Origin of the sequence: Klenkia sp. PcliD-1-E (assembly GCF_024124375.1) — a bacterium.
GTDB lineage: Bacteria > Actinomycetota > Actinomycetes > Mycobacteriales > Geodermatophilaceae > Klenkia.
On record NZ_JAMXRZ010000008.1, the window covers coordinates 1 to 53,523 of the forward strand.

A 53,523-nucleotide genomic window follows, 5' to 3' on the forward strand; every position below is an offset into this window, starting at 1 on the left:
CGGTCAGCCGTCCACCCGGGTCTGCTCCTCGAACAACCCGCGCACCTCGTCCCGGGGCACCCACCGCCGGTGCACACCCCGGGCCACCGGCTCGAAGCCGGCGGCGCGCGCCTCGAGCACCGACCCGCCGCGGAACTCCACGAGCAGGTCATCGGACCGCTCGTCGACCACGAGGACGTCGCTGCCGCGCCACGAGCCGGCCAGCCGCACCAGCAGGACGGCGTCGCACGCGGCGGCCGGGACCTCGTGCACCCACGGGCCGTCGTCGGACAGGGCGAGGAAGCCCTCGCGCGGCCGCTCGGCGACCAGCCACACCCACAGGCCGTCACCGCGCTGCTCCGGGGTGGCCCGCCACTCCTCGCCGTCCCACCGCGCGCGGTGCCCCGCCGTCCTCACGGCTGCTGCTCCAGGACGAGCACCCAGGTCTCCCGGAGCCCGTCCCACAGCGCGCGGCGGCACTCGGTGCCGTCCGGTTCCAGCTCCAGCAGCTGCGCGCCGTGCGGGAGCAGCAGACCCTGCACCCGGTACTCCCGCACCAGGGAGTCCGGGGAGGCGAACCCGGTGCCGGTGAACGGGGGGTCCTCGACCACCCACCCGGCGACCGCGGCGCGGCGCTCCTCGTCGGTCCCGCCCAGCGGGGTGCGGTAGAGCTCGGGGCCCACCACCGCCCACCGCAGCACGGTCAGCGAACCGGTGGCCGACAGCAGCTCGTCGGCCTCGTGGCCCCGCCCGACCGCCTCCAGCAGGGCCGTCGGCGCCCCCACGTGGGCGGTGTCCCGCGCGTGCTGCACGTAGCCCGACACCCGGCCCTCGCCGTCGGCGAGCCGGGCGGCCACCTCTACCGGGGACAGCACCTGCTGCACGACGGGGGGCAGCCGGTCGGGCTCGGCGAGCGCGTCCTCGACCAGCGTCGGGGCGGCCAGCCGGGCCACCGTGCCGGACTCCAGCAGGAACGGGTGCGCCCCGCCGGGGTCGACCGCCAGCCCCCACCGGGTGTCCGGCCAGCCCGCCGCCAGCTCGGTGAAGGTGACCGCCCGGCAGTGCCCGACCCCGCCGCCGGTGAGCTCCAGCATCCGGTCCACGGAGGTGTAGGCCAGCACCCAGGTGCGCCCGTCGGACGCCGCGGTGGGCCAGGCCGCGGGTTCGGCGCCGGCCGCCGCCGCGTCGGACAGCGGCAGCGCCAGCTCGGCGGTGCGCAGCAGGGCCAGGCACCCGGCGGTGTCGCCGGCCTCGGCGGCGGCGGCCAGGGCCGACCCGAAGGCGGCGCCGTCCAGGCCGCCCGGGGCCGGGTCGGCGTCCTCCGGTCCGGTCACCTCCGCGAGCCTAGGGCTGCGGCGCGCACTAGGGTCGGGCCGGGCCGACGACAGGAGCTGACCCGACCATGAGCGGCACGTTGCAGGTGGACGCCGACCGCCCCGGGGCCTATCCCACCCTCGCCGAGGCGCTGCTGGACGCGCCGTCCGGGGCCACCGTCGTGGTGGCCGCCGGCAGCTACGACGAGGTGCTCGACGTCCGCGCGCGCGACCTCGTGATCACCGCGGCCCCCGACGCCGAGGTCCGGGTCGGCGGCTCGGCGCACGAGCCGACGCTGCGGGTGCGCGGCGGCGCCGTCACCGTCCGCGGCCTGGTGCTGGTCGGCCGGCAGGCGCACGTCGTGGACGCCGAGGAGGCCCGCCTGGTCCTCGCCGACTGCGTGCTGGAGGCCGGCCACGGCGCCGGGGTGCGGGTGACCGACCGCAGCACGCTGGAGATGACCGACTGCACCGTCACCGGCGCCCAGCAGGGCCTGGTGGTCGAGGACTCCGGCGGCACCCTGGAGCGGGTCACCGTCGCCGACAGCGCCGACGACGCGGTGGTGGTGCGGCTGGGCGCCGACCCCGTGCTGCGGGACTGCGTGGTCCGCGGTTCCGGTGCGCGCGGGGTCTACGCCTACGCCTCGGCCCGCCCGGTGCTGGAGGGCTGCGAGGTCGAGACCTCCGGCGGCCCCGGGGTGGCGGTCGCGCAGGGCGCGTCGGCGACGCTGCGCCGGTGCTCGGTGCGCGGGACCGGTGGCCCGGACGTCGAGTTCGGCGCCGGGACGTCGGGCCGGGTCGAGGCCTGCCGGACCGAGCGCACCGGCGACGCCGGGGTGTCGGTCGCCGCCGGGGCCGACGTCGCGGTCACCGAGGCACCCGCGGCGGCCTCGGTCGGGGTGGGCAGCTCCCCCAGCGCGAAGGGCGACCCGGAGCGGGTGGAGCAGCTGCTGGCCGAGCTCGACGCGATGGTGGGGCTGGCCGGCGTCAAGGCCGAGGTCCGCTCGATCATCGACGAGATCCAGGTCAACGAGTGGCGGCGGGCGGCGGGCCTGGCCGTCGGCGGGGCCAGCCACCACCTGGTCTTCGCCGGCGCACCCGGCACCGGCAAGACCACCGTGGGTCGCATCTACGGCCAGCTGCTGGCCGCCCTCGGCGTGCTCCCGGGCGGGCCGCTGAAGGAGGTCTCGCGCCGCGACCTGGTCGGCCAGTACATCGGGCACACCGCGGAGAAGACCGCGGCGGTGTTCGACGAGGCGGCCGGCGGCGTGGTGTTCCTGGACGAGGCCTACACGCTCACCCGCCAGGCGGGGGGCGGGGGCAACGACTTCGGCCAGGAGGCGGTCGACATGATCGTCAAGCTGATGGAGGACCGCCGCGACTCCCTCGCCGTCATCGCCGCCGGCTACACCGACGAGATGGTGCAGTTCCTCGACGCCAACCCGGGCCTGGCCTCGCGGTTCGTCAAGACGGTGGAGTTCGAGAACTACGGGCCCGAGGAGCTCACCCGGATCATCACCAGCATGATCACCAGCGGTGACTACCTGCTCGGACCGCAGGCGGGCGCGATGCTGCGGCTGCACTTCGAGACCGTGCCGCGCGGCGCCGACTTCGGCAACGCCCGCGAGGCCCGCAAGCTGTTCGAGAAGCTGCGGAAGGTGCAGTCCCAGCGGCTGCGGCTCGTGGGCCGGCAGCCGACCCTGGAGGAGCTGCAGACCCTCACCGTCGACGACGTCCGGGTCGCGGTCGCCGACTAGCGCGGCTGCCTCACCCGGGGACGCGGAACCCCCGGAACAGCACCGGTCGCCGCTGCGTGAACCCGAGCCGGGCGTAGAGCGCCCGCGCGCCGGCGTTGGTGTCCACCACGTGCAGGAAGGCCCGCCCGCCGTCGGCGGCGGTGCGGGCGACCTGCGCGGCCACCAGCACCGCGGCCAGCCCCTGCCCGCGGGCGCGCTCCGCCGTGCAGACGGCGCTGATCTCCACCCAGCCACCCGGGTGCAGCCGCTGGCCGGCCATGGCCAGCAGCTCCCCGCCGTCCCGGACGCCGAGGAAGGTGCCCAGCCGCGCGGTGCGGGCGAAGAACGGTCCGGGCCGGGTGGCGGTGGCCAGCTGCAGCATCGCCGGGTCGTCGTCCCGGCCGAGCTCCACCACCCGCGGGTCGACGTCGCCGGTCGGGACGGGCGCGACCAGCTGGCGGCCGGGCATCGCGAACTCCGGCGTCCAGTCCGGCGGCGGGGTGCCGGGCGCGGTGAACAGGTCCGCGAGCCCGCCGGGCCCGACCAGCCGGGCGAGGTCGGCCCAGTCCTGCGGCGCCGGGTCGGCGGGGACCGCGCAGAAGGTGGCGACGTCGGCCGGGTAGGTGGCGGTGCGCCCGACCCGTCGGGCCAGGGCGGCGTGCGGGCCGTGCAGCGAGCTGCCGACCGGGTCGTCCAGCTCGCTCATCGGGTGGCGAGCGCCGCCCCGAGCGACGAGGCGGCCAGCCGGACGGCGGCCGCACGGGTGCCGGCCTCGAGCAGCTCCAGCCGCAGCTGGCTGCCGGTGGCCAGGTGCGGGTCCGACGGCACGGTCAGGAAGTCCCCCGCCAGCCCGGCGAACCGGGAGCGGGCCTCGGCGACGTCCACCGCGGCACCCCGCGACGGCACGTTCGTCACGGCGACGACGCTGCGGTCGGCGAGCGCGGCGAACCCGCTGGCGCGCAGCCAGCGCAGCACGTTGTGCGCGGCCAGCACGCCGTCGACGCTGGGCGAGGTGGCCAGCACCAGGCTGTGGCACCCGCTGACCACGCGGCGCATCAGCGGCGTGGCCAGGCCCGCCCCGCAGTCGGTGACCATGACCGCGAAGTGCCGGTACACGGCGTTCATCGCCTGGGTGTAGAGCTCCTCGGTCAGCGCCGCGCTCTGCTCGGGGTCCCGGCCGCTGGGCAGCACCCAGGCGCCGTCGGCCGAGCGGGCCAGCGCGCCGGCGAGGACCTCGAACCGGCCCGGGTCACCCGCCGCGGCCAGCTCGTGCACCGAGGCCTGCAGCGGCACGCCGGTGCGCAGCGCCAGCGAGCCGAAGGTGGTGTCGGTGTCGAACAGCAGCACCGGGTCGGGGCGGGACCGGGCGATGGTGCTGGCCAGCAGGACCGACAGGGTGGTCTTGCCGACGCCGCCCTTGAGCGCGACGACGCCGATCCGCCGCGGCGAGGGCACGGGCGTGCCGAGGAAGCCGGTCCAGGCGGCGACGTCGGCCGCGCTCGGGGTCGGCTCGCCCTCGGCCAGGCCGCGGCCGAACAGCCGGCGGCGCGGCGGCCGGCGGGGCGCGTCCAGGCCCGCGACACCCGGGTCGAGGTGCGGGGCGCCGTGCTGGCCGGAGTAGGGCATCGGGGGGTACGGGGAGCTCACCGGCGCAGCTGCTCCCTCATGACGGGCAGGATACGGCGCACCGGGCGCTCAGGACGTGCACACCAGCTCGGCCGCCCGTTCGCCGATGGCGACCGCGGTGGCCGCGGGTCCCCGGGTGGGCACGACCGGCAGCACCGACGTGTCGGCGACCCGCAGGCCCTCGACGCCGCGCACCCGCAGGTGCTGGTCCACCACGGCGCCGGGGTCGCCGTCCGGGCCCATCCTGGCGCTGCCGGCCAGGTGGATCGCGGTGGCCAGGTGGGTGCGGGTCCAGTCGTCCAGCGCCGCGTCCTCGCGCAGCACGGCGTCGGGCAGGTCGGTGCGCCCGGCGACCAGCGGCGCCATCGAGCGGGTGGCGAGCAGCTCCGCGGCCAGCCGCACGGCCTCCCGCATCCGCCGCCGGTCGCCGGCGGTCGACAGGTACCGGTACTCGATGCGGGGCTGCACGGCCGGGTCGGTGCTGGTCAGGCTGATCCGGCCGCGGCTCTCCTCGGCCTGCAGCGCGACGCCGAGGTAGAGGTCGTCCCGGGTGCGGGCGTGCTGCAGCACCTTGCGCAGGTCGGCGTGCCGGACCGCGCGCAGCGTGGCGGCCGGGCGGCGGAGCACCTCGGCCAGCGCGGACAGCGCCCCGCCCTGCGACCGGTCCAGCATCACCTTGGAGAACGGCTTCAGCCAGGGCATGACCTCGAGGTGGTCCGGGGTGTTCAGCGCCGTGGTCAGCGGCAGCATCCCGCGCGGCATGGGGGTGCGGTGCGCCGGGGAATAGGTGACGTAGAGGTCGGGGTGGTCGGTGAAGTCCGCCCCCACCCCGGGCGCGTCGACCAGCACGTCGACGCCGAGGCCGCTCAGCTGGTCGGCCGGGCCGATGCCCGACAGCAGCAGCAGGTGCGGCGACCCGACCGCGCCGGCCGACAGCACGACCTCGGCGGCGCGGTGCTCGGTGCCGTCGGCGCAGCGCACGCCGACCGCCCGGCCGCGCTCGACCAGCACCCGGACGACGGGGCTGTCCCCGCGCACGGTGAGCCCGGGGTGGTCCCGGCGGGGCGACAGGTAGGCCATCGCGGTGTTCACCCGCACGCCGTCGCGCACGTTGACCGGCACCGGGCCCACCCCAGGCGGGGCGTCGCCGTTCTTGTCCGGCTCGGCCGGGAACCCCAGCTCCTGGCAGGCGGCGGTGAAGGCGTCGGTGACCGGGTGCGGATCGGTGGCGCGGGCGACCGGCACCGGCCCGGTGGTGCCGTGCAGCGGGTCGGCCTCGCTGCGCTCGAAGGCGGGCAGCAGGGCCGCGTGGGACCACAGGTCGTTGCCGCGGGCGGCCCAGCCGTCGCAGTCCTCGCGGGTGGCCCGGATGAAGTAGGTGCCGTTGAGCGCGCTGGACCCGCCGACGACCCGGCCCCGGGGCACCGGCCAGCGCACGCCCGGGACCAGCTCGCCGGTGAGGTCCCAGTTCGCCGGGTGGCCGGGGGTGGCCGCCCCCATCGTGGCGGCGTCGCGGACCGTGGCCGGGAAGTCCTCGGGACGACGGTGGTCGGCGCCGGCCTCCAGCAGCAGCACCCGCCGTCCGGCGTCCACCAGCCGGGCCGCCAGCGCGCACCCGGCCGAGCCCGCCCCGACGACCACCACGTCGTGCCCGTCGGTCACAGGCCGAGGACCCCGGGCAGGTCGAGCCGGCGCACCTTGCCGGTGGAGGTGCGCGGCAGGTCCTCGAGGCGGTGCACGGTCTTGGGTCGCTTCGCCGGGGCCAGCCGCTCGCGGGCCCACGACCGCAGCTCGTCGGGGGCCACCGGGCCGACGTAGGCGGCGACCACCCGCTGGCCCCACTCGTCGTCCGGGACCCCGAACACCGCGGACTCCACGACGTCCGGGTGCCCGTCGAGCACCGCCTCGACCTCGGCGGGGTAGACGTTGACGCCGCCGGAGATGACCAGGTCCTCGCGGCGGCCGTCCAGCCACACCGTGCCGTCCTCGTCCACCCGGCCCAGGTCGCCGACGGTGACCCGGTCGCCGTCCCACGCCGCGGCGGTCTTCTCCGGGGCGCGCCAGTACTCGAACCGGGCCCAGCGCGGCACCTCGCACCACAGCTGGCCGCGCTCGTCGGCGGTCAGTCGCCGGCCGGGGCGGGCCCGGCCGACGCTGCCGGGGTGGGCCAGCCAGTCCTCGGTGGTGCAGACGGTGAACTGCACCTCGGTCGAGCCGTAGAACTCCTGCACCGCGCCGTCGGGCAGCGCGGCGAGCACCGCCCGCTTGGTGGGTTCCGGGCAGGGCGCGCCGGCGTGGGCCAGCAGCCGGAAGCTGGTCCACTCGACGTCCTCGCGCAGCAGCCGCTGCAGGTGGGTGGGCACGCAGAACGTGGTGGTCGGCCGCTGCGTGGTGATGGTGGCGGCGGCCCGGGCGGCGTCGAAGGGGCCGGGTAGCAGCACCTCGCCACCGGCCAGCAGGGTGTGCACGGCGAACCGCAGCGGCGCCGAGTGGTGCAGCGGGGACAGCTGCAGGTAGCGGTCGTCCGCGGTGAACCCCCAGAGGTCGATCTCCTCGCGGGCCAGGGCGCGGGCGTCGTCGTCGGTCAGCACCCCGGACCACACGCCCTTGCGCCGGCCGGTGGTGCCCGAGGTGTAGTGCATCGGCCGGGCCAGCGGGAACGGGGCGAGGTCGGCCTCGTGGTCGCCCAGGAGCTGACCGGGGTCGCCGCCGACGTCCAGCGCCGGGTCGGCGTCGGCCACCAGCTCGGCCCGCTCGGCGGCCGGCAGGGCGGGGTCCAGCACGACCGGGACGACGCCCGAGCGCAGCGCCCCGAGGACGACGGCGAGCAGCTGCGGCGAGGCGGCAGCGCTGACCACGACGCGGTCGCCGCGGCCGATGCCCCGGGCCCGCAGCTCCCCGGCCACCCGGCGCTGGTCGGCCTCGCTGTCCGCGGCCCGGACGACGGGCACCGCGCTGTGCTCGCTCACCCGCCCAGCCTGGCACGGCTCACGCCAGGCGCCAGCTGTCCCCGGCGCCGCGCACCACCTGCCCGGTGGCCGACAGCTTGGCCAGCGTCGCCCGGGTGGACTGCTCGGCGGCCGGCCACACCGCCCGCGGCACCTCCGCGTAGACGTGCGCGACCAGCTGCTCGACCGTGCGGGCCCCCGGCAGGAGCGCCTCCAGCAGCTGCCACTCCCGGTACGCCCGGTGCGCCGCGTAGAAGTCCAGGACGGCGCCGACGTCCTCGGTGAGCTCGGGGCCGTGCCCGCAGTAGAGCGCCGACGGTCCGAGCCGGTGCACCCGGCGCAGCGAGTCCAGGTAGGCCAGCACGTCGCCCTCCGGGTGGGTGACCACCGACGTGCCGCGGCCCAGCACGTGGTCGCCGACCAGCACCGACCCGCTCTCGGTGCGGAAGGCCAGGTGATCGCGGGTGTGCCCCGGTGTCGCGACGACGTCGAGCCGGGTGCCGGCTAGGGCCACCGCGTCGCCGTCGGCCAGCACCCGCCCGTCGGGGCCCGCGACGTCGCCGCTGCCTGCCGCCACCTGCACGCCGAACCGGGCCGCCCACGGCAGCGCGGCCTCGGCGTGGTCGCCGTGGTGGTGGGTGACCAGCACCCCGACCACCTCGGCGTCCCGGGCAGCGAGCGCGTCGGTGACCGCGGCCAGGTGCGCCGCGTCGTCCGGCCCGGGGTCCACGAGCACGGCCTGGCCGCTGCCCGGCGCACCGACGACGTAGGTGTTCGTGCCGTCCAGCGTCATGGGCGAGGGGTTGGGCGCGAGCACCCGGGTGACCAACGGCTCGGGGTCGGCCACCCGGGGCAGCTCACCCGGGGCCGGCAGCGACCAGGACCGGCGGGGGTCGACGGGGGCGTCCACAGCCGGACTCTAGACACCGAGCGGATGAGCAGGTCCGGTGCGCCGCGGGTCCGTAGCCTGGCCCCATGCGCCTGACGACCCCCCTGAAGTCCGTCCTGGCCGGGGCCGCCGCCCTCGCCCTGCTCACCGCCTGCGGCGGTGGCTCGGACGACACCGCCGCCTCGACCAGCTCCACGTCGTCGTCCGCGGCGACCAGCAGCAGCGCCGCCGGGACGTCCGCCTCGGCCAACCCGGAGGCCGCCGCCTTCTGCACCGACGCCCAGGACGCGTTCACCGACCTGGAGAACGCGGTCACCGCCACCGCCGACCCCTCGGCCATCCCGGGCCTGTTCTCCGACGCCGCGTCCCGGTTGACCGCCATCGAGCCGCCGGCCGAGATCGCTGACGCCTGGGGCACCGCCACCGCCGCGGTCGAGCAGCTCGCGAGCAGCATCCAGGGCCTGGACCTGAACACCCCCGACGGCCAGCAGGCCTTCCTCGACCAGGTCAACCAGCTGCAGACCGCCGCGGGCCCGGCGCAGGGCGAGATCCAGTCCTACGTCGCGGCCAACTGCGGCGGCGCGGTGGGCAGCACGGAGTCGGCCTCCCCCACCAGCTGACCCCCGGCCGGACCGCACCCGCGGGTGCGGTCCGGCGACGGCGGGCAGGCCCCGGCGGGTCTCGTCACCGTTCCGGCCATGCGCCTGCGACCTGCACTCGCCGCCCTGTCCGCGACCGCCCTGCTCGGCCTGGCCGCCTGCGGGGGCTCCGACGACTCCGCCGCACCGGCCCCGAGCAGCGCCGCCACCTCGTCGGCCGCGCCGAGCAGCTCCGCCACCCCCGAGGGCGACAGCGAGGCCCAGGCCTTCTGCACCGAGAGCGAGGCCGCGCTCGCGGAGCTGCAGGGCCAGCTCGAGGCGGCCACCCCCGACCAGCTGTCCACCCTGCTCCCGCAGCTGGTGTCCACCCTGGACACCCTCCAGCCCCCCGCCGACATCACCGCGCCCTTCCACACGCTGCGCGACGCCTACGACCAGCTCGCGCAGGTGGCCTCCGCCAACGACCTGACCACCCCCGAGGGCCAGGCCGCGTTCCAGCAAGCGACCAGCGACCTGAGCTCCACGGCCCAGCCGGCCGAGGACGAGATCAGCAGCTGGACCGACGCCAACTGCGCGGGCACGAGCTCCAGCCCGACCGGCTGACCCCCGCACGACGGAGGCCCGGTCCCACCAGGGACCGGGCCTCCGTCGCGTCCGGTGTCAGCAGCCGCGGATGACCACGCCGCGGGCCGACATCCACGGCACCGGGTCGACCGCGCCGCTGTACATCGCGCCGCTGGGGTGCACCTCGAAGTGCAGGTGCGGCCCGGTCGACTGGCCCTCGTTGCCCACGTCGGCGATCTGCTCGCCGGCCTGCACCCGGTCCCCGGCGCGCACGTAGTACCGGCTGACGTGGCCGTACACGGTGACGGCGCCGTCGGTGCCCAGCACGTACACGGCCTGGCCGAAGCCGGTGGCCGCGCCGGCCCGCTGCACCGTCCCGGCGGTCGCGGCGTAGACCGGCGTGCCGATCGGGGCGGCGATGTCCACCCCGAGGTGCGTCGTCCCCCAGCGCGAGCCGTAGCAGCTGCTGGTCCGTCCGGCGGCGGGGAGGACGTACCCGGCCTGCGCGCCGGACGGGGTGTTCCGGGCGCCGGCGGCGGCAGCAGCCGCGGCGGCAGCAGCCTGCTGCTGGGCGCGCGCGGCGGCGGCTTCCTCGGCGGCCCGCTGGTCCAGCCACGCCTGGTAGGCGTTGCGGGCGCCCTGCAGCGACAGCAGCTGCACCTGGGCGGCCTGCAGCTGGGCGTCGTAGCTCGCCTTCTGGGCGCTGACCTCGGCGTAGGCGGCCTGCTGGGCGACGACCTGCGCGTCGGAGGCGGCCTTGGCATCGGCGGCGGCCCGCTCGGCGGCGGCCTGCTGGTCGACGGCCTGCCGGGCAGCCGAGTCGGCGTTGGCCTGCCGCAGCTGTGCGGTCTCCAGGTCGCCCAGCACGTCGAGCTGGTTGTTCGCCACCCACTCCAGCATCGCGGCGCGCTGCACGAGCTCGCCGGGGCCGCGGACGTCGAGCAGCACGACCTCGCTGGTGAGCGCGGCGCCGTTCATGTAGCTGTCGCGGGAGAAGTCGGAGATGCGGCCCTGGGCGGCGGTGACCTGCGCGGTCGCCGCGGCCAGCTGCGCGGCGGTCTGCTCGGCGGCGGCCCGGGCCTGGGCCAGCGCCTCCTGCGCCGCGTCGTAGGCGGTGCCGGCGGCCTCGGCCTGCACCTGCACCTGCTGCAGCTGCGCGTCCGCGGCGGCGACCAGCCCGGCGATCCGGCCCACCTCGGCGGCCGCGGCGTCCTGCGCCGTCTGGGCCGCGGAGATCTCGCCGTCGCTGGGGTTGCCGGGGGCCGGCGGCGCGGCCAGCACCGGTCCTGCGCCGAGCACGACGGCGGCAGCCGTCGCCGAGGCGACGAGCAGGGCACGCAGCGGACGCTGCGACATGGGGCGCTCCCTGGGGAAGAGGGATGGCGGAGCGAGCCGGTGGACTGTCCCACCCGCCCCACGAGTCACATGCGCAACACGCCGGGGCGGACTGGGACCAGTCCGTCACGGACCTCCCGGCCCGCTCCGTTGTCCCTGTCCCATCGACACGGAACCGCTCCGACTTGAACGCCGGTCGCGATCAACCGACGGGGTCGACCCCGGGTGCGCGCTCCAGCTCGTGGCCCAGCGCCTCCAGCTCGGCGCCGCCGGCCATCAGCTCGACCAGCTCGTCGCGGCCGATGTCGGCCTTGACCCGGTCGGCGATGCTCCGCCCGCGGCGCAGCACCAGGAAGCGGTCGCCCACCGGGTAGGCGTGGTGCGGGTTGTGCGTGATGAACACGACGCCCAGCCCCCGCTCCCGGGCCGCGGCGACGTAGCGCAGCACCACGCCGGACTGCTTGACCCCCAGCGCCGCGGTGGGCTCGTCGAGGATCAGCACCCGCGCGCCGAAGTGCACCGCCCGGGCGATGGCCACGCACTGCCGCTCGCCGCCGGACAGCGTGCCGATGGGCTGGTCGACGTCGCGCAGGTCGATGCCCATCGCGGCGAGCTCGTCCTTCGTCGTCCGCTTCATCAGGTCGACGTCCAGCATGCGGAACGGCCCCTTCCGGGGCTCCGAGCCCAGGAAGAAGTTGCGCCACACCGGCATGAGCGGGACGACGGCCAGGTCTTGGTAGACGGTGGCGATGCCGAGGGCGAGAGCGTCGCGCGGGCTGGACATGTGCTGCTCGACGCCGTCGACCCGGTAGCTGCCCTCGGAGTGCTCGTGCGCCCCGGAGAGGATCTTGATGAAGGTGGACTTGCCGGCCCCGTTGTCGCCCAGCACGCAGGTGACCTCGCCGGCGCGGACCGTCGTGGTGACGCCCTGCAGCGCGACGACGCTGCCGTAGCTCTTGCCGAGGTCGGTGACCTCGATCAACGGCTCCCCGCTCACCGCAGCCGCTCCGCCCGCTGCCGCACCCAGTTGTTGACCAGGACGGCGGCCAGCAGCATCACGCCGAGGAAGGCGTAGAGCCAGTTGGAGTCCCAGCCGGCGTAGACCACGCCCTGCCGGGTCATGCCGTAGATCAGCGCGCCCAGCGCCGCACCGACCGCGGAGCCGTAGCCGCCGGTGAGCAGGCACCCGCCGACCACGGCGCAGATGATGTAGACGAACTCGTCACCGACGCCGGTGGAGCTCTGCACGGTGGAGGACTGGAACAGGCTGATCATGCCGACCAGCCAGCCCGCGCCGGCCGTCGTCATGAACAGGCCGATCTTCGTGCGGGCCACGGGGACGCCGGTCGCCCGGGCGCTGGCCTGCGCGCCGCCGACGGCGAAGACCCAGTTGCCGGCCCGGGTGCGCAGCAGCACCAGCGTGGCGACGGCGGTGACCGCCAGGAACCACAGCACCGACACCGAGATGCTGGCCCCGCCGACCCGGATGACGCCGCCGAAGACCGGGCGCACCGACTCGAAGAACGGCACGTCGGCGAACCCCTGCACCGCGACCTGGCCGTAGACCAGCTTGACCAGCGCGAGGTCGATGCCCTGCAGCACGAAGAAGGTGCCGAGGGTGACGATGAAGCTGGGCAGCCCGGTGCGCACCACGAGGACCCCGTTGAGCGCGCCGATCGCCAGGGCCACGACCAGCGCGAGCAGCACCGCCACCCACACGTTGAGGCCGTAGCCGGTGGTGGTGACCCCGACCAGCAGGCCCGTCGCCCCGGTCATCGCGCCCGCGGAGAGGTCGAACTCGCCGCCGATCATCAGCATCGCGACCGCGACGGCCATGATGCCGAACCGGGAGGCGGAGTTCAGCCACGTGCCGATGCCCGACGGGGTGAGGAACTGCTCGGCGACGACGGTGAAGAACACCAGGACGGCGAGGGCCGCCACGGCCGCCCCGACCTCGGGACGGCGCAGCGCACGGGTGGCTCGCCCGGTGGGCGCCGCCGCGCGGTCGGCGTCCCGGGCCGGGGCGGTGGTGGTCACCGGGTGCCGTTGGCGGCGTACCGGGCGACGTCGGCCACGTTGTCGGAGGTGACGAAGGCCGGACCGGAGTTGACCGGCTGGCCGCCGCCCACGATGTTCCCGTTCGTCGCGTAGAGCTGCAGGAACGACACCGGCAGGTAGCCCTGCAGGTAGGGCTGCTGGTCCACGGCGAAGGTGATGTCCCCGGCGGAGATGGCGTCGGTGACGTCCTTCGAGATGTCGAAGGTGTCGACCTCGGCCTGCGAGCCCGCGTCGTCCTTGGCGGCGACCGCGGCGACGGCGACCTGGCCCTGCAGCGCGAGCACGACGGAGACGCTGGGGTCGGACTGCAGCTTGGACAGGATCGTGTCCTGCACCTGCGCGGTGTCGGTGCCGTCGACCTGCAGGTTCTCCACGGTGCCGCCGTAGGTCGCGGCGACCGCCGAGCAGCGGTCCTCCAGGCCCACGTTGCCGGCCTCGTGGATGACGCACAGCACCTTGCCGGTCTGGCCCTCCTGGTCCAGGCGCTCGCCGACGGCCTGGCCGGCAGTGGTCTCGTCCTGGCCGACGTGGGTGATCGCGCCGAACTCGGCCGACTGCTGCTGACCGGAGTTGATGGTGATGACCGGGATGCCGGCGGCGACGGCGGCCTCGACCGAGTCGCGCAGGCCGTCGGGGTTGGCCATCGACACCACGATGCCGTCCACGCCCTGCGCGACGGCGTTGTCGACGAGCTCGGCCTGCCGGGTCGGGTCGGGGTCGCTGTTGTAGTCGACGGTGACGCCGAGGTCGGAGGCGGCCTGGTCGGCGCCGGAGCGGACGACGTCCCAGAACGAGTCGCCGGGGGCCCCGTGGGTGATGACGGCGAAGTCCAGGTCGGCGGAGGCCGCGGAGCCCTCCGCCGAGTCGTCCTCCTGGCCGGTGCCGCTGCACCCGCTCAGAGCCAGGACGCCGGCGACGGCGAGGACGCCGGCCGATCGGGTGATGCGCATGCGGGTGCTTCTCCTCGTGGTGGGACCTGCCAAAGCACCCAGTATGTATGCACCCGGCTCAGGGCGTGAGCAGGCTCATCTCGAAGGACCACCGCGCCGCCACGTACACGTGCCGGCCGTGCTCGACCGGGGTGCCGTGCTGGTCGTAGGTGGTGCGCTGCATCGTGAGCAGGATCCCGCCGGGCTCGATGCCCAGCAGCTCGGCCTCCTCGGCCGTCGCGGGCCTGGCCCCGATGACCTGCCGGGCGGCGTGCAGGTCGATGCCGGCGTCCCGGATGGTGGCGTAGAGGCCGGTGTGCTCGAGCTCGCCGGCGTCGAGGTCGAGCAGCCCCACCCGCAGCCAGTTGGTCAGCCGCGCGATCGGCGCGCCGTCGACGGCCCGCAGCCGTTCGACGGCGAGCACCGCGGAGCCGGCCGGGAGGGCGAGGGTGCGCGCGGTGTCGGCGTCGGCGGGTCCGGCGGCCAGCGACAGCACCCGGGTGGTGGGCTCCTGGTGGGCCCGGCGCAGCTCGTCGTAGCTGCTGTCGGGCACGGGCGCGGGCAGGTCCAGCGGCTGGCCCACCCGGGTGCCCGCACCGCGGCGGCGCACGATCAGGCCCTTCTCCACCAGGTAGCGCATCGCCTGCCGCAGGGTCGGGCGGGACAGCCCCAGGGAGTCGGCGAGGGCGACCTCGTTGTCCAGCCGGGTGCCCGGCGGCAGCCGGCCCGAGGCGATGCCGGCCTCCAGCCACTGGGCGACCTGCCGGTGCAGCGGGACCGGGCTGGAGCGGTCCAGCCGCAGCCCGGCGACCGGGTCGGGCACGCCGTCGCCGGTCCTCATGGTGTGGATCCTCCCTGTGCGACCTGGGCCACACAGTGGCACGGACCCGGCTCGTAGGCTCCCGGACGTGGACATCCTCGCCTCCGGGCACGAACAGGTGGTCTTCTGCAGCGACCCGGGGTCGGGTCTGCGGGCGGTGGTCGCCATCCACTCGACGGCCCTGGGCCCGGCCCTCGGCGGCACCCGGTTCTTCCCCTACCCGTCCGAGGAGGCCGCCGTCGCCGACGCGCTGGCCCTCTCCCGTGCGATGTCCTACAAGAACAGCCTGGCCGGCCTGGACCTCGGTGGCGGCAAGGCCGTCATCATCGGCGACCCCAAGGTGGACAAGACCGAGGCGCTGCTGCGCGCCTACGGCCGGTTCGTCGAGGCGCTGGGCGGCCGCTACCTGACCGCCTGCGACGTCGGCACGTACAACGCCGACCTGGACGTCGTGGGCCGGGAGACCCGGTTCGCGCACGGCCGGTCGCTGGCGGTCGGCGGGTGCGGCGACTCGTCCGTGCTCACCGCCTTCGGCGTCTTCCAGGGCATGCGGGCCGCCGCCCAGCACCGCTGGGGCTCCCCCACCCTGGCCGGGCGCACCGTCGCGGTGGCCGGCGTCGGCAAGGTCGGGTCCTGGCTGGTCGACTCCCTGGTCGAGGACGGCGCGTCCGTGGTCGTCGCCGACGTGGACGCCGGTGCGGTGGAGCGGGTGCGGGCCGAGCACCCGGGCGTGCGGGCGGTCGCCGACACCGCGGAGCTGGTGCGCACCCCGCACGACGTCTACTCCCCGTGCGCGCTGGGCCGGGCACTGGACGACGACACCGTCGCGGTCCTGCCGGCGGAGATCGTCTGCGGCGGGGCGAACAACCAGCTCGCGCACGAGGGCACCGCGCAGCTGCTGGCCGACCGCGGCATCCTCTACGCCCCCGACTACCTGGTGAACGCCGGCGGCGTGGTCCAGGTCGAGGACGAGCGGCACGGGTTCTCCTTCGCCCGCGCCGAGGCCAAGGCGGCCACCATCTTCGACGTCGCGCTGCGGGTGTTCGCCGCCGCCGACGCCGAGGGGGTCTCGCCGGCCGTCGCCGCCGACCGGCTCGCCGAGGAGCGGATGCGGTCGGTCGGGCGGTTGTCGACCATCCGGTTGCCCGCCACCCGGTGAGACCCGCGTCACGCCCGGTGCCGCCGACCTGCCCGTCCGGGGGACGCGCGGGCCGGACGTGTGCCGACCTCCGATCCGTGACGTAAGCTCAGCGGCGGACACAATCACTCAGTCGGGGTCGCCACACGGGCCGTCCAAGCCCAGTGCTGGACGGCTGCCACTCCGTAACGAGGGGGTCGAGCCATGGGGCGCGGCCGAGCGAAGGCCAAGCAGACACGCGTGGCCCGTGAGCTCAAGTACAGCTCACCATCCACCGACCTCACCGCCCTGCAGCGGGAGCTCGCTGGTCAACCGTCGTCCTTCCCGGCCCGCGGGCCGAAGGACGACGACGAGGACGACATCGCCTCGCGTTGGGTCGACGACGACGACTCCGACGACGGCTGGGTCGCCAGCCGCTGAGCCGGCGGCCCGTCCTCGGCACGACCGCACCACCACCGGCACCGCCGTCCCCCGGGACGGCGGTGCCGTTGTGCTGGGTCAGCGGTAGGAACCCACCAGCCGCGCCGATGCCCCCGGCCCGGGCTGCACCGTCCCGGCCACCCACGCGGGCACGCCGCGGGCGGTGAGCAGGTCGACCGCCCGGTCGGCCACCTCGGGTGCGACTGCGGCGACCATCCCGACGCCGCAGTTGAACGCGCGCTCGGACTCGCTGCGCGGCACCCCGTGCGACTCCAGCAGCTGCACGGCGGCCGGCAGCGCCCAGGTGGCGCGGTCCAGCACGGCCTCCAGGCCGTCGGGGACGACCCGGGCGGCGTTGCCGGCCAGCCCGCCACCGGTGATGTGCGCGAAGGCGTGCACGCCCTCGACGCCGAGCTCGGCGACCAGGGCCAGGCAGTCCAGCGCGTAGACGCGGGTGGGCTCCAGCAGCTCGGAGCCCAGGTCGCGGTCGAGCCCGGCGGGGGTGGCCCGCAGGTCCAGGCCCGCCTCGGCGACCACCCGGCGGACCAGGGAGTAACCGTTGGAGTGGAACCCGGAGGACGCCATCGCGACCACCACGTCGCCCTCGCGCACCCGCTCGGGTCCGAGCACCGCGTCGGCCTCCACCACGCCGACGGCGGTGGCGGCCAGGTCGTAGTCGTCGGGGCCCATCAGGTCGCCGTGCTCGGCGGTCTCGCCGCCGACCAGCGAGGCCCCGGCCAGCCGGCAGCCCTCGGCGATGCCGGTGACGATCGCCGCGATCCGCTCGGGGACGACGGTGCCGCAGGCGACGTAGTCCTGCAGGAACAGCGGCTCGGCACCGCAGGCCACCAGGTCGTCGACGCACATGGCGACCAGGTCGATGCCGACGGTGTCGTGCCGGTCCAGCTGCCGGGCCAGGGCGATCTTGGTGCCCACGCCGTCGGTGGAGGAGGCCAGCAGCGGACGCCGGTACTTCTGCACGTCCAGGGCGAACAGCCCGGCGAACCCGCCGAGCCCGCCGACCACCTCGGGCCGGTTGGTGGCCTCGACCGCGCCCTTGATGAGCGCGACCGCGCGCTCGCCGGCGTCGATGTCGACGCCGGACGCGGCGTAGGTGAAGCCGCCGGTGGGCCGGTCGGTCACGGGGTGGTTGGGCGGGACGGTCACGGGCGGGTGAGGGCGTCGTCGGCGCCGCCGGCGGTGGTGGGGCTGCCGGCCTGCCGGCCGGTCCAGCCGCTGACCGCGCGGGCGGCCTCCCGGTCGACGTCGTCGAGCACCGGCAGGGTGCGCTTGGTGATGCCCTCGAGCACGTGCTTGCCCAGCACCTCCGGCTCGCCCAGCGGGATCGGGTACTCGCCGGTGAAGCAGGCCGAGCACAGCCGGCTGGCCGGCTGCTCGGTGGCCGCGATGAGGCCCGCCTCGCTGACGTAGCCCAGCGAGTCGGCGTTGATGGAGGCGCGCACGCCGTCGACGTCCAGGCCGTTGGCGACCAGCTCGGCGCGGGAGGCGAAGTCGATGCCGTAGAAGCAGGGCCACTTCACCGGCGGGGAGGAGATGCGCACGTGCACCTCGACGGCGCCGGCCTCGCGCAGCATGCGGATGAGCGCGCGCTGGGTGTTGCCGCGCACGATCGAGTCGTCGACGACGACCAGCCGCTTGCCCCGGATGACGTCGCGCAGCGGGTTGAGCTTGAGCCGGATGCCCAGCTGCCGGATGGTCTGGGAGGGCTGGATGAAGGTGCGGCCGACGTAGGAGTTCTTGACCAGGCCCAGGCCGTAGGGGATGCCCGAGGCCTCGGCGTAGCCGACCGCGGCCGGGGTGCCCGACTCGGGCACCGGGATGACCAGGTCGGCCTCGACCGGGTGCTCGCGGGCCAGCCGGCGGCCCACCTCGACCCGGGCGGCGTGCACGCCGCGGCCGGAGATCGTCGTGTCGGGCCGGGCGAGGTAGACGTACTCGAACACGCAGCCCTTGGGCTCTGCGGGGGCGAAGTGCTGGGAGCGCAGGCCGTCCTCGTCGATGGCGATGAGCTCGCCGGGCTCGACCTCGCGGACGAAGGAGGCGCCGACGATGTCCAGGGCCGCGGTCTCGCTGGCCACCACCCAGCCGCGCTCGAGCCGGCCGAGCACCAGGGGACGCACGCCCTGGGCGTCGCGGGCGGCGTACAGCGTGGTCTCGTCCATGAACGCGAAGCTGAACGCCCCGCGCAGGGTGGGCAGCACCTGCATCGCGGCGGCCTCGACGGAGAGGTCCTGCTGGGCGGCGATGAGCGCGGTGACGATGTCGGAGTCGGTGGTGGCGGAGAAGGCGCCGGTGACGCCCTCGTCGGCCGCGCGGCTGGCCAGCTCGGCGGTGTTCACCAGGTTGCCGTTGTGGCACAGCGCGATGCCGGTGCCCGCACCGGTGGTGCGGAACGTGGGCTGTGCGTTCTCCCAGGTGGAGGCGCCGGTGGTGGAGTACCGGGTGTGCCCGACGGCGAGGAAGCCGCGCAGGCTGGAGAGGGTGGACTCGTCGAACACCTGGCTGACCAGGCCCAGGTCCTTGTAGACCACGACGGAGGCGCCGTCGGACACCGCGATGCCCGCCGCCTCCTGACCGCGGTGCTGCAGGGCGTACAGGCCGAAGTAGCTGAGCTTGGCGACCTCCTCCCCCGGCGCCCAGACGCCGAAGACGCCGCACGCGTCCTGGGGTCCGAGGTCGTGGGGGTCGAGGTCGTGCGTCAGCCGTCCATCACCGCGAGGCACGCGTGCGAGGGTACCGGCTGGGGTCAGCGCAACAGCTCCCGCAGCCGACGGGCGTTGCGCACGGCGTGGCCCCCGCCGTCGTTGTTGAAGTAGCCGAACACCTCGGCGCTCCCCCACTCCCGGATCCGGTCGGCCCACCAGTGCAGGTCGGCGTCGGGGTAGGAGCCGGCGTAGAGGTGCTCGTGGTCGGGACCGTGCCAGCGCACGTAGGCGAAGGGGGCGGTCACCCGTAGCACGCACGGGATGCCCGCGCCGCTGACCACGCAGTACGCGGCGCCGTGCCGGGCCAGCAGGTCGAACACGTCGTCGTGCTGCCAGGTCGGGTGCCGCAGCTCGACGGCCACCCGCAACCACGGCGGCAGGTGCGCGAGGAACCAGGCGAGCCGGTCGTCGTCCCGCTCGTGGTCGGGGCGCAGCTGCACCAGCAGCACCCCGCGCCGGTCGGCGAGGGCGTGCCACCCGGCGGCCGTCCGGTCGATCCAGGTCTCGGGGTCGTACAGCCGCTTGGCGTGCGTGAGACCGCGGGCGGCCTTCGCGCTCATCGCGAAGCCCGGGGGCAGCCGCTGCCGCCAGCCGGCGAAGGTGGTGTCGCGGGGCCAGCGGTAGAAGGAGGCGTTGAGCTCGACGGTGTCGAACTCGGCGGTGTAGTGCGCCAGCCGGTCCCGGGACGGCGTCCCCGGTGGGTAGAGGACGCCGTCCCAGTGGTCGTAGCTCCAGCCGGACGTGCCGATGCGGGCGGTCAGTGGATGTTGTCCACCTCGGCCGCGACGGTGGTGTCGTCGCCGTGCCCGGTCTTGACGACGGTGTCGCCGGGCAGGGTGAGCAACCGCTCCTGGATCGAGTTCAGGATCGTCGGCTTGTCGCTGTAGGACCGGCCGGTCGCGCCCGGGCCGCCGCAGAACAGGGTGTCGCCGGTGAAGACGGTGTCCAGCTCGGGGGCGTAGAGGCAGGTGCTGCCCGGGGAGTGGCCCGGGGTGTGCATGGCGACCAGCTGGGTGCCGGCGACGTCGAAGGTGGTGCCCTCGACCAGGTCGTGGTCGGGCTCGGCGTCGGGGTGCACGACGTCCCAGAGCATCCGGTCCTCGGGGTTGAACCAGATCGGGGCCCCGGTGGCCTCGCGCAGCGCCACCGCGGCGGTGATGTGGTCGTTGTGCCCGTGGGTCAGCACGATGGCGCCCAGGGTGCGCGGGCCGATGGCCGCCAGGATGGGCGCGGCGTCGTGCGGGGCGTCGATGACCACGACGGTCTCCTCGTCGCCGACCAGCCAGACGTTGTTGTCCACGTCGAAGTCCTGGCCGTCGAGGCTGAACACCCCGCTGACGACGGTCTTGTCGATGGAGACGGTCACCGGTCGAACACCACGACCGAGCGCAGCACGTCGCCGTGGTGCATCTTGGCGAACGCGGCCTCGACGTCGCCGATGCCGATGGTCTCGGACACGAAGGCGTCGAGGTCGAAGCGGCCCTGCAGGTACAGGTCGACGAGCATCGGGAAGTCGCGGCTGGGCAGGCAGTCGCCGTACCAGGAGGACTTCAGCGCACCGCCGCGGCCGAAGACGTCGATCAGCGGCAGCGTGATCTCCATGGTCGGGTTGGGGACGCCGACGAGGACGACGGTGCCGGCGAGGTCGCGGGCGTCGAAGGCCTGCTGGTAGACCGCCGGGTGGCCGACGGCGTCGATGGCGACGTCGACGCCGAAGCCGCCGGTGAGCTCCTTGATGGCGGCGACCGCGTCGGTCTCCTTCGAGTTCACCGTGTGCGTGGCGCCCAGGCCCTTGGCCCACTCCAGCTTGCGGTCGTCGATGTCCACGGCGATGACCTTGGCCGCACCGGCCAGCTTCGCCCCGGCGATCGCGGCGTCGCCGACGCCGCCGCAGCCGAAGACAGCCACGGTGTCCCCGCGACCGACGCCGCCGGTGTTGATCGCGGCCCCCACGCCGGCCATGACGCCGCAGCCGAGCAGGCCGGCGGCCTCGGGCTTGGCGGCCGGGTCGACCTTGGTGCACTGACCGGAGTGCACGAGGGTCTTCTCGGCGAACGCGCCGATGCCCAGGGCCGGGGACAGCTCCGTGCCGTCGGCGAGCGTCATCTTCTGGGCGGCGTTGTGGGTGTTGAAGCAGTACCAGGGCTTGCCCTTGGTGCAGGCGCGGCACTGCCCGCACACGGCGCGCCAGTTGAGGATCACGTAGTCCCCGACGGCGACGTTCGTGACGCCCTCGCCGACCGCGGCGACGACGCCGGCGGCCTCGTGGCCGAGCAGGAACGGGAACTCGTCGTTGATCCCGCCCTCCCGGTAGTGCAGGTCGGTGTGGCAGACCCCGCAGGCCTGCACGTCGACGACCGCCTCACCCGGACCCGGGTCGGGGACGACGATCGTCTCGAGACTGACGGGGGCTCCCTTGCTGAGGGCGACGACGCCCTGCACCTCGTACGGCATGCACCGGAGCCTATGGGTCGGGCGCGGGTGGGTCCCCATGCGCTTCCACCACCCGGACAGGTGACGATCAGGTCTCGCTCGGCGCGCGGACGGTTGTGCATCGAACTACCGTCGCGCGGGCATGGCCCGCGTCACACAGCGGGCATCCAGCGAACCCGGGCTCCGCCCCGGACAGGAGGACCCGTGGCCGTTCCCGGCTTCCTGGCCCGCGACCGCATCGTCGCCAAGCCAGGCTTCAACCGGTGGCTCATCCCACCGGCCGCCCTCGCCGTGCACCTGTGCATCGGCCAGGTCTACGCGACCAGCGTCTACAAGTCCGCCCTGGTCGCGGACTTCGACAGCTCGCTGACCGCCATCGGCGCGATCTTCTCCATCGCCATCGTGGTGCTGGGCCTGTCGGCGGCCGTCTTCGGCACCTGGGTCGACCGCAACGGCCCGCGGGCGGCCATGTTCACCGCCGCGTGCTTCTGGTCCGCGGGCTTCCTGGTGGCCGCCCTGGGCATCTCGACCAACCAGCTGTGGCTGGTCTACCTGGGCTACGGCGTCCTCGGCGGGATCGGGCTGGGCATCGGCTACATCTCGCCGGTCTCCACGCTCATCAAGTGGTTCCCCGACCGCCCGGGCCTGGCCACCGGGATGGCCATCATGGGCTTCGGTGGCGGTGCGCTCATCGCCTCGCCGCTGTCGCGCCAGCTGCTCTCGCTCTACGACGACGGCTACGACGGCACCGCGGGCACCACGGCCAGCGGCGGCGCGGTGGCCGGCCTGTTCGTCACCCTCGGCCTGGTCTACCTGGTCTTCATGATGTTCGGCGCCGCCATCATCCGGGTGCCGGCCGACGACTGGCGGCCCGACGGCTTCGACCCCTCGGCGGTCAAGCAGAAGGCCCTCGTCACCACCGCCAGCGTCTCGGCGGGCAACGCGATCAAGACCCCGCAGTTCTGGCTGCTGTGGACGGTCCTGTTCTGCAACGTCACCGCGGGCATCGGCATCCTGGAGCAGGCCAGCCCGATGATCCAGGACTTCTTCCGCGACGGTGCGACCTCCGCGGTGTCCGCCGCCGCGGCCGGCGGGTTCGTCGGCCTGCTCTCGCTGTTCAACATGGCCGGCCGCTTCGTCTGGTCCTCGACGTCGGACGTCATCGGCCGCAAGGGCATCTACATGGTCTACCTGGGCCTGGGCCTGGTGCTCTACGTCCTGCTGGCCACCGCCGGCAGCTCGGCGGTCTGGCTGTTCGTGCTGCTCGCCGCGGTGATCATCAGCTTCTACGGCGGTGGGTTCGCCACCATCCCGGCCTACCTGCGCGACCTGTTCGGCACCTACCAGGTGGGCGCCATCCACGGCCGGCTGCTGACCGCCTGGTCCGCGGCCGGTGTCGCCGGCCCGCTGATCGTCAACGGCGTCCTGGACACCCAGGGCACCCCAGGTGAACTGGTGGCCGGCGACTACCGGATCGCGCTGTTCATCATGGTCGGCCTGCTCGCCGTCGGGTTCGTCGCGAACCTGCTGGTGCGCCCGGTCGACAGCAAGTGGCACGAGAAGTCCACCGGCACCACCGCGACCCCCGAACGGAGCGCTGCCCGATGAGCACCCCCGACCGCACGCCGACCAGCACCCCGATGGGCCTGATCGTCCTGGCCTGGGCGCTGGTGACGATCCCGCTGCTGTACGGGTTGGTGCAGACCATCCGCACGGCCAGCGCGCTGTTCACCGGCTGACCCGCACCCCCTCCGGCGCCCCGTCCACCGTCCGCGGTGGGCGGGGCGTCGTCGTCCCGGGCCGGTGCTGTCAGGTGAGGGGCCGCAGCGGCAGGACGGCGGCGAGGTCGGCCCGGTTGCCGCTGGCCGCGACCGCACCGGCCGCCAGCGCGTCCTCCCACGTCTGCATCCCGGTGACCAGCCGCAGCCAGGTGGCGGCGTCGGTCTCGACCACGTTGGGCGGGGTGCCGCGGGTGTGCCGTGGCCCCTCGATGCACTGCACCGCCACGTGCGGGGGCACCCGGACCTCCACCGAGCGGCCGGGCACCTGCTGGGCCAGCCAGCGCGCAGAGGTCTTCACCGCCGCACCCAGCACCGCCCGGGCGGGCCGGTCGGCCTCGCCCCGCAGCCAGGGCAGGCACGCGGCGACCGCGGCGCGCAGCTCCTCGGCGGGGATCGGCGCCGGCATCAGCTGGTCGGGACCGCTCCGGTGGGGACGGCGCCGACGACGTCCTCGGGGTGGCCGAACAGGTCGGGCAGCGTGCGGGTCCAGGCGCTGCGCAGCTCCGCGAGCGGCAGCTCGAGGACGCCCTCGACGACCAGGGCCTCGCCGCCCGTGGTGCCCAGCTCGGTGACCGGGACGCCGGCCGCCTCCGCCGCGGCGCGCACCGCCGCCGGGTCGGCGGTGGTGACCACGGCCCGGGCCACCGACTCGGCGAACAGCGCCGCGGTGGCGTCGCCGTCCACCCGGACGGTCGCGCCGACGCCGTGCCGCAGCGCCGACTCGGTCAGCGCCTGCGCGAGGCCACCGTCGGCCAGGTCGTGCGCGGAGGTGACCGCGCCGTCGGCGGCCAGCCGCGCGAGTAGCCCGGCCAGTGCGCGCTCGGCGTCCAGGTCGACCCGCGGCGGCAGGCCGCCGAGGTGGCCGTGCACGACGCCGGCCCACGCGGAGCCGCCGAGCTCCGGCCGGGTCTCGCCCAGCAGCAGCACGGTCTCCCCCGCCGCGCGCCAGCCGCCGCGCACCCGGGTGCGGACGTCGTCGTGCACGCCGAGGACGCCGATCACCGGGGTGGGGTTGATCGGGACGTCGCCGGTCTGGTTGTAGAGGCTGACGTTGCCACCGGTGACCGGCAGGCCCAGCGCCCGGCAGCCGTCGGCCAGCCCGCGGACCGCCTCGGCGAACTGCCACATCACCTCGGGCTCCTCGGGGGAGCCGAAGTTCAGGCAGTTGGTGACCGCCAGCGGCACGGCACCGGAGACGGCGACGTTGCGGTAGGCCTCGGCCAGGTTCAGCTGCGCGCCGGTGTAGGGGTCCAGCCGGGCGAAGCGGGCGTTGCCGTCCAGCGCCAGGGCGATGCCGCGGTGCGTGGTCTCGTCGATGCGCACCAGGCCGGCGTCGTCGGGCTGGGCGAGCACGGTGTTGCCCTGCACGTACCGGTCGTACTGCTCGGTGATCCAGGACTTGTCGCAGCCGTCGGGGCTGCCGACCACGGCCAGCCAGTCCGCGCGCAGGTCGGCCGAGGTGGTCGGCGGCAGGTCGGCCTGCAGGTCGTCCAGGTCGGCCGGGCGGTGGTAGGGCCGCTCGTAGACCGGGCCGTCGTGGGCGACCGTCCGCGGGGGGACGTCGACGATCCGCTCACCGTGCCAGTCGATGAGCAGCCGGTCGCCGTCGGTGACCTCACCGATGACGGTGGCCAGCACGTCCCACTTCGCGCAGACGGCGAGGAACTGCTCGACCTTCGCCGGCTCCACGATGGCGCACATGCGCTCCTGCGACTCGCTCATCAGGATCTCGGCCGCGGTGAGCGTGGAGTCGCGCAGCGGCACGGCCTCCAGGTCGATGCGCATGCCGCCCGAGCCCGCCGCGGCCAGCTCGCTCGTCGCGCAGGACAGGCCCGCGCCACCGAGGTCCTGGATGCCGGTGACCAGGTCGGCGGCGAAGATCTCCAGGCACGCCTCGATGAGCAGCTTCTCGGTGAACGGGTCGCCGACCTGGACCGACGGCCGCTTGGCCGGGCCGTGCTCGTCGAAGGTCTCGCTGGCCAGCACCGAGACGCCCCCGATGCCGTCGCCGCCGGTGCGGGCACCGAAGAGCACGACCTTGTTGCCCACGCCCTCGGCCTTGGCCAGCCGGACGTCCGCGTGCCGCATCACGCCCACGCACAGGGCGTTGACCAGCGGGTTGCCGGCGTAGCAGTCGTCGAAGAGGACCTCGCCGCCGATGTTGGGCAGGCCCAGGCAGTTGCCGTAGCCGCCGACGCCGGCCACCACGCCGGGCAGCACCCGGGCGGTGTCGGGGGCGTCGGCCCGGCCGAAGCGCAGCGAGTCCATGACCGCGACCGGGCGGGCGCCCATGGTCAGGATGTCGCGGACGATGCCGCCCACGCCGGTGGCCGCGCCCTGGTAGGGCTCCACGTAGCTGGGGTGGTTGTGCGACTCGACCTTGAAGGTGACCGCGTAGCCGTCGCCCACGTCGACGACGCCGGCGTTCTCGCCCATGCCGACCAGCAGGGCCTCGCTGCGGGGCAGGTCGCCGAAGGTGCGCAGGTGCACCTTGGAGGACTTGTAGGAGCAGTGCTCGCTCCACATCACCGAGTACATGGCCAGCTCGGCGGTGGTGGGCCGGCGGCCGAGGATGTCCCGGATCCGCAGGTACTCCTCGTCGCGCAGGCCCAGCTCGCGGTGGGGCTGCTCCTCGTCGGGGGTGCCCGCCGCGTGCTGCACGGTGTCGATCACTTCGCCAGGACCCCTGTCAGGACGGAGGTGAAGAAGCCCAGGCCGTCGACCGAGGGGCCGGTGAGCTCCTCGACGGCGTGCTCGGGGTGCGGCATGAGCCCGACGACCCGGCCGTCGGCGCTGGTCACGCCGGCGATGTCGCGCGAGCTGCCGTTGGGGTTGCCGCCGGTGTAGCGCACCACCACCCGGCCCTCGCCCTCCAGCCGGTCGAGGTCGGCGTCGGACCCGACGTAGCGGCCCTCGCCGTTCTTCACCGGGACGACGATCGTCTGGTCCTGGTCGTAGGACGACGTCCACGCCGTGTCGGCGCGCTCGACGCGCAGCGCCTGGTCGCGGTTGCGGAAGTGCAGGTGGCTGTTGCGGGTCAGCGCCCCGGGCAGCAGCCCGGCCTCGCAGAGCACCTGGAAGCCGTTGCAGATGCCCAGCACCGGCATGCCGGCGTGCGCCCGGTCGACCACGGCGCGCATCAGCGGCTGCCGGGCGGCGATGGCACCTGCGCGCAGGTAGTCGCCGTAGGAGAAGCCGCCGGGCAGGACGACGGCGTCGACCGCGGGCAGCTGCGCGTCGGCGTGCCACAGCGGCACCACCTCACCGCCGGCCAGCCGGACCGCGCGGGCGGCGTCGACGTCGTCCAGCGAGCCCGGGAAGGTGACGACCCCGATGCGCACGCCGGTCAGGCTCCTTCGAGGTGGAGCTCGACGTCCTCGATGACCGGGTTGGCCAGCAGGTTCTCGGCGATCTCGCGGAGCTCGGCCTCGTCGGGTGCGCCCTCGACGTCGAGGACGAAGTGCTTGCCCTGCCGCACCCCGGTCACCCCCGTGTGCCCCAACCGGCCCAGGGCGCCGAGCACGGCCTGCCCCTGGGGGTCGGAGATCTCGGGCTTGAGGACGACGTCGACGACCACGCGCGGCACGGGGCGAGGGTACCGGGCGGGGTGATCGGCATTTCGACGCGAGTTCGCGCAGCAACGGCCGATACCGCGTGCACGACCCGTCCGCCGACCCCGAGGAGGTTGCCCGTGCCCGACGCGTTGCCCGTCGGCGACCGGCCACCGGTCGGCGACCAGGTCGAGGTCGTCGCCGTCACCGGTGGCACCCCGGGCGCCGCCCGGGTGGCGACCCGGGTCGAGGACAGCTCCGGGGCCGAGCTCGTGCTGGCCGTGGGCGTGGACGCCGCCGGCCGACGGGTGCGGCTGGGCCTGGGCGCCGAGGTCGTGGTCTGGTGGACCGTGCCCGACGGCACCGTGCGCTACCGCCCGCACGCGGTGGCCGACGTGCGCGGCGGCAGCGACCCGGTCTGGGTCCTGCGCCCCACGGACGTCGCCTCCGTGGGTGACCGCCGGGCCACCCCGCGGGTGGAGATGGAGGTGCCGGTCGGCCTGCTCACCCCGCTGGGGATGGTGCTGGGCGCGACCACCGACATCAGCGAGGGCGGCCTGCGCGCCCTGTTCGCGCCGGCGCCCACCACCGGGTTCGGCGACGCCACGCAGCCCTTCGCCGAGGTCGGCGAGCTGGTCACCCTCGCCCTGGTGCTGGGCGGCGCGCGCACCGAGCTGCGCAGCCGGGTGCTCGACGTCCGGCGCCGGCCCGACGGCTACCGGTTGCTGCGGGCCCGCTTCGAGGCGCTCCCCGACGACGTCCGGCTCCAGCTGCGCGCGACCACCTCCCAGGAGATCGGTCGCCAGGTCACCGCCGGGAGGCGATGAGGTGGTCGTCGGGACCAACAGCGTGTTCGGCCGCAACCACCCCGAGCGCGGGTCGTCGCTGCACGTGGTGATCGACGGCGTGCCGCTGCAGAGCACCGCCGGTGCCTCCAGCGAGGTCGAGCTCGAGGCCGAGGTGCCCACCACCCGGTCCGGCCGGCGTCCCCGGCTGGCGCTGGGCACCGAGCTGCAGGTGTCGTGGGGCTGGCGGGACAAGGTGCGCACCCGCACCTACCGGGTGGAGGACGTCGTCTCGACCGTCTCCGGGCACCCCAGCTGGCGGCTGGTCCCGCTGACGCCCTCGGCCGAGGGCACCCGCCGCGCGGTGCCGCGGCACACCGTCGCGCTGCCCGCCGTCCTGGTGCTGGCCGACGCCCGCTGGTCGGGCGAGACGGTCGACCTCAGCGTGGCCGGCGTCCGGCTGGCCTTCCCGCCGGTCACCCGCGCCCAGCCGGGCGACCTGCCCGAGCCCGGCACGTCGGGCGAGCTGGCGCTGCTCCTGGACGGCGAGCGGGTGGCCGTCCCGGTCTCGGTGGTGCGGGCGTCGCTCCTGCCCGACGGCACCCGCGACGTGCGGGTGTTCGTGACCGGGGACCTGGACGAGCAGCGGGTGAAGCTGCGCGACTTCGTGCAGGCCGCGGCCCCGGCAGAGGCCCGGGCGGAGGCCCCGGTCGCTGCCGAGGCCCCGGACCAGCCGACCGATCAGCCGAAGGACGACCCGGTCAGCGCCTCGTAGGCCGCCACGTAGCGCTCGCGGGTCGCCGCGACGACGTCCTCGGGCAGCTCGGGCGGCGGGGACTGCCGGTCCCAGCCCGACCCGGTCAGCCAGTCGCGCACGTACTGCTTGTCGTAGGAGGGCTGCACCGCCCCCGGCGACCAGGTCGCCGCCGGCCAGAACCGGGAGGAGTCGGGGGTGAGCACCTCGTCGCCCAGCACCAGGACGCCGTCGCGGGTGCCGAACTCGAACTTGGTGTCGGCCAGCACGATCCCGGCCCGCTGCGCGACCTCGTGGCCGCGGCGGTACAGCGCCAGGGTCAGCTCCCGCAGCTGCTCGGCGCGCTCCGCGCCCACCAGCTCGACGGTGCGGGCGAAGGAGATGGCCTCGTCGTGCTCGCCCTGCTCGGCCTTGGTCGAGGGCGTGAACACCGGCTGCGGCAGCCGCGAGCCCTCGACCAGCCCGGCCGGCAGCTCGACGTCGACGATCGCCCCGGTGCGGCGGTACTCGACCGTGCCCGACCCGGACAGGTAGCCGCGGGCCACGCACTCCACCGGTTCCATCGCCAGCCGGTGCACGAGCATGGCCCGCCCGGCGACCTCGGCCGGGACGTCGTCCGCGCTGATCAGGTGGTGCTGCGCGCCGTGCGCGGCCAGCACGTCGGCCAGCTGGTCGAACCACCACACCGACAGCCGGGTGAGCACCGCGCCCTTGTCCGGGATCGGGGTGGGCAGCACGTGGTCGTAGGCCGAGATGCGGTCCGAGGCCACCAGCAACAGCCGGTCGTCGCCGGCGTCGTAGACCTCGCGGACCTTGCCGCGGGCGACCAGCGGGAGGTTCACGACAGCGCCCTCACGACAGGGCACCGAGCCGCTCGAACAGCGGGTCGAGGTTGGCCACGTACCGCTCGGGCCGGCAGATGTCGTCCAGCCGGGCCTCGTCCAGGGCCACGCCCTCGTCGGCGGCGCGGGCGCGCAGCGTCTCGCGGAACGGGGTGCCGGTCTGCCAGGTCTGCATCGCCGCGCCCTGCACCAGCGCGTAGGACTGCTCGCGGCCCATGCCGGCCTCGACCAGCTCCAGCAGGACGGCGGAGGTGTAGATCAGCCCGCCGGTGGAGTCCAGGTTGGCCCGCATCCGCTCGACGTCGACGACCAGGTTCTCCACCAGGCCGGCGGTGAGGTCGAGCAGGTAGTCCAGGGCGATCGCGGCGTCGGGCAGGAAGACCCGCTCGGTGGAGGAGTGCGAGATGTCGCGCTCGTGCCACAGCGGGATGCCCTCCATCACCGGCACGACCGCGGCGCGGACCACCCGGGCCAGGCCCGCGATGCGCTCGGAGCGGATCGGGTTCTTCTTGTGCGGCATCGCGCTGGAGCCCTTCTGGCCCGACCCGAACGCCTCGGACAGCTCGCGCACCTCGGTGCGCTGGCCGTGCCGCACCTCCAGCGCGACCGCCTCGCACACGGTGGCGAAGACCGCCAGCGCCGACACCCACTCGCTGATGCCGTCGCGCAGCACCACCTGGGTGGAGGCGTCGGCGGCGCGCAGGTCCAGCGCCTCGGCGACGACCTGCTCCACCGAGGGGTCGATGAGGGAGTAGGTGCCCACCGCGCCGGAGATGGCGACGACGCCGACCGCGGTGCGGGCGGTGCGCAGCCGGTCCCGGCAGCGGGCCGCGGCGAAGGCCAGGTCGGCGACCCGGTGGCCCCAGACGTCGGGCTCGGCGTGCACGCCGTGCGTGCGGCCGACCTTGAGGGTGTGCCGGTGGGCCAGCCCGTGGTCGCGCAGCGCGGCGACCAGCCGGTCGGCCTTGGCCAGCAGCACGTCGGTGGCGTCGGTGAGCTGCACGGCCAGCGCGGTGTCCAGCAGGTCGGAGCTGGTCATGCCGTGGTGCACGTAGGCGGCCGCGCTGCGGGGCTCGGTGTTGTCGGCCCACGCGGTCAGGAAGGCGATGACGTCGTGCTGCGTGGTGGCCTCGATCTCGGCGACCCGCTCGGGCGTCGGCGGCGGCGCCTGCCGCACCGGCTCGACCACGTCGGCCGGCACCCGGCCGGCCGCCGCGTGCGCTTCCAGCACCAGGGTCTCGACCCGGCACCACAGCTCGTACTTGTGGGCGTCGCTCCAGACCCGGCCCATCTCGGGGAGGGTGTACCGCTCGATCACGCCGGTGATCCTCCCGCACCGGGCAGGACGCCGGCCGCGCGGGCCACCTCGCCGTAGGCCGCCGCCAGGGTCTCGACGGTGTCGTGGGCGTTCAGGCCGCTGGGGTTGGGCACCACCCACAGCTGCACGCCGTCCGGCCAGCCCGGCGGGACGGCGTCCTGCCGGCCGGTCCGGGCGCGCGGGACGCCGAAGGCATGCCGGAAGGCCGTCACCCCGGCGACGGCGACCACGGCGGGACGCCGCGCGGTGACCAGGCGCACCAGCCGGGAGCCGCCGTCCCGCAGCTCGTCGGCGGTCAGCTCGTCGGCCCGGGCGGTGGCCCGCCGCACCAGGTTGGTGATGCCGATGCCCGCGGCGGTGAACCGGGCCCGGTCGGCGGCGGTCATCCCCGCGGCCGCGTCGACCGGCTCGGTGATCACCCCGGCCCGCAGCAGCGCGGGGTAGAAGCGGTTGCCCGGCCGGGCGAAGTGGGTCTGCACCGCGGCGGTCCACAGCCCGGGGTTGATGCCGACGACCAGCAGCCGCAGCGGGCCGGTGGGCAGCAGGTCGGGGACCTCGGCGTCGCGGTGCGCCTCGAGCTCCCGACGGGTGAACCGCATCTCGTCCCCGCTCCCGGGTGTAGTCGCCGAACGCGCCGGGCATCCATGATCAGGGCACGCGCCGCGTCGGGTCCATCCTGGTCCCCCACACGCACCCCCCAGCTCTGGAGGTCCACGTGCTCGACCGCACCGCATCGCGGGCGACGTCCCTGGTGCGCCGCGCCCGGGAGCGCATCCGGGCCGCCAGCGAGCACGACCCGCACGCCTGGCCCGAGGGCACCGTGCTGGTGCTGGAGGACGGGTCCCGCGCCGTCGTCGAGCACGTCGAGGACCCGGCCCAGCCGCGCCCGCCGGCGGTCGACGCCACCGAGGACGGTCCGCGGCCCGACGACGCGTACTCCGCCGGGTCCCCCGACCCCGCCGCGCCCGACAGCGACGTCGCCGACGGCGTCAGCGGTCCGCCCCGGGTCGGCGGTCCGCCGCCGGTGCCCGCGCACCGCGACCGCGCCACCGGCAGCCTGCTGGCCAGCGAGCACCCCCGCCCGGCCGCCGACGAGGTGCCGAACGGGCTCCGGGTCACCGCGGCCTGGTCCTGGCGGGTCATCGCGATCGGCGCAGCGCTGTACCTGCTGCTGCTCGGGCTGGCCTACGTCGCGGTCGTCGTCGTCCCCGTGGTGGTCGCGCTGCTGCTGGCCGCGCTGCTGCAGCCCGGCGCGGCCTTCCTGATCAGGCACCGCTGGCCCAAGTCGCTGGCCGCGCTCCTCATGCTCCTGGTCGGCCTGGGCGTGGTGGCCGGCATCGTCACGCTGGTCGTGGAGCAGTTCGCGGCCGGCTACGACGACCTGGCCAGCCAGGTGGGGGAGGGCCTGACCCAGATCCAGGACTTCGTGGTCAGCACGTTCCCGGTCACCCAGGGCGACCTCAACGACCTGCTCGCCAACGCCAGCAGCAGCATCCAGCAGGCGCTGATGGACAACCGCGACACCCTGACCGCCGGCGCGCTGACCACCGCGGCCACCCTCGGCGAGGTGCTCACCGGCATCGTGCTGGCGCTGTTCACCCTGTTCTTCTTCCTCATGGACGGCCGCGAGATCTGGCTGTGGCTGGTCGGGTTGACCCCGCCGAACTCGCAGGCCTACATCGACGAGGCCGCCCGCCGGTCGTGGCGGACGCTGATCTCCTACGTCCGGGCCACCGCGGTCGTCGCCGCCTTCGACGCGGTCTTCATCGGCATCGGGCTGACCGTGCTCGGCACGCCGCTGGTCGTCCCGCTGGCCGCGCTGGTGTTCCTGGGTGCGTTCATCCCGATCATCGGGTCGTTCCTGGCCGGCTCGGTGGCCGTGCTGGTCACCCTGGTCGCCGTCGGCCCGGTCAAGGCGCTGATCGCGCTGGGCATCATCGTGCTGATCATGCAGCTGGAGGGCCACGTGCTGCAGCCGCTGCTGCTGGGCCGGGCGGTCTCGGTGCACCCGCTCGCCGTGGTGCTGGCGATCGCCGCGGGCCTGCTGGTCGCCGGCATCTTCGGCGCGCTCATCGCCGTCCCGGTGATCGCGTGCGCGAACGTGGCCGGCACCTACCTCTCCCGCCGCCACCAGGGCCCGCGGCCGCCCACGCCGGACACCCGCCGCGCCCGCGCCGCCGTCCGCACCTCCGGCTAGCCCCCGCCCCCGTTGGACAGTGATCAGGGGACTTGATCGCCGTCCGGCGGACCACAGCGACGTCGGTGAGGTCGGCCGTACAGGGGTGCGGACGGCGGCCGGTCAGACGGTGATCCGGCCCTCCAGCGCGGCCAGGCCGATGTCGGTGCGCCAGTGCGCGCCCTCCAGACCGATGCCGGCGACCCGCTCGTAGGCCACCCGGCGGGCGTCGGCGAGGTCGGCGCCGACCGCGGTCACCGCGAGCACCCGCCCCCCTGCGCTGTGCACGGAGCCGTCGGCGGCCGGCCGGGTGCCGGCGTGCAGCACGCCCTCGGCGTCGGCACCTGTGATCGGCGACCCGGTGCGCGGGGACTCCGGGTAGCCCGGCGCGGCGACGACGACGACCACCGCGACGCCCCCGGACCACTCCAGCGGCGGGTGGTCGGCCAGCGTGCCGGTGGCCGCGGCGTGCAGCAGCCCGGCCAGCGGCGTGCGCAGCAGCGGCAGCACGACCTCGGTCTCGGGGTCGCCGAAGCGGGCGTTGAACTCCACCACCCGCACGCCCCGCGAGGTGAGCGCCAGCCCGGCGTAGAGCAGGCCGCTGAACGGCTCCCCGCGGCGGGCCAGCTCGTCCACCGTCGGCTGCAGGACGCGGGCGAGCACCTCGTCGACCAGGCCGGACGGCGCCCACGGCAGCGGGGCGTAGGCGCCCATGCCGCCGGTGTTGGGGCCGGCGTCGCCGTCGTCGCGGCGCTTGTGGTCCTGCGCGGGCAGCAGCGGCAGCACCGTCGTCCCGTCGGTGACCGCGAACAGCGACACCTCCGGGCCGTCCAGGTACTCCTCGACCAGCACGGCGTGCCCGTCGGCGAGGACGGCCAGGCCGTGCGCGAGGGCGGCGTCCCGGTCGGGCGTGACCACGACGCCCTTGCCGGCGGCCAGGCCGTCGTCCTTGACGACGTAGGGGCTGCCCGGGGCGTTCAGCGCGGCCACCTCGTCCAGCGCGGTGCGCAGCTCGGCCTCGGTGCCGACCGCCCAGGCCTGCGCGGTGGGGACACCCGCGGCGGTCATCACGTGCTTGGCGAAGGCCTTCGAACCCTCGATCTGCGCGGCCTGGGCACTCGGCCCGAAGCAGGCGACCCCCGCGTCGCGGACGGCGTCGGCGACACCGGCGACCAGGGGCGCCTCCGGCCCGACGACGACCAGGTCGGCCGACCAGCGAGTCGCCAGCGCGGCGACGGCGGCCGGGTCGGCGCCCTCGACCGGGTGCGGTTCGGCGACGGCGGCGGTGCCGGCGTTGCCGGGTGCGCAGGCCAGCGCGGTGACGGCGGGGTCGGCCCGCAGGGCGACGCACAGGGCGTGCTCCCGGGCTCCGGATCCGATGACGAGCACGCGCATGGGCCCGGACGCTACCGGGGCCGGCTCGTCCCCCTGCTGCGGGCGACGGCCCGTCCCCAGGCCTTCTCCCGCTGCCGTCGGGCGGCGACCCGGTCGGCGCGGCGGAGCTCGGTGGTCTCGGCCTCGGTGCGCAGCTTCCGCCAGGCGCGGTACCGGGCAGGGTCCAGTCGACCGTCGTCGATCGCGGCAGCCAGCGCGCAGCCGGGCTCACCGGCGTGCGCGCAGTCCCGGAACCGGCAACCGGTCAGCAGGGCGGTGACGTCGGCGAAGGCAGCGTCCAGGCCCTCGTCGTCGGCCAGCTCCAGCTCACGCAGACCGGGCGTGTCCACCAGCAGCGCGCCGCCGGGCAGCACGTGCAGCTGCGCCGCGGTCGTGGTGTGCCGCCCGCGGCCGTCCCCGCGGACCTCGGTGGTGGCGGCGGCGTCCCGGCCGGCCAGCGCGTTGAGCAGCGTGGACTTGCCGACGCCGGAGGGGCCGACCACCGCGCACGTCGTCCCGGGGGCCAGCCGGGCGCGCAGCTCGTCCAGGCCGGCGCCGGTGTGCGCGCTGACGGCCAGGACGGCGACGCCGACGGCATCCTCGGCGACCTGCTCGACCGCGGACCGGACGTCGGCGCAGGCGTCGGCCTTGGTGAGCACCACCAGGGGGACGGCGCCGCTGCCCCACGCCATGGCGAGGAACCGCTCGATCCGCCGCAGCCGGGCGTGCTCGACGAGGGTGTCGACGACCAGCACCAGGTCGACGTTGGCCGCCAGCACCTGCGCCGCCGATGTCCGGCCGGCGACCGTGCGGGTCAGCGCGGACTGCCGCGGCAGCACCTGCGCCACCCGCTCGCCGGTCACCGCGACCCAGTCGCCGACCGCGGGCGGGCCGTCCTCGTGCAGCCGGGGGTCCGGCGGCAACCGCACGGGGCCCTCGGCGGTGGCGAGGGTGAGCAGCCCGCGGTCCACCCGGACGACGCGGCCCAACCGGGTGCCGCGCGGTGCGGCGGGCGCGGCGGTGCCCCAGGCGGGGACCTGCGGGTGGTGGACGGTCACACCGTCATGCTCCGCGGCCCGTCGAGCAGTTTTCGGGGTGACGCTCGCCACAACGGCGTTCCGAACGCGCTGCTCAGGCCGATGTAGCTGACATGACAGAAGATTGTCAGGTGCCGTTCGCCATCGAGACACCTGGAGCGGGTGTTGTGAGCACCATGCACGAGACCGGTCTGGCGACCGCCACCGCCACCCGCCTGCGCGCCCGGCGGCCGGCGGTGATCGGTCACCGCGGGGCCGCCGCGCACCGGCCCGAGCACACCCGGGCCGGCTACGAGCTGGCCGCCGAGCTCGGCGCCGACCGGGTCGAGCCCGACGTCGTCGTCAGCCGGGACGGCGCGCTGGTCGTCCGGCACGAGAACGAGCTGTCGCTGAGCACCGACGTCGCCGCGCACCCGGGGTTCGCCCACCGCCGCCGCACCCAGGAGGTCGCCGGCGTGGAGACCACCGGGTGGTTCGTGGAGGACTTCACCCTGGCCGAGCTGCGCACGCTGCGCGCCGTCGAGCGCTGGCCGCACCTGCGCCCGGGCGGCACCCTGCACGAGGGGACCGTGCTGACCCTGCGCGAGGTCGTGGAGATCGCCCGCGCCCGCGGGATCGGGGTGCAGGCCGAGCTGAAGAACCCGTCCTGGTCGGCCTCGGTCGGGCTGCCCATGGTCGAGCTGGCCTGCGCCGAGGTCGGCGCGGCGCCCGACGTGGTGTGGCAGAGCTTCGACGTGGCCGGCGTGCAGGAGCTGCGCGCCCGGCTCGGGGCCGCGGCGTCCCTGGTCCAGCTGGTCGGCGACGAGCCCGCGCACGACCACCTGGTCACCCCCGCCGGGCTGCGCGGGATCAGCACCTACGCCGGCGGGATCGGGCCGTCCAAGCACCGCGTGCTGCTGCGCGACGCGGAGGGCACCCTGGTCGGCGTCTCCGACCTGGTCGCGCAGGCGCACCGGGCCGGCCTCACCGTCGCGCCGTTCACCGTGCGTGCCGAGAACGCCTTCCTGCCGCTGCACCTGCGCCGGGGCACCGACCCCGCCGGGCTCGGCGACGCCGGCACCGAGACCCGCCTGCTGCTGGCGCTGGGCGTCGACGGGCTGATCACCGACAACCCGGAGATCGCCGTCCGGGAGCGCGCCGCCCTCGCCGCCCCCGCCCTGGCCCCCGTCCGCCCCCGCCCCTGACGCCTGCCCGCGACGGATCCCGGGGTTCTCGCCCCCTCCACTCCTGGTGAGTGGGCGGCAACCCCGGGATCCGTCGTCGCTGTGGACAAGATCCACATGCCGTCGCAAGGAGCGTCACCCTGCGTGGGTGATCGCGCCGCTCCGTCCTCCCCAGCTCGTCGGCCGGGTCTTCCTCGGTTCCGACGCCGTCGCCCAGGGCCTGCTGACCCCGAAGCAGTTGCGGTCGTCGGCCTGGCAGCGGCCCCTCCGCGGTGTCTACGCCGATGCCGGGTTGCCCGCGGGACCGTTGCTGCAGATCCGGGCGGCGCGGCTCGTCCTCCCGCCCGGCGCGGCGTTCAGCGGGCGGACGTCGGCTTGGCTGCACGGTGCCGGCGCGGCGATGGACGTCGGCGACCCCGTGGAGGTCTCCACCCCGGCCCGGTGGGGGCCCGTGGCCGGCCTGACCATCAGGGAGGTGGCGCTCCCGCCCCAGGACGTGGTGGTCCACCGCGGGGTGCGCTGCACGTCCGTGGTGCGCACCGGCCTCGACGTCGCCCGGTCGGGTCCCGCCGAGGAGACCGTCCCCGTGCTCGACCAGCTGCTGGCCGCCACCGGGGTGCCCGTGACCCGTCTGCTGGCCACCGCCGCGCGATGCGGGCCGGAGGCCCTGACCGCGATCTGCTGGACCGACAGACGTGCGGAGTCACCCCCGAGTCGCTGGTGCGGGTGCAGCTGCGCCGCCGGGGGCTCGTGGCCGTACCGCAGTTCGTCGTGCGCGACGGCCGCGGCGGCTTCGTCGCCCGGGTCGACCTGGCCTTCCCCGAGCAGCGGGTGGCCGTGGAGTACGACGGCGCCTGGCACGCCGAGGAAGGGCAGTTCGCCCGCGACCGGCGCCGGCTGAACGCACTGCTGGCCGCAGGCTGGCGGGTCGTGCACCTGACCGCCGCCGACCTGCACCGGCCAGAGGTGGTCGCCGCTCAGGTCGTCGCCGCCCTCGCCGCCTGAGTCGTTCATCCATCCCGGGGTTGTCGCCCTCTCACGGAGGTCGGAGAGGGCGAGAACCCCGGGATGCAGCGCCGTGGAAGCGGGTGTCAGTCGAGGAGGTCGCGGATCTGGATGTTCTCCTCGCGGCCGGGGCCGACGCCGATGACGCTGATCCGCGCGCCCGAGAGCTCCTCGAGCCGCTGCACGTAGGCCTGCGCGTTGGCGGGCAGCTCGTCGAAGGTGCGGCAGTGCGTGATGTCCTCGAACCAGCCCGGCATCTCCTCGTACACCGGGGTGGCGTGGTGCAGGTCGGTCTGGGTCATCGGCATCTCGTCGTGCCGGACGCCGTCCACCTCGTAGGCCACGCAGATCGGCACCGTCTCCAGCCCGGAGAGGACGTCGAGCTTGGTCAGGAAGTAGTCGGTGATGCCGTTGACCCGCGAGGCGTAGCGGGCGATGACGGCGTCGAACCAGCCGCAGCGGCGGTCGCGGCCGGTGGTCACGCCCACCTCGCCGCCCTGCTTGCGCAGGTACTCGCCGTCGGCGTCGAACAGCTCGGTCGGGAACGGCCCCGAGCCCACCCGGGTGGTGTAGGCCTTGAGGATCCCGACGACGCGCTCGATGCGGGTGGGCCCGATCCCCGAGCCGGCCGAGGCGCCGCCCGCCGTCGGGTTGCTCGACGTGACGAACGGGTAGGTGCCGTGGTCGACGTCGAGGAGCGTGCCCTGCGAGCCCTCCAGCAGCACCCACTCGCCGCGGTCGAGGGCGTTGCCCAGCAGCAGCCGGGTGTCGGCGATGCGGTGCTTGAGCACCTCGGCGTACCCGGTGTACTCCTCGACGACCTCGTCGACGTCGATGGCCTTGCGGTTGTAGACCTTGACCAGGATCTGGTTCTTCTCCCGCAGCACGGCCTCGAGCTTGTCCCGCAGGATGCCGAGGTCGAGCAGGTCCTGGGCGCGGATGCCGACGCGGGCGACCTTGTCGCCGTAGGCCGGCCCGATGCCGCGCCCCGTCGTCCCGATCTTGGACTTGCCGAGGAAGCGCTCGGTGACCCGGTCCAGGGCCCGGTGGTGCGGCATGATCAGGTGCGCGTCGCTGGAGATGACCAGCCGCGAGGTGTCCACACCGCGCTCCTCGAGACCGGCGAGCTCGCCGATGAGCACCTGCGGGTCGACGACGACGCCGTTGCCGATGACCGGCGTGCAGCCCGGCGTCAGGATCCCCGACGGGATCAGGTGCAGCGCGTACCGCTCGCCGTCCGGCGTGATCACCGTGTGCCCGGCGTTGTTGCCGCCCTGGTAGCGGACCACGTAGGGCACCCGGCCGCCGAGGATGTCGGTGGCCTTCCCCTTGCCCTCGTCGCCCCACTGGGCACCGATCAGCACGACTGCCGGCATCGGGCCGTTCTCCTTCGCGTCAGCATCCGGAGGATCCCCGGCTGGCAGGTGGCAGGGTAGCGCCGTGGACGTCGCCCGGTTCGACCTGCGGGGCCTGGCCCCCGGCCAGGGACCCTCCCGCCGCCACGTCGCGTCGGTGGTCGACGCCACCCCCGACGGCGTCCTGGTGGTCCAGGGACCGGTCCAGGCGCTGGCCGCCGTCCTGGCCCGGTTGTGGAAGTCCGACCGGCTGCCGGTGGTCACCGTCGGGTGGGAGCCGGTCGAGGGTGACGCGGACTGCCGCGGCCTGGCCCGCGACCTGGGCCTGGGCACCGGGGCGCCGCGGGAGCTGCCGCTGGTGCGCGACGACCACGGCGGGGTGCTGCTGCACCACGGCCGCATCGAGTCCGCCGCGCCCGGGCGCGCGCTGGCGCGGCGGTTCGGCGCACAGGCCCACCACGACGCGGTCAAGGTGGCCGACGGCGACATCACCCGCATCGAGGTCCGGCCGTCGTGGGACGTCGAGGACCAGATCTCCGTCGCCGTCGTCACGGTCCCCCTGCGCCGACCGGGCCGGACGACGGGGCGGGCGCTCCAGGTGGCCTGCGACCCGGCGCGGGTGCTCCGCGACGGCGTGCCGGTCGACCGCGAGGTGCAGCGCTGGACCTGGTACGCCGACGACCGGGTGCGCTGGCGGCTTCAGCCCTGAGGCCCGGTCTCCACCACCGGCACCAGCGGCGGGGCGGTGGTGGCCCCGGCCGTCCGCAGCGCCGACCGGCCCGGCCCCAGCAACACGACGGCGAGCGCCAGCGCGACCGCGCCGAGCACGAGGATCGGCACGCCGCCGCGCAGAGCGTCGCCGCTGACCAGCGCCAGCACGGTCGGGACGACGAACCCTGCGTAGACCGGGAGGTAGAAGGCGCTCAGCAGCGCACCGCGGCGGTCCGGCGGGGCGACCCGGTCGCAGACCGCGACGCCCGACGTCATGCCCAGCCCTTCCCCCAGCCCGATCAGCAGGCAGGCCGGCAGCACCCAGGGCCAGCCGCCGGGCTGGACGGCGAGGTAGCCCAGCCCGCACCCGCCGGCGGCGAGCACGGCGGCCAGCGGGCCGGAGACGACCGGGCCGAGCCTGGTGGCCAGCGGGGTGACCAGCGCGGCGCTGCCCTGCACCAGCAGCGCCGACACCCCGACCAGGGCGAACACCGCGCCGAACCCGGCCCCGGCCACCAGCAGCGGGAACACGGTCAGCGACAGGACCGCGTAGGTGTAGACGGTCAGCCCGACCGGCAGCAGGTAGGCCCAGAACGCCGGCCGGGCGACCGGGGGGACGCCGAGCGCGAGCCGGCCCGGACGACGCTCGGTCACCGTCTCGGGCACCCCGCGCAGCCCCAGCACCCCGGCCAGCAGCAGCAGCGCGGACGGCACCAGCGCGACCAGCTGGGGCGCCGGCCCCCACTGCACGAGCAGCCCGGCGACCAGGGGTCCGGCGGCGAACCCGGTGGCCATGGCGGCGCTGGCGACGGCCGCGGCCCGCCGCACCCGCCCGGCGGCCCCGGCGTCGGCGCCCCCGGAGAGCTCCCGCAGCCACACCGTGCCGACGGTGAACACCGCGCCACTGGCCAGGCCCTGGGCGACTCGGCCGACCGCCAGGAACCACACGCCGCCGACGTCGGCCGCGATGAGCACCAGCGTGCAGGCCAGCGCGGCGAGCACCCCACCGACGACGACCCGGCGGCGACCGTCGCGGTCCGACAGCGGGCCGGCCAGCAGCAGCGAGGGCACCAGCCCGACGGCGTAGGCGGCGAAGAACAGGGTGAGGGTCAGCGCGCCGAGGTCGAGCTCGTCGGCGTAGCGCAGGAGGAGCGGGGACGGCGACTGGGTGCTGACCGCGGTGGCGAACAGCGCGACCAGCAGCCGGCGGCGCTGCCGGACGGGGTCCACCCCCGCACCGTAGGGGACACTGGTGGCCTGCACCCCCGAGGAGGCCCCCCTGCCGCCGACTGCCGACCGTCGCCCGTGGTGACCGCTGCCCAGCGCCCGGTGTTCGGGGTGCCGGAGCGGCGCCCGCCGTCCTGGGGACGGCGGCTGCTGAACCGGCCCAGCACCCCCGCGTTCGCCGGCGTCGTGGTGGCCCTCGTCGTGTTCGGCGCCCAGGCGCCCCGGCTGGTGGGTGCCGGCGGCTGGGCATCGGTGCTGGACGCCGCTGCGCTGATCGGCATCGGTGCGGTGGCGGTCACCCTGCTGCTGGTCGCCGGCCAGTTCGACGTCTCGATCGGGGTGCTGTCGGTGGCCAGCAGCGTCACCGCGGGGCTGCTGGTGACCGAGGCAGGCTGGGGTCTGTGGCCGGCACTGGCCGCGTCGTTGCTGGCCGCGCTGGCGGTGGGCGCGGTGAACGGCCTGCTCGTGGTGGTGACGGGCCTGCCCAGCTTCCTGGTCACGCTGGCCACGTTCCTGGTGCTGCAGGGCGGCACGCTGGTGGTCGCGCAGTCGGTGGCCGGCACCTCGCTGGTCGGCGGCGTCGAGGGCGCGCCGGGCTGGGCGTCGGCCGAGGCGGTCTTCGGGTCGTCCCTGACCCTGGGCGGTGGCCGGTTCCGGGTGGACGTCCTGTGGTGGGTCGTGGCCGTGCTGCTGGCCGGCTGGCTGCTGCGCCGCACCCGGTTCGGCAACGCCGTGTACGCCCTCGGCGGGTCCCGCCGCGCCGCCCGCGAGCTGGGCGTGCCCACGGCCTGGACGACGGTGGCGCTGTACCTGCTCACCGCGACGGCGGCCTGGCTGCTCGGCACGCTGGCCCTGGTCCGCCAGGGCGGGGTGCCGGTGGCGCCGGGGTTCGGCGCGGAGATCGAGTACCTGGTGGTCGCGGTCATCGGGGGCTGCCTGCTCGGCGGCGGCTACGGGTCGGCGGTCGGCGCCGCGGCCGGCGCGCTGCTCTACGGCACGGTGCGCACCGGGATCGGGGTGGCCGGCTGGCCCGCACCCTCGTTCCAGGTCGTGCTGGGCGTGCTGCTGGTGGTCGCGCTGCTGGCCAACGGCGTCGCCCGCCGCCGGCTGATCGCGGTGCCGCGCTCGTGAGCGGGCCGTCGTGAGCGGGCCGTCGTGAGCGGGCCATCGTGAGCGGGCCATCGTGAGCGTGCAGGAGGCGCTGCCCTTCCCCGAGCCCGACGGCAGCCCGGTGCTGCCGCCGGTCGCTGCCGAGCCGGCGCTGGAGCTGCGCGGGGTGACGGTGCGCTACGGCAGCGTGCCGGCCCTGGACCGCGTCTCGCTGCGGCTCGTCCCGGGCACGGTGACCTGCCTGCTGGGCGAGAACGGGGCCGGGAAGTCGACGGTCGTGCAGGTGGTGTCGGGCGTGCGCCGGCACGACGAGGGCGAGCTGCTGGTCGAGGGCCGGCCGGTGCTCCTCCGTCGTCCGCGGCAGGCCCGGGCGCGGGGCATCGCGACCATCTTCCAGGACCTGGCCGTCGTCCCGCTGATGCCGGTGTGGCGCAACTTCTGGCTGGGCGACGAACCCACCCGCGGGGTCTGGCCGTTCCGCCGGATCGACCTGGACGCCGCCCGCGACGGGGCGACCCGGGCGCTGGAGCGGGTCGGGCTGGCCGGGCTGGCCGTCAACCAGCCGGCCGCGGCGCTGCAGCAGGGCCAGCGGCACAGCCTGGCGGTGGCCCGGGCGGTGCACTTCGGCGCCCGGGTGCTGGTGGTCGACGAGCCGGCCGCGCCGCTGACGGTGGCCCAGCACGCGCTGGTGCTGCGCACCGTCGTCGCCGCCCGGGACGCCGGGGTGGCCGTGCTGTTCGTGACGTCGCTGCCGACCTACGCGCACCTGGTCGGCGACCGGTTCGTCCTGCTGGCCGGCGGCCGGGTGGCCGCCGACCTGACCCGCGAGGACGTCGACGTCGAGGGCCTGACCCAGCTGATGAGCGGTGGCGAGGCCCTCGCCACCCTCACCGCCGAGCTGCGCCGGGGCCGCTAGCCCTGCTGCTCCCCCGCGATCGCCAGCCAGGTGTCGACGACGGTGTCGGGGTTCAGCGACATGGACTCGATGCCCTGCTCGACCAGCCACTGAGCCAGGTCGGGGTGGTCGGAGGGGCCCTGGCCGCAGATGCCCACGTACTTCCCGCGGGCGGTGCAGGCGGTGATGGCCATCTCGAGCATCTTCAGCACGGCCGGGTTGCGCTCGTCGAACGTGGCGGCGACCAGCGAGCTGTCGCGGTCCAGGCCCAGGGTCAGCTGGGTCATGTCGTTGGACCCGATGGAGAACCCGTCGACGTGGTCGAGGAACTCGTCGGCCAGCAGGGCGTTGGAGGGCAGCTCGCACATCATCACGACCGACAGGTCGTTCTCCCCGCGGACCAGCCCGTGGGTGCCCAGCAGCTCGACGACGCCCTCGATCTCGGCGACCGTCCGCACGAACGGGATCATGATCTTGACGTTGGTCAGGCCCATCTCGTCGCGCACGTGCTTGAGCGCCTCGCACTCCATCGCGAAGCACTCGGCGAAGTCCTCCGACAGGTACCGCGACGCACCGCGGTAGCCGATCATCGGGTTCTCCTCGTCCGGCTCGTAGGCCTCCCCGCCCAGCAGGTTGGCGTACTCGTTGGACTTGAAGTCGCTCATCCGCACGATCACCGGCTCCGGCGCGAACGCCGCCGCGATCATCGAGATGCCCTCGGCGACCCGCTGCACGAAGTAGTCCCGCGGCGAGGGGTAGGCGGCGATGATCTCGCCGACCTCCTCCTTGAGCCGGCCCTCGAGGGAGTCGAACTCGAGCAGGGCGCGGGGGTGGATGCCGATCTGGCGGTTGATGATGAACTCCAGTCGCGCCAGGCCCACGCCCCTGTGCGGCAGCCGGGAGAAGGCGAAGGCCTGCTCCGGCGTCCCGACGTTCATCATGATCTTGGTGGGGATCTCGGGCATCTCGTCGAGCTTGGTCTCGCTGACGTCGAAGTCGACGCGCCCGTCGTAGACGTTGCCGACGTCGCCCTCCGCGCAGGAGACGGTGACCTCGCGGCCGTCCTCGAGCACCTTCGTCGCGTTGCCGGTGCCGACGACGGCGGGGATGCCCAGCTCGCGGGCGATGATCGCCGCGTGGCAGGTCCGGCCGCCCCGGTTGGTGACGATCGCCGACGCGCGCTTCATGATCGGCTCCCAGTCGGGGTCGGTCATGTCCGCGACCAGCACGTCGCCGCGCTCGAAGTCGGCCATCTGGTCGATGTCGGAGAGCACCTTCACCGCACCGGCGCCGATCTTCTGCCCGATTGCCCGGCCCTCGACCACGACGGTGCCCGACCCGGTGATGGTGTAGCGCTCCAGGGACGTGCCGCGGGAGACCACGGTCTCCGGCCGCGCCTGCAGCACGTACAGCTGCCCGTCCAGGCCGTCCTTGCCCCACTCGATGTCCATCGGGCGGCCGTAGTGCTCCTCGATGGTCACCGCGTACCGGGCCAGGGTCAGCACGTCCTCGTCGGTCAGCGACAGCAGGCGGGACTCGGCCTCCTCGACGTCCACGAACTCCGTCGTCCGGCCGACCGTGGCGTCGTCGGTGTAGACCATCTTGGTGGCCTTGGCGCCCACGCCGCGCTTGAGGATGGCGGCCTTCCCGGCCCTCAGCGCGGGCTTGTAGACGTAGAACTCGTCGGGGTTCACCGCGCCCTGCACCACGCCCTCGCCCAGGCCGAACGCGCTGGTGATGAACACCGCGTCGGGGAAGCCGGACTCGGTGTCCATGGTGAACATGACGCCCGAGGACCCGACGTCCGAGCGCACCATCCGCTGCACACCCGCACTGAGGGCCACCGCGTCGTGGGCGAAGCCGTGGTGCACCCGGTAGGCGATCGCCCGGTCGTTGTAGAGGCTGGCGTACACCTCGCGGATCGCGGTCAGCACGGCCTCGATGCCGCGGACGTTCAGGAAGGTCTCCTGCTGCCCGGCGAAGGAGGCGTCCGGCAGGTCCTCGGCCGTGGCCGACGACCGGACGGCGAAGGACAGCTCGGCGTCGGCGGCCAGCTGCTCGTAGGCCGACCGGATGTCGGACTCCAGCTCCTCGGGGAAGGGCTGCTCCACCATCCAGCCGCGGATCTCCTTGCCCGCCGCCGCCAGCGCCCGCACGTCGTCGACGTCGAGGGCGGCGAGCTTCTCGGTGATCCGCTCCGCCAGACCGGTGTCGCCCAGGAACGACCGGTAGGCGTGCGAGGTCGTCGCGAACCCGTCGGGCACCTTCACGCCGGCGTCGGCGAGGTTGGAGATCATCTCGCCCAGCGAGGAGTTCTTGCCCCCGACCTCCTCCAGGTCGGCCATCCCCAGCTCGGCGAACCAGCGGACGTTCTCGGTGCTCACGGTTTTCCTCCAGGGGTGCCGGACGCCGGCCGGCGGGCGCCGGGGCGGGTGCGCTTGAGGGTCTGCAGGACCACGGCGGCGATCTCCTCGACCGACGAGCTCGAGGTGTCGATCGTCGGCAGCTTGTGCCGGTGGTACATCGCGCCGGCCTGGCGCAGCTCGAAACGGCACTGCGCCTCGGAGGCGTAGCGGGAGTTCGCCCGCCGCTCCTGGCGGACCCGGGACAGCCGGGTCACCGTGGTGGTCAGGCCGAAGCACTTGGCGGCGTGGTCGCGCACCGGCCGGGGCAGGTCGGTGGTCTCCAGGTCCTCGTCGACCAGCGGGTAGTTGGCGACGAACAGGCCGTGCTGCAGGGCCAGGTACATGGCGGTGGGCGTCTTCCCGCACCGCGAGGGTGCCAGCAGGATGACGTCGGCCCGCTCGATGGCCCGGAAGGTCTGGCCGTCGTCGTGCTCGATGGCGAACTCGACGGCGGCCATCCGGTCGTTGTACCGGCGGACGTCGCCCACCCCGTGCAGCCGCCGGGCCTCCCGCAGGCCGCGGACGCCGAGCAGCTCCTCGACCCGGGCCATGTGCATGCCGAACAGGTCGATGACCGGGGCCGTGGTGCGCAGCAGCTCGGCGCGCACCTCGTCGACGACGGCGGTGCAGAACACCAGCGGCGCCGCGGCCGTCCCGGCCTGGGCCGCGGCCATCGCCTCGTCGAGCTGGGCCACCACCTCGCGGGCCATCTCGACGGTGGCGATGAAGGGGACGAGGTTGCGCTCGAAGCTCAGCTCGGGGAACTGGATGAGCAACGCGTTGCCCATGATCTCGGCACTGATGCCCGTGGAGTCGGACAGGAAGAAGACCGGGACGACGGTGCGGTCGTCCGACGGGGCCGCGGAGGGCAGAGCTGCGGTGCTCATCCCGCGCATCGTGCCACGGGATCGCGCGGCACAGAAGTGCTTACGCCCAGAACATATGTGCAGACGGTAGACCCGACCGCCTGCCGCGGGTCAACCCGCGCAACGGCCCGTTCCTCCGCGTCAGGACGGGGAGGAGGAGGCGCCGACGCGGGTCGACCCGGGCGGATGCAGCGGTCAGGGGGCGAGGGTGGGGTCGCAGTCGCGCAGCAGCTCGGTGAGGCGCTGGGTCTCGGCGGTCTCGCCGATCGCCTCGCTGGCCTTGGCCAGCTCGGTCACGCAGCGCAGGAAGCCGCGGTTGGGCTCGTGCGACCACGGCACCGGGCCGTAGCCCTTCCAGCCGTTGCGGCGCAGCGCGTCCAGACCGCGGTGGTAGCCGGTGCGGCCGTAGGCGTAGGCCTCGATGACCCGCCCGCCGGCCAGCGCCTCCTCGGCCAGCTGCGCCCAGGCGGCGCTCACCGTCGGGTGCGCGGCGGCCACCTCGGCGGCCGGCGTGCCGGCGGCCAGGGCGGCGTCGGCCTCGGGGTTCGCCGGCAGCAGCGTCTCCGGCGGCGGGCCCAGCAGGTCCCGGTGGGCGTGGGTCACGACTGCGCCGTCCCCGCCGACAGCAGGTCCTCGCAGGCCTGGGTGACGCGGGCGGCCATGTTCGTCTCGGCCAGCTTCATGTAGGTGCGCGGGTCGTAGGTCTTCTTGTTGCCGACCTCGCCGTCGACCTTGAGCACGCCGTCGTAGTTGCTGAACATGTGCCCGGCGATCGGCCGGGTGAAGGCGTACTGGGTGTCGGTGTCGACGTTCATCTTCACCGTGCCGTAGGACAGCGCCTCGCGGATCTCCTCCTGCGAGGAGCCCGACCCGCCGTGGAAGACGAAGTTGAACGGCTTGGACCCGGCGTCCAGGCCCAGCTCGGAGACGACGACCTCCTGGCCCTCCTTGAGCACCTCGGGGCGCAGCTTCACGTTGCCCGGCTTGTAGACCCCGTGCACGTTGCCGAAGGTGGCGGCCAGCAGGTAGATGCCCTTCTCGCCCAGACCGAGCGCCTTCGCGGTCTGCACGAAGTCACCGGGGGCGGTGTAGAGCTTGTCGTTGATGTCGTGGGAGACGCCGTCCTCCTCGCCGCCGACGACGCCGATCTCCAGCTCCAGCACGATCTTCGCGGCGGAGGTCTTCTCGATCAGCTCCGCGGCGATCGACAGGTTCTCGTCCAGGTCGATGGCCGAGCCGTCCCACATGTGCGACTGGAACAGCGGGTTGCCGCCCTTGTCGACCCGCTCCTGCGACAGCGCGATGAGCGGCCGCACGTAGCTGTCGAGCTTGTCCTTGGGGCAGTGGTCGGTGTGCAGCGCGACGTTGACCGGGTAGTGCTGCGCGACGACGTGGGCGTACTCGGCCAGCGCCGTCGCGCCCACGACCATGTCCTTCACCCGGGTGCCGGAGATGAACTCCGCGCCGCCGGTGGAGAACTGGATGATGCCGTCGGACCCGGCGTCGGCGAACCCGCGCAGCGCGGCGTTGACCGTCTCCGAGGAGGTGCAGTTGATGGCCGGGTAGGCGAAGCCGTTCTCCTTCGCCCGGCTGATCATGTCGGCGTAGACCTCGGGGGTCGCGATGGGCACGGTGACGCTCCTGTCGAAGAGAGGACGAGCTGCTCGCGGGTCAGTATCGCGCCCCGGGCCGGGGCGCACAGCGGTCAGCCCCGCTCGGCCCGGCTGACCACCCGCGCGGCCACCGCCACGACGTCGTAGGTCGGGGAGAACGGCGGGGCGTAGGACAGGTCGGACTCCGACAGCTCCTCGGCGGTCATCCGCGCCCAGATCGCGGTGGCCAGCACGTCGACCCGCTTGCCGGCGCCCTGCCCGCCCACCACCTGGCCTCCGAGCAACCGCCCGGAACCGGCCTCGGTGATCAGCTTGACCGCGACGTCCTCGGCGCCGGGGTAGTAGCCGGCCCGGGTGGTGCCCTCGACGACGTCGGTGCGGTAGTCGAAGCCGGCCGCCTCGGCCTGCGTGGTGCACAGCCCGGTGCGGCCGATCTCCAGGTCGCCCACCTTGGTCACCGCCGTCCCCAGGACACCGGCGAACCGGGCGGGCCGGCCGGCGATGACCGAACCGGCGACCCGGCCCTGCTTGTTGGCGTGCGTGCCCAGCGCGACGTGGGCGGGCTCACCGGTGAGGTGGTGGTAGGTCTGCACGCAGTCGCCGGCGGCGAACACGTTCTCGTGCGTGCGGCTGCGCATGGTGGCGTCGACGTCGATGCCGCCGGTGACGCCGATGCCCAGGCCGGCCGCCTGGGCCAGCCGTGCCTCCGGGCCCATGCCGAGCCCGAGGACGACGAGGTCGGCGTTGTAGGTCCCCTGGTCGGTGCGCACCCCGCACGCGCGGCCGTCGGCGTCCAGCAGCACCTCGCGCACCGCCTGGTCGGTGTGCACGCCCAGGCCCATCGCCCGCATGCCCGCGCAGACCCGCTCGCCCATGTCGGCGTCGAGCAGGCCCATCGGCAACGGGTCGGCGAGGACGACGTCGACGGACAGGCCGCGGCGCTGCAGCACCTCGGCCATCTCCAGGCCGATGTAGCCCCCGCCCAGGACGACGGCCCTGCCCTGCCGGTCGCCGGGCAGGGCGTCGACCGCGGCGCGGATGCGGGCGCCGTCGTCCAGCCGGTGCACACCGAACACGCCCGGCGCGCTCAGGCCCTCGATGGGCGGCCGGGTCGGCCGTCCACCGGTGGCGACGAGCAGGGTGTCGTAGTCGAAGGTGCGCCCGTCGGCGGCGGTGACCCGGCACGCGTCGAGGTCGACGGACTCGGCGCGGGCGCCGGTGTGCACCTCGATGCCGCGCCGGCGGTGCTCCTCGGGCGTGCGCGCGACCAGGTCGTCGCGGCTGCCGACCAGGTCCCCGACCCAGTACGGGATGCCGCACGCCGAGTAGGACGTGTCCTCGCCCTGCTCGAGGACCACGATCTCCAGGGACTCGTCGATGCGGCGGGCCTGCGACGCGGCGGACATGCCGCCCGCGTCGCCCCCGATGACCAGCAGCCGTTGACTCGACATCGTCCGCTGGTGCCCCCGCTCAGCCGGCGCTGAACATCTTCCCGGGGTTGAGCAGCCCGGACGGGTCCAGCGCGCGCTTGATCGAGCGGTGCACGTCGAGGGACACCGGGCCGATCTCCCGCTCCAGCCACTCCGACTTCAGGTTGCCCACCCCGTGCTCACCGGTGATCGTGCCGCCCATCGACAACCCCAGCTCCAGGATGTCGTCGAAGGCCCGGTGCGCGCGCTGCGCCTGCTCGGCGTCGGTGGGGTCGAAGCAGATGGTCGGGTGCATGTTGCCGTCGCCGGCGTGCCCGACGACCCCGATGACCAGCCCGCGCTCCCGGGCGATGGCGTCGCAGCCGTCGAGGAACGCGGCTATCCGCGACCGGGGGACGGCGACGTCGTCGATGAGCGTGGTGCCCAACTGCTCCAGCGCGGGCAGCGCCATCCGGCGGGCGGCCAGCAGCAGGTCGCCCTCGGCGGCGTCGTCGGTGACGTGCACCAGGTCGCAGCCGGCGTCGCGGCACAGCTGGGCCAGCACCTCCATCTCGGCCACCGCGGCCTCGCCGCCGGCGTCGGACTGCGCGACCAGCAGGGCGTGGGCGTCGCGGTCGAGGTCGGCCTTGAGCATGTCGTCCACGGCCCGGATGCAGGTCCGGTCCATGACCTCCATGAGGCTGGGGACGACGCCGCAGCTCACCGCCGCCTCCACGACCTGACCGGTCTGCGCGGTGCTGGAGAACGTGGCGACCAGGGTGACCGGCGTGCGCGGCGCCGGCCGCAGCGACAGCGTGGCCTCGGTGATGACGCCGAGGGTGCCCTCGGAGCCGACGAAGAGCTTCGGCAGGTCGTAGCCGGCCACGCCCTTGACCGTGCGCCGGCCGGTGCGCAGCACCCGCCCGTCGGCGAGGACGACCTCCATGCCGAGCACGTAGTCGGTGGTGACGCCGTACTTCACGCAGCACAGGCCGCCGGAGTTGTTGGCCAGGTTGCCGCCGATCGTGCACCAGTCGTAGGACGACGGGTCCGGCGGGTAGAACAGCCCGTGCCTGGCCACCTCGTCGCGCAGCGCCTTGTTCACCACGCCGGGCTGGACGACGGCCAGCCGGTCGGCGGTGGACACCTCAAGCACCGCGTCCATGCGCGTCATGACCAGCGTGATGGCGCCGTCGACGGCGTTGGCCGCCCCCGCCAGGCCGGAGCCGGCACCGCGCGGCACCACGGGGACGCCGTGCGCGTGCGCGATGCGCATGACCGCGGACACCTCCTCGGTGGTGCGCGGCAGGACGACCGCGGCGGGGGTGCCCGCCGGGGCCAGCATCGCCTGGTCGCGGGCGTAGGAGGCGGTGACGTCGGGGTCGGTGAGCACGCTGTCCCGGCCCAGCGCGGCGGTGAGCTCCGCGAGCCAGTCGGGGGTGGCGGCGTCCGGCGACGTCGGCGTCGCTGTGGTGGCGGTCACGGTCCCACGGTACGACCTGCCACCGACACGCCCCAGCGCGTGCAGGTGGTTCACAGCCCGTGCACGTACGGTCCGGCGCCGTGAGCTCCTTCCTGGACCCGGAACACCTGATCAACACCTTCGGGCTGATCGGGATCATGGTGATCCTCTTCGCCGAGTGCGGGCTGCTGGTCGGGTTCTTCCTGCCCGGTGACTCGCTGCTGTTCACCGCGGGCCTGCTGGTGGCCAGCGGCCTGCTGACCGTGCGGCTGTGGGTGCTGCTGGTCGCGCTCCCGCTGGCCGCGATCGCGGGCAACCTGGTGGGCTACTGGATCGGCCGCCGGGTCGGGCCGGCGGTCTTCAGCCGGCCCGACAGCCGGCTGTTCAAGGCCGAGTACGTGGCCAAGGCGCAGGCCTTCTTCGACCGCAACGGCAACCGCACGATCCTGCTGGCCCGCTTCGTGCCGATCGTGCGCACCTTCGCCACCGTGATGGCCGGCGTCTCCCGCATGGACGTGCGGCGCTACGTGGTCTGGTCGGTGCTCGGCGGCGTCCTCTGGGCGGCCGGGGTGACCCTGCTCGGCTACTTCCTCGGCCAGGTCGCCGTCGTCCGTGACCACGTCGAGCTGTTCATCCTCGGCGTCGTGGCGCTGTCGCTGGTCCCCGTCGTCATCGAGGTGGTGCGCGGCCGCCGCAGCGGCCGCCCCGCCTGATCAGGCCAGGCCACCCACCGGCGTCGCTTGACGGTCAGGACCCGTTCCGGCGCAGTGCTGGGTCCTCGGCGTCGGATGACGGCCCACAGGTGGGGGGATCAGGCGAGGTCCAGGTCCTTTAAGGAGAACGCGGCGCGGTACTCGTAGCCGGCGGCCTCGACGGCGGCGCGGGCACCGCGGTCCACGACGACCGCCACCCCGATGACCTCCGCGCCGGCCTCGGTGAGCGCCTCGGCGGCGGTGAGCGGGCTGCCGCCGGTGGTGGAGACGTCCTCCACGACCAGCACCGTGCGCCCGGCGACGTCCGGGCCCTCGATCCGTCGCTGCAGGCCGTGCGCCTTGCCCTGCTTGCGCACCACGCAGGCGTCCAGGAAGCCCTCGCCGTCGCCGGCGGCGTGCAGCATCGCGGTGGCCACCGGGTCGGCGCCCAGGGTGAGCCCGCCGACCACGTCGTAGCGCAGGTCGGCCGTGAGCTGACGCATGACCCGGCCCACGAGCGGGGCGCCCTCGTGGTGCAGGGTCAGCCGCCGCATGTCGATGTACCAGTCGGCCTCCCGGCCCGACGAGAGCGTCACCTTCCCGTGCACCACGGCGAGGTCGGTGATCAGCTCCTGCAGCCGGGTCCGGTCGGGGTGCTGGGTCGGCGCCGTCATGCGGGCGACCCTACTGAGGACGACGATCCCCGCATGACCGTCTCCCCGGACCGGCTGGCCGCCGCCGCCCTCGTCGTCGGCTCGGCCGTGGTGGGCGGGCTGGCCACCGACCCGGACAGCCGCTGGTTCACCCGGCTGTCCAAGCCGTCGTTCTACCCGCCGCCGCAGACCTTCGGCATCGTCTGGACCGCGCTCTACACGGGCATCGGCTGGGCCGGCGGCGAGGTGCTGACCACGGCGGGCCCGCAGCAGCGGCACGACTTCGCCCGGGCCTTCGCCGCGAACCTGGCGCTGAACACCGCCTGGACGCCGATCTTCTTCCGCGCCCACCGGCCGTGGCTGGCCACGGCCGAGTCCGCCGCGCTGACCGTCTCCACGGTGGACCTGGTGCGTCGCGCCGACCGGGTCAGCCGGCCGGCGGCCGCGGCGCTGGTGCCCTACGCGGCCTGGACGGCGTTCGCGACCGTGCTCTCCGGGGCGATCGCCCGCCGCAACCGCCGCTGACCCCGGATCAGGCCTGCGGGACGAGCACCTGGTCGATGATGTAGACCGTCGCGTTCGCGGTCTGCACGTTGCCGCACACGACCGTCGCGTCGGCGGCACCGAGCAGGGTCTGGTCGGCGGAGACGACCGGCGCGTCGGCCGAGCCGGTGACCGTGACCGTGTCGCCGAGCAGCGTGGTGTGGTCGCCCACCACCTGGTCGGGGGAGAGCCGGCCGCTGACCACGTGGTGCTGCAGCACCGACGTCAGCCTCGGCAGGTCGGCGACCAGCGCGTTGAGCTGGTCGGCGGGCACCGCGTCGAAGGCGGTGTTGGCCGGGGCGAACACCGTGACGCCGCTCTGGGCGTCCAGCGCCGCGGTCAGGTTGGCCGACCCGACCACGGAGGCCAGCGTGCTCAGCAGGGGCGCACCGGCCAGCGCGGTGCCGACCGGCTGGGTGGCCAGGGTCGCGAGGGCGTCGGCGGGCAGCTGCGAGCAACCTGCGCCCACCGGGTCGGTGGAGGGCGCCGTCGTCGAGGCGGACGTGGCGGTGGCGCTGGTCGTGGCGCTGCTGGTCTCCCCGTCCCCGGAGGAGGAGCAGCCGGACAGGACGGTGACGAGGGCGGTGGCGGCCGCGATCAGGGCGCCGCGCGCGGGGCGGTGGCTGGTCATGGTCGGGGGCTCCTCGGGTGCGGGGGCGGGCCGGTGCCCGACCAGTGTCGGGCATCCGGCACCGGTCGCGGTGCACGCCGTGCCAGGGTGGGCCGGTGACCGCTCCCGCGCCCGCTCCCCCGTCGGTCCGGGTGGCCGCCGGCACCCTGCTCGCCACCGGGGTGCTGCTCACGGCCAGCACGGTGCTGACCCTGGTGGGCCAGGACACCGTGGTCGACCAGTACCTGGCCGCCCAGCCGGACCTCGACCGCGCGGCGGTGACCCGCAGCCTGGTGCTGGGCCAGGTGCTGTACCTGGTGCTGGGGCTGCTCGCGGCGGTGGCTCCGGTCTTCCTGCTCCGCCGCCGTCCCTGGGCGCGCTGGACGGGTGTCGCGGTCGCGCTGTTCGTCGGCCTGCGCACGGTGCTGTCCTCGCTCACCGCGGGCGGGACGACGATCTCCTCGCTGCTGGTGCTCGTGCTCTGCGTGGCGGCGGTGGCCAGCCTGCTGGCCCGGTCCACCCGCGAGTGGCTGCCCGCCCGCGCTGCCTGAGAGCCCTGTGTCAACCCCTGGCGGCGAGAAGGCGTTGCGCGCCGCCGTGGGTTGAGGGGTCGTAGGGGGCGTTGTCGGTCCAGCAGCGGTAGATGACGCGGCACCAGGCTCGGGCGAGGATG

General features: G+C 74.8%; 54 protein-coding genes. 18 read left to right on the top strand and 36 right to left on the bottom strand.

Translation table 11 applies throughout. The annotated features are described in order from the left end of the window. Nucleotides 1-3: 3 nt before the first annotated feature. Both NH342_RS03170 and NH342_RS03175 read right to left on the bottom strand, forming a co-directional pair. The gene (locus tag NH342_RS03170) at nt 4-396 is read right to left on the bottom strand and encodes a hypothetical protein (RefSeq protein WP_253011169.1); all 393 of its coding nucleotides are present in this window, start codon (nt 394-396) and stop codon (nt 4-6) included. Continuing rightward, nucleotides 393-1,313: an SseB family protein gene (locus tag NH342_RS03175; protein ID WP_253011171.1), complete on the bottom strand. Its 921-nt coding sequence runs from the start codon at nt 1,311-1,313 to the stop codon at nt 393-395. Before NH342_RS03175 ends, NH342_RS03170 begins: the two co-directional genes overlap by 4 nt. A 68-nt stretch (nt 1,314-1,381) precedes the next feature. On the opposite strand from NH342_RS03175, the gene NH342_RS03180 reads away from it, so the two are divergent. Next, the gene (locus tag NH342_RS03180; protein ID WP_253011173.1) at nt 1,382-3,049 is read left to right on the top strand and encodes a right-handed parallel beta-helix repeat-containing protein; all 1,668 of its coding nucleotides are present in this window, start codon (nt 1,382-1,384) and stop codon (nt 3,047-3,049) included. 10 nt (nt 3,050-3,059) lie between these two features. Here the strand turns inward: NH342_RS03180 and NH342_RS03185 are convergent, their stop codons facing one another. The 5 genes from NH342_RS03185 to NH342_RS03205 are packed head-to-tail and all read right to left on the bottom strand — an operon-like array spanning nt 3,060 to nt 8,512. Continuing rightward, on the bottom strand, nt 3,060-3,734 hold the full coding sequence (locus NH342_RS03185) for a GNAT family N-acetyltransferase (RefSeq protein WP_253011175.1): 675 nt from the start codon (nt 3,732-3,734) through the stop codon (nt 3,060-3,062). Beyond that, entirely contained in the window at nt 3,731-4,675 is a 945-nt protein-coding gene (locus NH342_RS03190) for a MinD/ParA family protein (RefSeq protein ID WP_253011177.1), read from the bottom strand. The genes NH342_RS03185 and NH342_RS03190 overlap by 4 nt, the downstream gene beginning before the upstream one ends. 48 nt (nt 4,676-4,723) lie before the next feature. Beyond that, nucleotides 4,724-6,316 carry a GMC family oxidoreductase gene (locus tag NH342_RS24035; protein WP_253011179.1) on the bottom strand — a complete coding sequence of 531 codons (1,593 nt, stop codon included), beginning with the start codon at nt 6,314-6,316 and terminating at the stop codon, nt 4,724-4,726. After that, nucleotides 6,313-7,623 (bottom strand): class I adenylate-forming enzyme family protein, encoded by a 1,311-nt coding sequence (locus NH342_RS03200; RefSeq protein WP_253011181.1) that lies wholly within the window; start codon nt 7,621-7,623, stop codon nt 6,313-6,315. The genes NH342_RS24035 and NH342_RS03200 overlap by 4 nt, the downstream gene beginning before the upstream one ends. Before the next feature lie 19 nt (nt 7,624-7,642). Beyond that, nucleotides 7,643-8,512: an MBL fold metallo-hydrolase gene (locus NH342_RS03205; protein ID WP_253011183.1), complete on the bottom strand. Its 870-nt coding sequence runs from the start codon at nt 8,510-8,512 to the stop codon at nt 7,643-7,645. A gap of 65 nt (nt 8,513-8,577) precedes the next feature. On the opposite strand from NH342_RS03205, the gene NH342_RS03210 reads away from it, so the two are divergent. Both NH342_RS03210 and NH342_RS03215 read left to right on the top strand, forming a co-directional pair. Then, nucleotides 8,578-9,111, top strand: a complete 534-nt coding sequence (locus NH342_RS03210) for a hypothetical protein (protein WP_253011185.1) — start codon at nt 8,578-8,580, stop codon at nt 9,109-9,111. A 78-nt stretch (nt 9,112-9,189) separates the two neighbouring features. Further along, the gene (locus tag NH342_RS03215; protein ID WP_253011187.1) at nt 9,190-9,693 is read left to right on the top strand and encodes a hypothetical protein; all 504 of its coding nucleotides are present in this window, start codon (nt 9,190-9,192) and stop codon (nt 9,691-9,693) included. Nucleotides 9,694-9,750: 57 nt separating this feature from the next. Here NH342_RS03215 and NH342_RS03220 read toward each other — a convergent pair whose 3' ends face one another. The 5 genes from NH342_RS03220 to NH342_RS03240 form a co-directional block, all read right to left on the bottom strand. Beyond that, nucleotides 9,751-11,010, bottom strand: coding sequence for a M23 family metallopeptidase (locus tag NH342_RS03220; protein ID WP_253011188.1), 1,260 nt, complete (start codon nt 11,008-11,010; stop codon nt 9,751-9,753). Nucleotides 11,011-11,191: 181 nt separating this feature from the next. After that, on the bottom strand, nt 11,192-11,986 hold the full coding sequence (locus NH342_RS03225) for an ATP-binding cassette domain-containing protein (RefSeq protein ID WP_253011189.1): 795 nt from the start codon (nt 11,984-11,986) through the stop codon (nt 11,192-11,194). After that, a complete protein-coding gene (locus NH342_RS03230; protein ID WP_253011190.1) occupies nt 11,983-13,026 on the bottom strand; it encodes an ABC transporter permease in 1,044 nt (347 codons plus the stop codon). The genes NH342_RS03225 and NH342_RS03230 overlap by 4 nt, the downstream gene beginning before the upstream one ends. Further along, nucleotides 13,023-13,997 (bottom strand): substrate-binding domain-containing protein, encoded by a 975-nt coding sequence (locus NH342_RS03235; RefSeq protein ID WP_253011191.1) that lies wholly within the window; start codon nt 13,995-13,997, stop codon nt 13,023-13,025. Before NH342_RS03235 ends, NH342_RS03230 begins: the two co-directional genes overlap by 4 nt. A gap of 58 nt (nt 13,998-14,055) precedes the next feature. Continuing rightward, nucleotides 14,056-14,817 (bottom strand): GntR family transcriptional regulator, encoded by a 762-nt coding sequence (locus NH342_RS03240; protein WP_253011192.1) that lies wholly within the window; start codon nt 14,815-14,817, stop codon nt 14,056-14,058. Between the two features lie 67 nt (nt 14,818-14,884). On the opposite strand from NH342_RS03240, the gene NH342_RS03245 reads away from it, so the two are divergent. Further along, nucleotides 14,885-15,955, top strand: a complete 1,071-nt coding sequence (locus NH342_RS03245) for a Glu/Leu/Phe/Val dehydrogenase (protein ID WP_253011193.1) — start codon at nt 14,885-14,887, stop codon at nt 15,953-15,955. Nucleotides 15,956-16,138: 183 nt separating this feature from the next. Next, nucleotides 16,139-16,354, top strand: a complete 216-nt coding sequence (locus NH342_RS03250; RefSeq protein WP_256479288.1) for a DUF3073 domain-containing protein — start codon at nt 16,139-16,141, stop codon at nt 16,352-16,354. Between the two features lie 78 nt (nt 16,355-16,432). Here NH342_RS03250 and purM read toward each other — a convergent pair whose 3' ends face one another. From purM to NH342_RS03275, 5 genes are read right to left on the bottom strand one after another with little or no spacing between them, the layout of a single operon-like run. Further along, on the bottom strand, nt 16,433-17,521 hold the full coding sequence (gene purM / locus NH342_RS03255; protein WP_253011197.1) for a phosphoribosylformylglycinamidine cyclo-ligase: 1,089 nt from the start codon (nt 17,519-17,521) through the stop codon (nt 16,433-16,435). Further along, complete coding sequence (purF, locus tag NH342_RS03260) at nt 17,518-19,098, bottom strand: amidophosphoribosyltransferase (RefSeq protein ID WP_253011199.1); 1,581 nt, start codon at nt 19,096-19,098, stop codon at nt 17,518-17,520. The genes purM and purF overlap by 4 nt, the downstream gene beginning before the upstream one ends. A gap of 23 nt (nt 19,099-19,121) precedes the next feature. After that, entirely contained in the window at nt 19,122-19,841 is a 720-nt protein-coding gene (locus NH342_RS03265; RefSeq protein WP_256479300.1) for a DUF72 domain-containing protein, read from the bottom strand. After that, nucleotides 19,838-20,446, bottom strand: a complete 609-nt coding sequence (locus NH342_RS03270) for an MBL fold metallo-hydrolase (protein WP_253011201.1) — start codon at nt 20,444-20,446, stop codon at nt 19,838-19,840. Before NH342_RS03270 ends, NH342_RS03265 begins: the two co-directional genes overlap by 4 nt. Next, nucleotides 20,443-21,534 (bottom strand): S-(hydroxymethyl)mycothiol dehydrogenase, encoded by a 1,092-nt coding sequence (locus NH342_RS03275; RefSeq protein WP_253011203.1) that lies wholly within the window; start codon nt 21,532-21,534, stop codon nt 20,443-20,445. The genes NH342_RS03270 and NH342_RS03275 overlap by 4 nt, the downstream gene beginning before the upstream one ends. A 183-nt stretch (nt 21,535-21,717) precedes the next feature. Between NH342_RS03275 and NH342_RS03280 the strand changes: the two genes are divergently transcribed. Together NH342_RS03280 and NH342_RS23170 are read left to right on the top strand one after the other, a co-directional pair. Then, on the top strand, nt 21,718-23,121 hold the full coding sequence (locus NH342_RS03280) for an OFA family MFS transporter (protein ID WP_253011205.1): 1,404 nt from the start codon (nt 21,718-21,720) through the stop codon (nt 23,119-23,121). After that, nucleotides 23,118-23,252, top strand: a complete 135-nt coding sequence (locus tag NH342_RS23170) for a hypothetical protein (RefSeq protein WP_256479289.1) — start codon at nt 23,118-23,120, stop codon at nt 23,250-23,252. The genes NH342_RS03280 and NH342_RS23170 overlap by 4 nt, the downstream gene beginning before the upstream one ends. Nucleotides 23,253-23,322: 70 nt before the next feature. Here the strand turns inward: NH342_RS23170 and NH342_RS03285 are convergent, their stop codons facing one another. The 4 genes from NH342_RS03285 to purS are packed head-to-tail and all read right to left on the bottom strand — an operon-like array spanning nt 23,323 to nt 26,880. Beyond that, a complete protein-coding gene (locus tag NH342_RS03285; RefSeq protein WP_253011207.1) occupies nt 23,323-23,700 on the bottom strand; it encodes a sterol carrier family protein in 378 nt (125 codons plus the stop codon). Then, nucleotides 23,700-25,967 carry a phosphoribosylformylglycinamidine synthase subunit PurL gene (purL, locus tag NH342_RS03290; RefSeq protein ID WP_253011209.1) on the bottom strand — a complete coding sequence of 756 codons (2,268 nt, stop codon included), beginning with the start codon at nt 25,965-25,967 and terminating at the stop codon, nt 23,700-23,702. Before purL ends, NH342_RS03285 begins: the two co-directional genes overlap by 1 nt. Then, nucleotides 25,964-26,635 (bottom strand): phosphoribosylformylglycinamidine synthase subunit PurQ, encoded by a 672-nt coding sequence (gene purQ, locus NH342_RS03295; protein ID WP_253011211.1) that lies wholly within the window; start codon nt 26,633-26,635, stop codon nt 25,964-25,966. The genes purL and purQ overlap by 4 nt, the downstream gene beginning before the upstream one ends. A gap of 5 nt (nt 26,636-26,640) precedes the next feature. Then, the gene (gene purS / locus NH342_RS24040; RefSeq protein ID WP_253011213.1) at nt 26,641-26,880 is read right to left on the bottom strand and encodes a phosphoribosylformylglycinamidine synthase subunit PurS; all 240 of its coding nucleotides are present in this window, start codon (nt 26,878-26,880) and stop codon (nt 26,641-26,643) included. A 105-nt stretch (nt 26,881-26,985) separates the two neighbouring features. Between purS and NH342_RS03305 the strand changes: the two genes are divergently transcribed. Beyond that, nucleotides 26,986-27,672: a PilZ domain-containing protein gene (locus NH342_RS03305; protein WP_253011215.1), complete on the top strand. Its 687-nt coding sequence runs from the start codon at nt 26,986-26,988 to the stop codon at nt 27,670-27,672. A 1-nt stretch (nt 27,673) separates the two neighbouring features. After that, on the top strand, nt 27,674-28,405 hold the full coding sequence (locus tag NH342_RS24045) for a PilZ domain-containing protein (protein ID WP_253011217.1): 732 nt from the start codon (nt 27,674-27,676) through the stop codon (nt 28,403-28,405). On the opposite strand, the gene NH342_RS03315 is transcribed toward NH342_RS24045, so the two are convergent. From NH342_RS03315 to NH342_RS03325, 3 genes are read right to left on the bottom strand one after another with little or no spacing between them, the layout of a single operon-like run. Further along, nucleotides 28,372-29,226, bottom strand: a complete 855-nt coding sequence (locus NH342_RS03315) for a phosphoribosylaminoimidazolesuccinocarboxamide synthase (RefSeq protein WP_253011219.1) — start codon at nt 29,224-29,226, stop codon at nt 28,372-28,374. The two genes, NH342_RS24045 and NH342_RS03315, sit on opposite strands and share 34 nt — an antisense overlap. A 10-nt stretch (nt 29,227-29,236) precedes the next feature. Beyond that, nucleotides 29,237-30,544 (bottom strand): adenylosuccinate lyase, encoded by a 1,308-nt coding sequence (purB, locus tag NH342_RS03320; protein WP_253011221.1) that lies wholly within the window; start codon nt 30,542-30,544, stop codon nt 29,237-29,239. Then, nucleotides 30,541-31,143, bottom strand: coding sequence for a mismatch-specific DNA-glycosylase (locus NH342_RS03325; RefSeq protein ID WP_253011223.1), 603 nt, complete (start codon nt 31,141-31,143; stop codon nt 30,541-30,543). The genes purB and NH342_RS03325 overlap by 4 nt, the downstream gene beginning before the upstream one ends. A 116-nt stretch (nt 31,144-31,259) precedes the next feature. Here NH342_RS03325 and NH342_RS03330 point away from each other — a divergent pair, with 116 nt between their 5' ends. Then, on the top strand, nt 31,260-32,741 hold the full coding sequence (locus NH342_RS03330) for an AI-2E family transporter (RefSeq protein ID WP_253011225.1): 1,482 nt from the start codon (nt 31,260-31,262) through the stop codon (nt 32,739-32,741). Between the two features lie 102 nt (nt 32,742-32,843). Here the strand turns inward: NH342_RS03330 and purD are convergent, their stop codons facing one another. Both purD and rsgA read right to left on the bottom strand, forming a co-directional pair. Further along, nucleotides 32,844-34,115, bottom strand: a complete 1,272-nt coding sequence (purD, locus tag NH342_RS03335) for a phosphoribosylamine--glycine ligase (protein ID WP_253011227.1) — start codon at nt 34,113-34,115, stop codon at nt 32,844-32,846. Nucleotides 34,116-34,126: 11 nt separating this feature from the next. Then, on the bottom strand, nt 34,127-35,152 hold the full coding sequence (rsgA, locus tag NH342_RS03340) for a ribosome small subunit-dependent GTPase A (protein WP_253011229.1): 1,026 nt from the start codon (nt 35,150-35,152) through the stop codon (nt 34,127-34,129). A gap of 155 nt (nt 35,153-35,307) precedes the next feature. Between rsgA and NH342_RS03345 the strand changes: the two genes are divergently transcribed. After that, nucleotides 35,308-36,315, top strand: coding sequence for a glycerophosphodiester phosphodiesterase family protein (locus tag NH342_RS03345; RefSeq protein ID WP_253011271.1), 1,008 nt, complete (start codon nt 35,308-35,310; stop codon nt 36,313-36,315). Nucleotides 36,316-37,014: 699 nt separating this feature from the next. Then, nucleotides 37,015-37,299, top strand: a complete 285-nt coding sequence (locus NH342_RS03350; protein WP_253011231.1) for an endonuclease domain-containing protein — start codon at nt 37,015-37,017, stop codon at nt 37,297-37,299. A gap of 86 nt (nt 37,300-37,385) precedes the next feature. On the opposite strand, the gene NH342_RS03355 is transcribed toward NH342_RS03350, so the two are convergent. Beyond that, the gene (locus tag NH342_RS03355; protein ID WP_253011233.1) at nt 37,386-38,675 is read right to left on the bottom strand and encodes an adenylosuccinate synthase; all 1,290 of its coding nucleotides are present in this window, start codon (nt 38,673-38,675) and stop codon (nt 37,386-37,388) included. Nucleotides 38,676-38,739: 64 nt separating this feature from the next. On the opposite strand from NH342_RS03355, the gene NH342_RS03360 reads away from it, so the two are divergent. After that, nucleotides 38,740-39,363 (top strand): hypothetical protein, encoded by a 624-nt coding sequence (locus tag NH342_RS03360; protein WP_253011236.1) that lies wholly within the window; start codon nt 38,740-38,742, stop codon nt 39,361-39,363. On the opposite strand, the gene NH342_RS03365 is transcribed toward NH342_RS03360, so the two are convergent. Continuing rightward, nucleotides 39,354-40,595 (bottom strand): MFS transporter, encoded by a 1,242-nt coding sequence (locus tag NH342_RS03365; protein WP_253011238.1) that lies wholly within the window; start codon nt 40,593-40,595, stop codon nt 39,354-39,356. The two genes, NH342_RS03360 and NH342_RS03365, sit on opposite strands and share 10 nt — an antisense overlap. 78 nt (nt 40,596-40,673) lie before the next feature. Between NH342_RS03365 and NH342_RS03370 the strand changes: the two genes are divergently transcribed. Together NH342_RS03370 and NH342_RS03375 are read left to right on the top strand one after the other, a co-directional pair. Beyond that, nucleotides 40,674-41,723, top strand: coding sequence for an ABC transporter permease (locus tag NH342_RS03370; RefSeq protein WP_253011240.1), 1,050 nt, complete (start codon nt 40,674-40,676; stop codon nt 41,721-41,723). 52 nt (nt 41,724-41,775) lie between these two features. Continuing rightward, a complete protein-coding gene (locus tag NH342_RS03375; protein WP_253011242.1) occupies nt 41,776-42,618 on the top strand; it encodes an ATP-binding cassette domain-containing protein in 843 nt (280 codons plus the stop codon). Here NH342_RS03375 and ppsA read toward each other — a convergent pair. From ppsA to NH342_RS03405, 6 genes are all read right to left on the bottom strand, one after another. Beyond that, nucleotides 42,615-44,981, bottom strand: a complete 2,367-nt coding sequence (gene ppsA, locus NH342_RS03380) for a phosphoenolpyruvate synthase (protein WP_253011244.1) — start codon at nt 44,979-44,981, stop codon at nt 42,615-42,617. The genes NH342_RS03375 and ppsA overlap by 4 nt on opposite strands. Next, nucleotides 44,978-45,889 carry a pyruvate, water dikinase regulatory protein gene (locus NH342_RS03385; RefSeq protein WP_253011247.1) on the bottom strand — a complete coding sequence of 304 codons (912 nt, stop codon included), beginning with the start codon at nt 45,887-45,889 and terminating at the stop codon, nt 44,978-44,980. The genes ppsA and NH342_RS03385 overlap by 4 nt, the downstream gene beginning before the upstream one ends. Before the next feature lie 174 nt (nt 45,890-46,063). Continuing rightward, nucleotides 46,064-46,471: a DUF3151 domain-containing protein gene (locus tag NH342_RS03390; protein ID WP_253011249.1), complete on the bottom strand. Its 408-nt coding sequence runs from the start codon at nt 46,469-46,471 to the stop codon at nt 46,064-46,066. Continuing rightward, nucleotides 46,468-47,499, bottom strand: a complete 1,032-nt coding sequence (fbaA, locus tag NH342_RS03395) for a class II fructose-bisphosphate aldolase (RefSeq protein ID WP_253011253.1) — start codon at nt 47,497-47,499, stop codon at nt 46,468-46,470. Before fbaA ends, NH342_RS03390 begins: the two co-directional genes overlap by 4 nt. A 74-nt stretch (nt 47,500-47,573) precedes the next feature. Then, nucleotides 47,574-48,932 carry an FAD-dependent oxidoreductase gene (locus tag NH342_RS03400; RefSeq protein WP_253011255.1) on the bottom strand — a complete coding sequence of 453 codons (1,359 nt, stop codon included), beginning with the start codon at nt 48,930-48,932 and terminating at the stop codon, nt 47,574-47,576. Between the two features lie 19 nt (nt 48,933-48,951). Then, nucleotides 48,952-50,373, bottom strand: a complete 1,422-nt coding sequence (locus tag NH342_RS03405; RefSeq protein ID WP_253011257.1) for an FAD-binding oxidoreductase — start codon at nt 50,371-50,373, stop codon at nt 48,952-48,954. Nucleotides 50,374-50,453: 80 nt separating this feature from the next. Between NH342_RS03405 and NH342_RS03410 the strand changes: the two genes are divergently transcribed. Then, nucleotides 50,454-51,065, top strand: coding sequence for a DedA family protein (locus NH342_RS03410; protein ID WP_253011259.1), 612 nt, complete (start codon nt 50,454-50,456; stop codon nt 51,063-51,065). Between the two features lie 98 nt (nt 51,066-51,163). Here NH342_RS03410 and pyrE read toward each other — a convergent pair whose 3' ends face one another. Beyond that, a complete protein-coding gene (gene pyrE / locus NH342_RS03415) occupies nt 51,164-51,718 on the bottom strand; it encodes an orotate phosphoribosyltransferase (RefSeq protein ID WP_253011261.1) in 555 nt (184 codons plus the stop codon). Nucleotides 51,719-51,751: 33 nt separating this feature from the next. On the opposite strand from pyrE, the gene NH342_RS03420 reads away from it, so the two are divergent. Continuing rightward, entirely contained in the window at nt 51,752-52,222 is a 471-nt protein-coding gene (locus tag NH342_RS03420; protein WP_253011263.1) for a TspO/MBR family protein, read from the top strand. 7 nt (nt 52,223-52,229) lie between these two features. Here NH342_RS03420 and NH342_RS03425 read toward each other — a convergent pair whose 3' ends face one another. Beyond that, nucleotides 52,230-52,871 carry a fasciclin domain-containing protein gene (locus NH342_RS03425; protein ID WP_253011265.1) on the bottom strand — a complete coding sequence of 214 codons (642 nt, stop codon included), beginning with the start codon at nt 52,869-52,871 and terminating at the stop codon, nt 52,230-52,232. Between the two features lie 95 nt (nt 52,872-52,966). On the opposite strand from NH342_RS03425, the gene NH342_RS03430 reads away from it, so the two are divergent. Further along, entirely contained in the window at nt 52,967-53,401 is a 435-nt protein-coding gene (locus NH342_RS03430; protein WP_253011267.1) for a hypothetical protein, read from the top strand. Nucleotides 53,402-53,523 lie beyond the last annotated feature (122 nt).

Bases quoted from the DNA above. Each gene is read 5' to 3' on its own strand.
- NH342_RS03180 (WP_253011173.1), top strand. From the start codon at position 1,382: ATGAGCGGCACGTTGCAGGTGGACGCCGACCGCCCCGGGGCCTATCCC.
- NH342_RS03185 (WP_253011175.1), bottom strand. From the start codon at position 3,734: ATGAGCGAGCTGGACGACCCGGTCGGCAGCTCGCTGCACGGCCCGCAC.
- NH342_RS03210 (WP_253011185.1), top strand. From the start codon at position 8,578: ATGCGCCTGACGACCCCCCTGAAGTCCGTCCTGGCCGGGGCCGCCGCC.
- NH342_RS03215 (WP_253011187.1), top strand. From the start codon at position 9,190: ATGCGCCTGCGACCTGCACTCGCCGCCCTGTCCGCGACCGCCCTGCTC.
- NH342_RS03220 (WP_253011188.1), bottom strand. From the start codon at position 11,010: ATGTCGCAGCGTCCGCTGCGTGCCCTGCTCGTCGCCTCGGCGACGGCT.
- NH342_RS03235 (WP_253011191.1), bottom strand. From the start codon at position 13,997: ATGCGCATCACCCGATCGGCCGGCGTCCTCGCCGTCGCCGGCGTCCTG.
- NH342_RS03240 (WP_253011192.1), bottom strand. From the start codon at position 14,817: ATGAGGACCGGCGACGGCGTGCCCGACCCGGTCGCCGGGCTGCGGCTG.
- NH342_RS03250 (WP_256479288.1), top strand. From the start codon at position 16,139: ATGGGGCGCGGCCGAGCGAAGGCCAAGCAGACACGCGTGGCCCGTGAG.
- NH342_RS03275 (WP_253011203.1), bottom strand. From the start codon at position 21,534: ATGCCGTACGAGGTGCAGGGCGTCGTCGCCCTCAGCAAGGGAGCCCCC.
- NH342_RS23170 (WP_256479289.1), top strand. From the start codon at position 23,118: ATGAGCACCCCCGACCGCACGCCGACCAGCACCCCGATGGGCCTGATC.
- NH342_RS03285 (WP_253011207.1), bottom strand. From the start codon at position 23,700: ATGCCGGCGCCGATCCCCGCCGAGGAGCTGCGCGCCGCGGTCGCCGCG.
- NH342_RS03325 (WP_253011223.1), bottom strand. From the start codon at position 31,143: ATGCGGTTCACCCGTCGGGAGCTCGAGGCGCACCGCGACGCCGAGGTC.
- purD (WP_253011227.1), bottom strand. From the start codon at position 34,115: ATGCGCGTGCTCGTCATCGGATCCGGAGCCCGGGAGCACGCCCTGTGC.
- NH342_RS03345 (WP_253011271.1), top strand. From the start codon at position 35,308: ATGCACGAGACCGGTCTGGCGACCGCCACCGCCACCCGCCTGCGCGCC.
- NH342_RS03355 (WP_253011233.1), bottom strand. From the start codon at position 38,675: ATGCCGGCAGTCGTGCTGATCGGTGCCCAGTGGGGCGACGAGGGCAAG.
- NH342_RS03385 (WP_253011247.1), bottom strand. From the start codon at position 45,889: ATGAGCACCGCAGCTCTGCCCTCCGCGGCCCCGTCGGACGACCGCACC.
- NH342_RS03400 (WP_253011255.1), bottom strand. From the start codon at position 48,932: ATGTCGAGTCAACGGCTGCTGGTCATCGGGGGCGACGCGGGCGGCATG.
- pyrE (WP_253011261.1), bottom strand. From the start codon at position 51,718: ATGACGGCGCCGACCCAGCACCCCGACCGGACCCGGCTGCAGGAGCTG.
- NH342_RS03420 (WP_253011263.1), top strand. From the start codon at position 51,752: ATGACCGTCTCCCCGGACCGGCTGGCCGCCGCCGCCCTCGTCGTCGGC.
- NH342_RS03425 (WP_253011265.1), bottom strand. From the start codon at position 52,871: ATGACCAGCCACCGCCCCGCGCGCGGCGCCCTGATCGCGGCCGCCACC.